We start from the raw sequence: 49,383 nt of genomic DNA, 5'->3' as shown, positions 1-49,383 counted from the left end.
ACGCGCGCCGGGAGGGCGTGCCCGCCGGAGGCGTCGCCACCGGCGGACCCGTAGGCGGGCCGATCGGCCTGCTCAGCGCGCTCTCCCGCTTCACGGACAGGTCCGTTTCGGGTCACTTCACGCGGCCGGGCCGCAGCAGCAGCCACGCCCCGACGACGGCGAGCGCGAGCCCGAGGATGAGGGCCACCAGCGGGAGCGTCGTCCTGATCAGCGTGATCTGGGCCATGTTGTCGCGGGCCGTCTGCACCAGGTCGCTGACGGTCTCCGGGGTGAACGACGCGGTGGCGATGAAGGCGGGCAGCCGCTCGACGCCGTCGGACGTCTTCAGCACCTCGTGACGCTGCTGCTCCTGCTTGACCGACACGCCGGTGTTCGGCTCGACCCAGAACGTGATGGTGCCGTCGTAGACGCGCTCGACCTGGATGTCTCCGGTGCCCTTCATCCCGAGCACGGAGGCGGGCGCGCTGAGCGTGTCGGTGACGGTCGGGGGGATCTGCTGCGTGAACTTGTAGACCGGCAGCCCGTTGATCGTGTCCTCACCGGCGAACGTCGCGTCGTACGCCTTGCGCGCGTCGGCGTTGAACACCTGGTAGGTCTTCTTCTCGACGCCGAAGGGGAACAGGAAGACCTGGCCCCGCAACTGCACGGGCTGCGCGCCCTCCCCGGTGTCGACGCTGGTGCCGCAGCAGGTGACGCCCTGGCCGTTGAACTTGTTGAACGCGCTGCGGAACTGCGTCATCGAGATCCGCGGGTTGTTGTTGGTGACGTCGCTGGCGGCGGTGAACTGGTCCCACACCACGTGGTCGTCCTTGGACTCCTTGACGTCGCCCCGGACGGTGACGGTGATGTCGAGGTCGCCGGTGAGGACCTTGAGGTCCCGCATGCTGAAGTAGCGCGCGTTGGGAGCGGTCAGCTTCGCGACGCTGTACTGGTCGGCCGGCGCCTGCACGAGCTTGTCCGCCACCTGGAACCGCAGCAGCGGCGCGAAGACGACGAGGAACGCCCCGACTGCCAAGAGAACAACTCCCACTCCGCGGCGCATCGCTCCTCCTGGGACAGACCGGTTGATGCCTATTTATCCTGAAACAGGTTCCTATTTCGCTGTATGTTAGACGGGGCAGTGACCGACGTCACGAGGGATATGGAAAAGTGACCGAAACAGGTTCTAGCTCGTCGGTGACTCGTGACATGTTACCCGCCGGTTCGCAACCCGTTCGTGACACTGCCGTGCCCGTCGGTCACGTCGACGCCCTCGACGGCGTGCGGGCGCTCGCGGCCGTCGCCGTCCTCGTCTTCCACGTCGCGATCGAGTCGGCGGCGGCGCTGCACGACAACTTCTTCAGCAGCCTGCTCGCCCGGGGAGACGTCGCGGTCCCCATCTTCTTCGCGCTGTCCGGGCTGCTCCTCTACCGGCCGTACGCGCGCGCCGCGCTGCTCGGGGAGCGTCCCCCGGACACCCGCGTCTACCTGGTCAAGCGTGCCCTGCGCATCCTCCCGGCGTACTGGCTGGTCGTGGTCGTGGCGATGGTGCTGTGGTCCAAGCCGCACCTCGGCGACGTCAAGACGTGGCTGCAGCTGCTGCTGCTCGGCCACACCTACGAGATCCACCCCTGGTGGTTCGGGCTCGGGCCACGCGGGCTCGCCCAGATGTGGAGCCTGTGCGTCGAGGCCGCCTTCTACGTGCTGCTGCCGCTGGTCGCCGCCGTGCTCGCGGCGTACGCGCGGCGCGGCGGTGCTGGCCCCGACGCCCGCGCCCGGCGGCTGCTGGCCGCCGTGGCCGTGCTCGCCGCCTCGTCGTTCGCGTGGGCGCTGCTCACCTACTACCCGGTCTACCGGCCCTACCTGAACACCTGGCTGCCCCGGGCCTGGGTGTTCTTCGCGGTGGGCATGGCGCTGGCCGTCGTGTCCGAGTGGGCGCGGGAGGAACGCGACCCCGACGGCCCGGCGCATCGCTTCGTCCGGGCGGTGGGCGCGTCGGCGGGCTCGTTCCTGCTCGTCGCCGCCCTCGCGTACGCCGTGGCGGCCTCGCCGCTGACCGGCACGCGCTTCAGCGGCGTGGACGGCGTCTGGGCCGACCTGTCGGAGCTGGCCCTGTACACCACCGTGGCGGCCGGGCTGGTGACCCCGGCCGCGCTGCTGCCGGCCGGCGGCTCGCCGTACGGCCGCTTCCTGAGCAGCCGCGTGATGCGCTTCCTCGGCCGGGTGTCGTACGGCGTGTTCCTGTGGCAGTTCGTGGCCCTCTATCTCTGGTACGACTTCACCGAGCAGCAGGCGTGGAGCGGGAACTTCGCCGGCAACCTGGTCGTGGTCGGCGCGCTCACGCTGCTGCTCGCCACGCTCACCCATCGGTACGTCGAGGAGCCGGCGAGGCGCCTCGCCCGCCTGGCGACCTCGTCCCGGACGCGGACGGCGAGGGGGACGGGGACGCCGACGGAGACTTCGACGGGGACTTCGACGGGGACCTCGGTGGAGACGCCGACGGAGAAGGCGGCGTCGCCGCTGCCGTAGGGGCGGGCGCGCCGGGCACGGGGTCGCCAGGCACGGGGTCGCCAGGCACGGGGTCGCCGTAGGCGAAGCCCTTCAGGCAGACCCCCGACGGGTCGTCCAGCCGGATCAGCAGCCCCTTGCCGACGGCCGTGACCGGGAACCGCACCAGCGCGCCGCCGGAACCGGTGGCGTGGAAGCGCAGTTGTCCCCGCTGCCCGCTCATCTCGTAGCTGCCGGTGCCCGGCCGCTCGGCGGTGTAGGCCAGCCCGGCGATCGGCCCGGGCCCGCCGAAGGACACGACGTCGGGGAAGAAGATCGCGTCGCCGAGGAGCGGGAAGCACGTGCGGTCCCCCGGCGGCACCACCCCGACCGACGCCTTGACCTCGACCGGCGCGAGCCCGCCCTTGTCGTCGAAGACGAGCGCCTGCTCCGACGGCTCGGGCACCCGCATCCGGGCGCGCAGCGCGGGCCGGGCGAGCGGGGCCAGCAGGTGGTGGCTGAGCCTGCGGTTCCCGTTCCAGGGCAGCACGATGTCCTCGGGCAGCGGGCTGGAGTAGATGACGGCCGTGTCCGGCACTTGGGCGAGCGAGGCCCGCACCGCGGCCAGGTAGGCCCGCACGCGGTCGCCCGACAGCGTGTCGCGGTAGTTCTGGATCGAGACGATCGACATCGCGAGGTAGGCGCCCGCGAGTAGCCCCGCCGCCGTCGGCAGCCCGCTTCCGGCCGGGAGCGGCCGCCGGTACGGCTCGGTCTCCTCCCGCATGGGCAGCAGCGCGAGTCCCAGGCAGACCGCGAGCACGATCGCCGCGTCGGCGACGTACCGCGTCTCGGAGCCGACGACCTGGGCGAGCCCGGTGCCCCGCGCGATCGCCGTGGGCACGCCGTCCGCGGCGACCAGGTAGCCCGCCAGGATCAGCCAGGCCCGGACGGCCCGGCGCCGCCACAAGACGGTGCCGGCCACCAGCGCGGCGAGCACGGCCCATCCGGCGGCCACCAGCAGCGGGCTCGGGTCGGCCAGCCCGCCGTTGGGCAGCACCGGGCCCCACGACAGCGGCCCGCCGACCACCCCGGCGGGGAAGATCTCGCCGAGCAGGCGGCCCAGCAGGTCCGCCGCGTCGCCCGGCGCCGGGACGGCGGCGCCCTCGCCCGGCGCGGTGCCGCGGCGGGCCAGGTAGAGCGCCGCGTACGCGCCCATCAGCAGCGCGTACGACCCCCACAGCCGCCAGTGGGCGCGCGCCTCGCGCAGCATGAGCGCCGGCCACGGGCCCGCCCACGGCCGCAGGTGCGACGTGGTGAGCGCGAACAGCAGGAACGGGACGAAGACCCCCTTCGTGCTGAACGCCATGCCGGCGAGGACCCAGAAGAAGGCCCGGCGGGCGTGCCGCGCCCCGCCCTCCCCGACGTACCTCACCTGGGCGGCGAGGGCCATGACCATGGCGAGCTGGAGCGGCACCGCGTTGACGGCGGCGGACCACCAGCCGAAGGCCGGGATGGTCAGCGGCGAGAACAGGGCGAGGGTGAGCGGCAGCAGGATGCCGGGCCGCGTGCCGAACAGCCGCACGAGCAGCCGCAGCAGCATGACCGCGGTGGCGGCCTGGACCGCGAACGTGACCGCCGAGACCAGCAGCCAGTCGTACGGCGACAGCCGCGACAGCACCCAGGTGAGCCCGAGCGCCCCCGGCATCAGGTGACCCTTGTGGACGCGGAACAGGAAGTCGAACGTCAGGGAGTGCTCGTAGGCGTCACCCACGAACAGGAAGTCGTCCTCGACGAAGGACGACGACGTGAGCACGGGGACGCGGACCGCCAGCGACGCCGCGACCAGCAGGACCGCCGTGATGATGACAGGATTCGCCAGGCCCGCTCGCCATGCCGGCGCCATGCCGGGCCGTCCGGTACGCATGATCTGACTCATCGGGATTCTCCCAGCGCCGTGGGACAAAAGGGGTGTTATGCTCCGGCGCACCCGACAGGAGAGGGACGTCGTGCACGCCGAGCCGTTCCGCGCCGACCTGGCCCGTTCGATTCGCCTGTTCAGCGCCTTCCGCAAGGAGCAGACCGACCCCGACTTCTTCTACGGCCTGCTCGCCCGCGACACCGTCGCCCAGCTCGCGGCGTACGCCGACCTGGACGGCGCGCTCGTCGCGGACGTCGGCGGCGGGCCCGGTTACTTCACCGACGCGCTGCGCGCCGTGGGCGCGCGGCCGGTGTGCGTGGACTGCGACGCCGGGGAGATGAGCGCGCGCACCGGCGCGATCCCCGACGGCGCGGTGCTCGGCAGCGCCCTCGATCTGCCGCTGAAGACCGGCGCCGTGGACGTGTGCTTCTCCTCCAACGTGCTGGAGCACGTGCCCGACCCGTGGCGGATGGGCGACGAGATGGTGCGGGTGACGCGGCCGGGCGGCATCGTCTACCTGTCGTTCACCAACTGGCTGTCGCCCTGGGGCGGCCACGAGACCTCGCCGTGGCACTACCTGGGCGGGCACCACGCCGCACGCCGCTACACGCGCCGCCACGGCCGCTCCCCCAAGAACGTGTACGGCACGAGCCTGTACGCCGTCTCGGTGGCCCGGGCGCTCGCGTGGGCCAGGCGGCACCCCGGCGCCGACCTCGTCGGCGCCCTGCCGCGCTACCACCCTCGCTGGGCGACCCCGGTGGTCCATCTACCCGGCGTTCGCGAGATCGTGACGTGGAACCTGCTGCTGGTGCTGCGCCGCCGCTGACCTCCTCGTCCGGGTGCCGATCCGGTAGACCGCGGCGAGCACGACCGCGAGCAGGCCGCACGCCAGCGGGATCCACTCGCGCGTCAGCAGGATCCACCGGCGGAACCGGGCCGCCTCGTCGGCGAACGCCCGCACCTCGGCGGCGCTCGTCGTCAGGTCGGCGTCGAAGGCTACCTGCCGCTCGACCTGGTCGGGCGTGCGCAGGGTGTCGCGCCGCCGCTCCTGGGTGCGCACCGTCAGCCCGCTCTCCGGCTCGACCCAGATCGTGCGGGTGATCTCGGTGTATCTCGCCACGGCGACCCGCGGCTCGCCGGGCATGCCGACCGACGTGCCGGGCACCGGGCCGGGCAGGTCGGCGGTCTTCACCGGCCCGGCCGCGTAGGTGTAGCGGTAGGTCCGCAGGCCCTCGACGGTCTCCTCGCGCTCGAACCGCATCGGCGCCTCCCGCCGCAGCACCGGGTCGAACATCGGGTACGAGCGCGGCTCCGCCCCCGCGGGCAGGCGGAAGGCGAGCCCGCTCTGCCGTACGCCGGGATCCTCGTCGACGTACCCGCCGCAGCAGTCGACGGCGAGGCCGGTCCGCCGGTCGAAGGCCGTGCGGCGCTCGTGGTAGTCGACCCGCTCGCCGTCCCGGGTGTCGAGCGAGGAGAACTCCACCCACACGGCCGTGCGGTCGTCCCCGGCCCGCGGATCGCCGTAGACGGCCACCGTGTTCTGCACGGGCACGCCCCGGTGGAGGCGGAACGTGGCGGTGTCGAGATAGGTGGCCGAGGGCGAGACGAGCCGCTGGATCCTCGTCAGCTCCAGCGGCAGCACCGTGGTCCGCGGGGAGACGTAGAAGTGGAACAGCACCCCCACGGTGACCAGGAAGGCGATGCCCGCCAGGAGCAGCGTGCGCGGCGACCGCGGGAACGCGCCCTTCATCGGCTCACCTCTCCCTGGTCACGTACGGCGGCCAGCAGCCGGGCGAGCACGACGAGGCAGAGCGCGTCCGCGGCGAGGCCCTGCCCGGCGGCCTGGGCGACGCCGGCGAGGCCGAGCGCGACGAGCATCACCCACGCGGAGGCGGCGCGGCGGGCGAGGGCCCGCAGGCGGCTCGGACCCGCGTGCTGGGCGGCGGCGATCCCGCGCAGCCACAGGAACGCCGCCAGCGCGGCGGCGACGACGGCCACGCCCGCCACGCCCCCGGCCCACAGCCCGGCGAGCGGCGCCGCGATCCACACCCACAGCGCGCGGACGCGGCCGGGCCCGGCGGCGCGCAGCCGCGACCGGCCGCGCACCAGTGCCAGGGCCACCACCACGAGGGCCAGGCCCAGCCCGGCGAGCAGCGCCGTGCGGTAGGCCGGATCGGGCTCGTAGCGCAGCACCACCTCGCCGCCGCCGGCCGGCAGCTCCCACGCCTGCCGCCAGCCGTCGAGCCGTGCCGGCGTCAGCCGCGCGCCGTCGAGGTACGCCTGCCAGCCGGCGTTGAAGTTCTCGTTGACCACCAGGTAGGACGGGGCCGCGGCGGCGACCCGGAGGCGACGCTCCTGCGGCCCCCACGAGGTCACCGTGGCGGGGGCGGCCGTCACCGCCTTCCGCTCCTGCACGGTGCCGTCGTCCAGCACCACCGAGCGCACCCGGAAGGCGTCGCCCGGGGCGACGCTGACCCTGCTGCGGCCCTCGGTCAGGCGCACGGGCGCGCAGCCCGAGTAGGTCAGCGGGCGGCCGTTGAGCACGTCGCCGAGCGTGCCCCCCACCACCCGGGTCGGCACGTCGTCGCCGTCCACCCGCAGGGTCGGGCCGTACCCGCAGGGCAGCCGCAAGGGGATCGCGCCGAGGCCGCCGAGGGGTTTCACCCCGGGGATGGCGATCTCGGCGACCTCGATCGCGCGGGAGGCGGGCGCGGTGAACTCGATGGTGAACTTCCGCGTCCTCAGCGTGGGGAACGTGAACACGCCGTCGCGGTCCACCCACCCCTGCACCGCTCGCTCTCCGGCACGCAGCGTGAGCTTCACCGGCGGGACGCCCTGCGCCGAGTCGGGGAACAGCACCCGGATCCGCGAGAAGCTCCGGGTCGTCCCCAGGTCGATCGACAGCGTCGGATGCCGGTCGAACGGCTGGGCGAACCACAGCGTCGAGGGGTCGCCGTCCATCGCCTGGCGGCCCAGCACCGCGCCGTGCTCGGCCGCCGTCGAGGACGCGCTCACGTGCGGGTACTGCTTCGGCAGCGTGGTGAGCAGGTCGGCCGCCTTCGGATCGGACAGCACGGCCTGCCCGCGCAGCGTGCGCACGCCGTCGCGCGCCACCGGGACGAGCCGGTCGAACCCGTTGCCGTCCTCACCCAGGATCTGCAATCGGGAGGAGCACGTCCAGGTGACCGAGCCCCGCATGCACGCGTCGGCGTCCCCCTGCTTGGTCAGCAGCGTCGTGCCCGGGTCGCCCGCGCCGGTGCCCGTGTTGGATGTGTCCGGCACCGAGATCGTCCGCACCGCCCGCACGCCCGGGACGCGCAGGTCGGCGATGCCGACCCGGCTGCCGAGCGCCGTCTTCGGCTCGTACGCGAGCCTGGTCACCCGGATCCGCAGCCACTGGCTCTTCCCCGGCACCGGCGGCAGCGGCTGGAGCGCGTCGGTCCGCGCCACCGCCACGCGCCGCACGCCGCGCTCGGTCTCCAGCGCGACCTCGGCCACCGGCGGCCCGACCGCCTCCTGCTCGAACGCCGCCGAGATCTCGGTCAGGTCGACCTGGCCGGTGAAGCGGACCTCCAGCCACTCCCCGACCGCGCCGTGCCAGCCGTCCGACCGCCACCCCGTGCGCGGGTCGTCGTCGAGCGCGGCGTACGGCTGCCGCCCGGGATCGCGCTGGCCCACGGCGGCCGTGACACCGGAGTCCGCCGACGAGGCGGTGACGTCCTTCACGTCGAGATAGCGGGCGGTCGAGGTCGCCGCCGACCAGGCCGGATCGGTGAGATCGGTGGTCACGGGCGCCTGGTCGTCGGGCAGCGTGGCCGACGCGATGCGCCGTACGTCGCCGAACACGATGTCCCGTTTCCGCAGCGTGTCGGTGAGGATCGTGTCGCGGGGCGGGATCGCCGCGGCGCCCGGCTCGTCGCCGACGAGCACCGGCCGGTCGTCGGTGAGCAGGCCCTCCTCGGCCAGGTCGAGCACGGCCTCGGGGGCGCCCTGCACGCGCAAAGTGCCCGCACGGGGCACGGTCGAGGCGAGCGGGGCCGTCCCCGGGATCGTGTAGACCTCCAGCGCCGGGTACGGCTGGTCGAGCCAGCCCGAGGCGGTGCCGCTCGCGGTCAGGCCGACCAGCGGCCCGAACTCGGCGGTCCTGGACAGCCCGGAGTCCTGCAGGGTCTGGTGCACCCGGGCGGGCCAGGCGGTGCCGAGCGTCTCCCTGATCAGGTCGTTGCGGATGAGCAGGTGGCTCACCCCGGCGCGGCGCAGGGCCTCGGTCAGGCCGGGCGAGCCGCGCCCGGTGGCGAAGCGCTCGTCCACCGCCTGCACGAGCCGGGCCAGGCCGGGCGAGCCCCACGGCACGTTGGCGTGGGTGGCCCAGCGCACGGTCAGCAGCGACTGCATGGGCTCGTCGAGCGGCCGGCCCCACAGATACTCCCCGCGGGCCGAGCCGGGCATGGCGAGCACCATGCCGTCGCCCGCGTGGCGGTTCAGCCAGGCCGCCGCCTCCCGCCAGTAGGTGGGGAGGTCCGCGAAGGAGCCCCGGGCGGTCACCCCGGCCGTCCCGACCGGCACGAGCGTGAGCGCGAGCAGCCCGGCCGTCGCGGCGGTGACCGGCCCGCGCAGGCGCGCAGACCCTGTCGTCGGCAGGGCAGCGGGAAGCGCGGCCAGACCGAGCGCCAGCGGCAGCCGGATCAGCGCGTCGAACTTGTGCAGGTTGCGGAAGGGCGCGAGCGGCCCGTCGAACAGGTCCCTGACCTGGCCGGTCCAGGGGTGGGCGAGGTCGCCCGCGTGGCCCGCGGTGACGATCAGCAGGCCGGCGACCACGCTCAGGACCAGGAACGTCCGCTCCGGGGTCGCCCTGCGGACGACGCCGGTCAGCCCGAGCCCGGCCACCAGCGCCGTCGCGGCGACCAGCCACGGCACGGTGGCCTGGTCGTAGGCCGCCGGCAGCCACGGCTGCCCCTCCACCGGCAGGAACGAGATCCAGCTCGACGTGCCGCGCAGCGTGTTCACCAGCGAGGTGACGCTGGTGGTCGCCGACGCCGTCTCGATGAACGGCAGGAACGAGAAGATGTAGCGCCCGAGCAGCAGCAGCGGGACGAGCCACCACATCGACACGAGGCCGGCGAACAGCAGCCACCAGCCGAGCAGGGCCCATTTGCGCCCGCCGTGGCGGCGGCTGAGCAGGTAGACGAGCGGGACGACGAGCACGGCCAGTTCCGCCGCCGCGTTGACGCCGCCCGCGAACAGGAACGCGACGGCAGAAAGCGCGGCGGCCCGGCGCGGGCTCACGCCCTCCCGGGTGCCGCGGACCAGCGGCAGCAGCACCCACGGCAGCACGGCGCTCGGCTGGAACTCCGAGGAGTTGATCCCGATCAGGGCCAGCGCGTGCGGGGCCAGGGCGTAGGCGAGCGCGCCGAGGATCCTGGTGCCGGGCGAGCCGATCCCCATCGCCCGGGCCAGCCGCTCGGTCCCGAGGAACGCCGCGCACAGCACGAGCGACATCCAGAGCCGCTGGATGTCCCAGGCGGGCATGTCCATGGCCCGGAAGAGCACGTAGAACGGCCCCATCGGGAAGAGATAGCCGTACGCCTGGTTCTGCAGGTGGCCGAAGTAGGCCGGATCCCACAGGTGCAGCGCGCGCGACAGGAACCCCAGGGGGTTCACCGCCATGTCGAGCTTGGTCTCGGAGATCACCGCGCCCGGCGCGGTGTTGAAGGCGACGGCCGCCAGCAGCAGGCAGCCCGCGAGCAGCCGGAGCCGGTGCCGCAGCGTCCCGCCGGGCGGCGCGGGACGGGCGGCGGGGGCGGGCTCGGGCGCTACGGCACTCTCGCCGGGCGCACGGGTCGCCTCTTCCGGCGCGGGCTCCCGCGGCTGGACCGGGACGTCGACGGACACGGGCGCGCTCAGGCCTCCTGCTCATGACGGCTGTCCGGCGGCCGTACGGGGAGCCGGCCGAGTTCGGCCGCGACCAGCCCGGTCATGGCGGCCCCGGTCTTCCCCCAGGTGAACTCGCCCGCCCAGCGCCGGCACGCCCGGGCCATCCGGGCCCTCGTCAGGGGGTCGTCCAGCTCCCGCAGGGCGTGACCGACCACGTCGGCGAGCCGCTCGCCGTCGCGGACCAGCCAGCCCGTCACACCGTGCCGTACGGAGTCGCGCAGGCCGGCCACGTCGTAGGCGACGGTGGGCACGCCGAGGGCCGCCGCCTCGATCACGGTCAGCCCCCAGCCCTCGAACTCCGAGGCCGTGACGTTGAGCCTGGCGCGGCTCAGCACCGCGTTCTTCTCCGCCTCGGGCAGGAATCCGTGCAGGTGGACGCGTCCGGCGACGTCGGACCTGCCCGCCCGCTCGGCCAGCCGCTCGTGCTCGGGCCCCCTGCCGACGACGTGCACGTGCAGGCCGGGACGGCCGGGCGCCAGCTCGGCGGCGAGCTCGACCACCCGCTCGACGCGCTTGTGCCCGACCAGGCGTCCGAGATAGACGACGGCCGGGTCGCCCGGCACCGGCTCACTCGCGACGGGCCTGGCGGTCGGGCTGCCGTTGGGCACCACCTCGATCGGGGCCAGCCAGCGCAGGCGCTCGCGCATCTCGTGGCGGGAGGACTCGGAGACCGTCACCGTCGTGCACCGGCGGTACAGCAGCCGCGCCACCGGCCCCTCGATGAAGCAGCCGATCCGCGCCAGCCAGCGCGGGAAGAAGGCGTAGAACTGCCGGTCGTGCACGTGGTGGACCACGCAGATCACCCGCGTACGGCGGCGCGCCACGACCGGCGAGAAGAACGGGATGCCGTTCATGCAGTCGACGACGACGTCGAACCGGCGGCGGTGCAGCAGCAGCCAGAGCGGGACGAGGAGATAGACCAGATACTTGCCGCCCATCCTGCGCAGCCGGATCCCGTCACGCGACTCGGCGCGGGTCTGGTACCGCTCCCGGCTGGTGAGGAAACTGACGCTCGCGCCCTGGCCGACGAGGTAGGCGGAGACCCGCCACGCGTACTCCTCCGCGCCGCCGGCGACCGTCTGGCCCGGTTCGCGGAAGTTCAGCACGGCCACGCGTACGCCGTCGAGCAGGGGAACGGCGGCCGGAGTGGCGCCGGCGGCCGCCAGGTGCGGCCTGTCGGGCGGCTCGGGAAGGGGGCGACCCGAGGACTTCGCCTTCGCACCCTGTGCGACCACGATCACTCCTTCGGGTGACACGTCTCGGCGGGAGTTCGGGGAGCACCGCGTCACCCGATCGGGGCGGGTACGGCGGTGCGGGCGAATCGGGGCACGAACGCATGAGGGCATGGCGAAACCACGCCCCCTGACGGGCTCGGTCTTCGCGGAGGTCCTTATGGAACGGGTGTCAGGTCTGCCGCGTTCACCTGTCGCCGTAGTTGTAGAGCGGCTTGTTCGGCGGCTCCGCGGTGGGCGCTGCCACGTTGACGACCGCCACGGAGGCGACGCCGGCGAGCACGGCCCCGACCGCGAGAGCAGCCAGCACCTTCAACACGGGAAGCTTCCTCCTTGTCGGAGCGGGCGATAGAGGCCGAGAGTAGAACGTGATACAGGTCTTACACCATAGCCTTGGTCAAACCGTGATAAAAAGACTTACTGTCCAGTATGCCATCGATCCCTGATCGTGGCTGGTCACAGCCGCACCAGCAGTAGCTCCCGGCCTCTGTAGACGGGGGTCGCCCCCGGCAGCCAGGACAAGAACGTGTTCTCATCAAGCCCGGCCGCGAGCACGTAGCGCACTCCCTCCCGCCGCAGCACGTCCGCCGCGGACGAGGCCGGAGGGCCGGCGCGCGGCGTGCCCCCGGCCGTGGTGAGCGCCGTGGTGAGCGCCGTGGTGAGCGCGGACGCCACCGCCTCGATCCGGCGGATCCGCGGGCTCTCGGCCGAGACCCGGATCCGCCCGCCGCCCGGCACGCCGACGACGAGCGTCTCGTCCCACAGCACGGGCCGGGAGAACATCTTGGTCGCGGGGTCGAGGACCACCCGTCCCGAGTTCCAGGAGAAGGCCCGGTAGGCGCTCCAGGGCAGCGACAGCAGTGCGCCGGGAGCGGGGTCGCCGTTGACGACCGCCTGGACGCGGCGCCATTCGCCGGGATACCCGGCCGTCCCGAGCCTGCCGAACGCGCCCAGCGCGAAGGTCGGCAGCACGAGCACCGGCACCGCCACGGCGGCCGCCGCCACCGGAGCGGGCAGGCTCCGGCGCAGGGCCGCCGCCACGACCGCGACGCCTGCCGCCTGCGCGAGCGCGAACGGCGCGACGTACACCTGGCCGTCGCGGAGCGGGCCGAAGCCCGCCCACCATCCGATGAGGGCCCGCAGCACGCCCGACGCGAAGGCCCCGGCGCAGGCGATCAGGACACCCGCGCACGCCGCCACCGCCAATCCGCGCCACCACGCGGGCCTGCGGGTGGCGCCGCCGAGCCGTACGAACCCGGCGACGGCGACGAGGGTGAGCACGAGGCGGGCGGCGGCGAGCCCCGGGCCGTCCTGGCCGGGCACGACGGCGTGGGAGTTCCAGATGCCGCCTAGGGTGAGCAGGCTGCCGAGCGTCCCGAACGGCCCGTCCGCCCGGGGCGCGAACGCGGCCGCCCCGGCGGGATCGGTCACGGCGTCCGACCCGAGGGCGGGGACGAGCCACGGCAGGCTGAGCACCACGACCACGGCCGACGCCCACGACACCGACCGGAGCACCGCGCGCGCCCGCCCACGCCGGGCGGCGGGCGCTCTCCCGGTCCCCGGCGTCGCGATGGCCGGCTGCTCCGCAGGACCCGCTGTGGGCTCGTGTCGCAGCGCGGCGACCGGGAGCACGGCCAGGGCGCTGACCAGCATGGCCTGGAACCCGCCCACGGCGGCGGGCAGCAGGGCCGCCGCGAGCCGCCCGGTCCCGCCTCGGGCCGCCGCCCGTACGGCCCAGGGCAGTCCGGCGTAGCCCAGCAGCAGCGCCCAGTGGCCGATGAGCAGCCGCTGCGCGAGATAGGCGTTCCAGGCGTAGAACGCCGCGGCGGCCAGCCGGGGCACGATCGCCGTCCGCACCCGGGCCTCGCGGGTGCCGCCCGAGGCGGACCCGGACGGCAGGACCTCGCCGGCCAGGGCCGCCGCGCCGGAGGCGGCCAGCGTGAACAATCCGAGCAGGATCGCCTTCTGCACGATCTCGGCCGGGATCACGGCGGACAGCAGCGCCACGACCTGGTCGCTCGGCACGGCCCGGGGGAAGCCGTCGCCGAGGCGCAGCGGCGGGTCCGGCACGAAGACCATGTCGTAGCGCAGCGTGAACCCCGGCCCCAGCGCGGGCCCGAGCGCGAGCACGCCGAGCGCCAGGCCGAGCAGGGCCGGCCCGAACCGCACGAGCAGGGCACGCGGCCGGAGGGCGGGACCAATCCGCCCCAAGCCAAGCCGGACAAACCGGGTAGGCGGCCGCATGCCGTACAGGCTAGTGCGCCGGTCCCCCGGCATCGGCTCCTCGGCCGTTCTCGTAAAGACGGTACGTGGCCAGGACGTTCAGCCGGTGCAGGTCGCGACAGAGTGTGAGCATGCCCTGCCGGGCGAGATCCGGTGGCACCGGATAACGCGCGAGGGCGGCCGACAGCCGGGGATCGAGGCGCTCCGCCCACGGATCGGTGCACGCCGCGAACGTCTCCTCCAGATCGCGGCCCGCCCGCACGCTCGCCTCCACCTCGGCATGAAGTCGTTCGAGGTAGCCGATGAGAGCGTCCAGGGCCGCGGGCCCGTCCCCCATCGGGCCGTGACCCGGGATGATGGTCTCCAGGTCCGGCAGGGCCTCGCGCATCCTGCGCAGCGAGCCCACATACGGTTCGGGGCCGCCCTGGAGCAGCATGTGGGCCGTGCCGGCGTGGCAGAGGAAGTTGCCGGTCCAGGCGGTGCGGGCGTCGGGGACGTACACGATCGTGTCTCCCGGGCCGTTGCCGGGGCCGAAGTGATGCAGCTGGACGACGCGTCCTCCCAGGTCGACCTCGGCGGAGAAGTCGAACGTGAGGTCCGGCGTGCGCCACACGGTGACCTCGTCGAGCAGCGCGGCGTCGCCGTACATGTTGGCCGAGCGGGTCTGTTTCTCGTACGCCAGGTCGGTCATGTTCGCCTTGTTCGCCCCGGACGAGATGATCACGACCTCCTGGGGGAACGCGGCGTTGCCGAAGGTGTGATCGCCGTGGTAGGTCGTGTTGACCAGGTAGCGGAGCGGCCGGTCGGTGAGACCGGTGACGGCCGCCTGGATCCGGGCCGAGACAGCGGAGGTGATCCCGGCGTCGACCACCAGTGCGGCGTCGCGCCCCGCGATCACGCCGTTGTTGTCCTTGGGCGGCAGGCTGGCCATGAGCGCCCACACGCCGGGCGCGAGTTCGTGCGGCACCAGTTCGAGGCCTACCGGCGACAGGTTCGGGCCGCCGTAGCCCTCGGGCCGCTCGGCGATCTCCCGTTCCGGGATGCGAGACAGGGACATGACGATTCCCTTCGGTTCAGTGTCAGACGGAGGCGGCGACCGGGCGGGCGTCCGGGGCGACGGCCGCCCGGGGGAGACCGGCCGTCCAGAGGCGGTGGACGAGGATCGGGCCGATGACCCAGTAACCGAGGGAGGTGACGATGCCGGGGAAGGCGAGGTCACCCGAGACCAGGTCGTAGACGGGATGGCCGATCGCGTTGCCCATCGCCCCCATGACGGCGAAGAACCAGGCGATGAGCAGCGGCACCCGCCAGCCCCGGTAGATCGCGAGCGCGCCCAGCGCGAAGGCCGCGTAGGAGACCATGTTGATCCAGACGAACAGAGGCAGTGACATGGCCTGCGCGCCGAAGACCTCGACGGGCCAGCGCCGGTTGAACCCGTTCATGAACTCCTCCCCGAAGTGGAGGAACTGCCAGGCCAGGCCGACGAGGTAGACCGGCAGCACCCGCGAGGGGTCGGGGGGCCGGCGATCGGTGGTCGCGAGATGGCAGCCGTAGGCGATCACCATCGCCGGGATGAAGGTCAGCCAGAGCGCCAGGCCGGGTGACAGGTAGGCGAACAGCGCGATCAGGGCGGCGGCCATGACGCCGGCGGCGACGGTGGGACGGTGGCGGGTCATCGAGTGCTCCCCACGAGGTGGAGCGCGCGGGCGGGATCCGGACGCCGGTCCCGTCCCGCTGTGGAGAAGGTCGGAAGGTCCATGCCGACGACGCTAGGGCGGCGCCGCCCACCCGGAATCTGTCACGTGACCGGTCATCCCGAAGCGGACATACGTCACGTCCTCCATAAGATCGGTCCGTGCTGTACGGGCGGAGGGCCGAGACCGAGCGGATAGATCACTTGCTGGCCGAGGCCGGGAACGGCCGGAGCGGCGCTCTGGTGATTCGCGGTCCGGCGGGGATCGGCAAGACGGCGCTCCTCGACCACGCGGCGCGGAAGGCGTCCGCCACCGGGATGCGCACCTTGCGCGGGGTGGGCATCGAGAGCGAGACCGAGCTGGCGTTCGCCGCGCTCCACCTGGTGCTGCGCTCCGGACTCGACCGCCTCGACCGGCTGCCGGCCCCGCAGGCGGACGCCCTCAGAGGAGCCCTCGGCCTGGCCGCCACGACCACGCCCGACCGCTTCCTGGTCGGTCTCGGCGCGCTGACCCTGCTGTCCGAGCTCGCCGGCGACGGACCCCTGCTGTGCCTGGTCGACGACGCCCAGTGGCTGGACCGCTCCTCGGCCGACGCGCTGCTGTTCGCCGCCCGGCGGCTGGAGGCGGAGGGGGTGGCGCTGATCCTGTCCCTGCGGGACGGCGCCCACGGTCTCCGGCCGGCCGGCCTGCCCGAGATGAGGCTCGGCGGCCTTGAACCGGCGGACGCGGCCACGCTGCTGGGTGCGACCGCCGGCACGCTGGCGCCGCACGTCAGGGACCGCGTCCTCGCCGAGAGCGAGGGGAACCCGCTCGCGCTCATCGAGCTTCCGGCGGCGCTCACGCCCGAACAACGGGCCGGCCACGTCAATCCGCTGGCCTATCAACTCGGGCCGCTCCCGCTCCCCGGGCGGATGCGGGAGGCCTTCCAGACGCAGATCCAGTCCCTGCCCGAACCCACCCGGACCCTGCTGCTCGTGGCGGCCGCGGAGAGCACCGGCGACCTCGCCGTCGTCCTCGCGGCCGCACAACGGCTGGGCGTCGGCCCTGACGCCGCCGAACCGGCCGAGCGTGCCGGGCTCATCCGCGTCGACGGGGAGCTCGCCTTCCGTCACCCGTTGATCAGGGCGGCCGCCTACCAGGGAGCGCCGTTCACCAGGCGCGTGGCCGCCCACCGGGCGCTGGCCGCCGCACTCGACGAGGCCGCCGACGGCAGCCGGCGCGCCGACGCACGGGCCTGGCATCTGGCCGCCGCCTGCACCGGACCCGACGAGGCCGTCGCCGCCGTGCTGGAACACGCGGCCGAGCGGGCCAGGCGCAGAAGCGGCCACGCCGCCACGACCGCGGCCTACGAGCGCGCCGCGCAGCTCACCCCCGACCCGCGCGAGCGCGTACGCCGGCTGATCGGCGCCGCCGAGGCGGCGATGGACGCCGGCCAGCTCCCGCGGTCGCGTACGCTGGCCGACCGGGCGGCCCTGCTCACCGACGATCCGCGTGAGCAGGCCAAGCTCGCGGGGGTCCGCGCGGCCGTCGAGTTCGAGCAGGGCTCACCGCGCGTCGCGCACGGCATCCTCATGACCGCCGCCGCCCCCATCGCGGCCGCCGACCCGGGCATGGCGGCGTCCATGCTGGCGGAAGCCGTACGCGACGCCTGGTTCGCCGGCGCGCCCGAACTGGCCGGGCAGGCCGTCGAGCGGCTCCACGCCCTGGATCTGCCGGCCGGGCATCCCCTCCATCCGGTCGTCTCCGCGTTGACCGGACTGGCCGCCCTGCTGGCGGGCGACTCCGCCCGCGGGCTGGTGCCCATCCACGCGGCACTCGCCGACGCCGGGCGATCCCAGCCCGCCGATCCCGGAGAACGGCTCATCATCGCGTCGATGGCCTTCATGGTGGGCGACGACGAGACGTCCCTTGACCTGGCCGCCGGCCTCGCCGACGACTGCCGGGCCCAGGGGATGATCGGCTGGCTGCCGCACGCGCTGCAGAACCTCGCCAGCAGCCAGCTCTACCTGGGCCGGTTCCGGGACGCGAAGGCGTCGGCCACCGAGGCCGTGCGCATCGCCGAGGACACCGGGCAGCATCACCGGGTCGACCACCTGCAGGGCGTGCTCGCGTGGCTCGCCGCGGTCTCCGGCGACGACCGGACCTGCGAACTGCTCACGAGCCGCGTTCGCGCCCACGCCACGGACCACGGCAATGTGTCGAGTCTGGCCTGGGCCGTCTGGGCGCAGGGCCTGCTCGCCCTCGGACAGGGCAGGACGCGGGCCGCGCTGGACCATCTGGAGACAGGTCTCGCCGGCACCGTACGCCACCAGCTCTCGACCACCTTGTTTGTGCCCGATCTGGTGGAGGCGGCGGTCCGGTGCGAGCAGCCCGAACGGGCCAGGGCGCCGCTCGCCAGGTTCGACGAGTGGGCCACCGCAACCGGGCAGCCCTGGGCGCGTGCCGTCGCCCTGCGCTGCAGAGCGCTGACCGCCGCGCGGGACGAGGACACGGAGAGGGACTACGTCCGGGCCGTCCGCCTGCACCTGAACGGAGGGCGGCCGTTCGAGGAGGCCCGCACCAGGCTCCTGTTCGGAGAATGGCTACGCAGGAACCGGCGCAAGTCCGACGCCAGAATCCACCTCAGACAGGCGCTGGACATGTTCGAACGCGCCGGCGCCGCCCCCTGGGCCACGCGTGCCCGCGCCGAACTGCGCGCCACGGGAGAGGTTTTCGGCGACGTCCGCACGGTGGGCGCGGCCGGCCTGCTGACCCCGCAGGAGCTGCAGATCGTCCGCCTGGCCGCGCGGGGCGCCACCAACCGCGACATCGGCGCTCAGCTCTTCCTGAGCCCGCGCACCGTGGGCTATCACCTGCACAAGGCCTTCCCCAAGCTCGGCGTCGCCTCCAGAACCGAACTGGGCCGGCTCGACCTCGGCGATCCCGCCCTCGCGACGAGCCCGCGCCACCGCGACGGCTGACCCCGGCGTCACGGACCCCACCCGGTGCGTCGCCGGCACGGCGGACGCATGGGGTCACCGCACGAGCGACCGGGCGGGCCTGCCATCGGCCCGCCCGATCACCCGAGGGTTACTTGCCCGGCTCGGGATCGCGGGGCAGGCCGAGCATGCGCTCGGCGATGATGTTGAGCTGCACCTCGGTGGTGCCGCCGTAGATGGTCATCGCCCGGGTGGCGAGCACGGCGCGGTTCCAGTAGCCGGCGTCGCCGAGCTTCCAGTCGGCGGCGGTCACGGCGGCCGGGCCGAGCAGGGAGACCGCCACCTCGGAGACGTGCTGCGCGTGCGCGGTGGACAGCAGCTTGCGCACCGAGGCGTCGGCGCCCGGCTCGCTGCCGGCGAGCTGCTTGAGCGTCACCCGCAGCGACAGCGCGTTGATCGAGTGGGACTCGCAGACGACGCGGGCGAGGTCCTGCCGCTCGGCCGCGGTGAGCTCGCGGCCCAGCCGGCCCGCCAGGCCGAGCAGGTCGGGCACCGAGGCGCCGGTGCCGCCCGAGCCGGACGACAGCGAGACGCGCTCGTTCGACAGCGTGTTCCGCGCGACCCGCCAGCCCTCGTCGACCTCGCCGACGACCAGCTCGTCGGGCACGAAGACGTCGTCGAGGAAGACCTCGTTGAACAGGTTCTCCCCGGTCATCTCGGTCAGCGGCCGCACGGTGACGCCCGGCGCCTTCATGTCGACGAGGAAGTACGTGATGCCGTCGTGCTTGGGCTTGGAGGTGTCCGAACGGGCGATGCAGATGGCCCACTCGGCGACGTGCGCCACCGACGTCCAGATCTTCTGGCCGTTGAGCTTCCAGCCGCCCTCGACCTTCTCCGCCTTCATCTGCAGCGAGGCGAGGTCGGACCCGGCCCCCGGCTCGGAGAAGAGCTGGCACCAGATCAGCTCGCCGCTCAGCGTCGGCGGCAGGAACCGCTCCTGCTGCTCCGGCGTGCCGTAGGTGACCAGCGACGGCACCACCCACGCACCGATGATCATCTGCGGCAGCTTGATCTTGGCCGCCCTGATCTCCTGGTGGATGAGCACCTGCTCCAGCGGGGAGGCCGCCCGGCCCCAGGGCCCCGGCAGGTGCGGCATGACGAAGCCCGCCTTGGCCAAGGCCCGCTTCTGCTCGGCGCCCTCCAGGGCGGCGATCTCGGCGAGCTCCGCCCGGATGGACTCGCGCAGCGGCTGTGACTCCTCCGGCAGGTCGATCTCCATCTCCCGCGCGACACCCTCCAGCGCGAGCGCGGCCACCCGGTCGGACCACTCGGAGGACGAGCCGAGCAGCGCGCGGATCGTCAGCGCCCGGCGGTAGTACAGGTGCGCGTCGTGCTCGAAGGTGTAACCGATGCCGCCGAACGTCTGGATCGCGTCCTTGGCGCACTGCACGGCGGCGTCGGGCGCCATGACGGCGGCGATCGCGGCGGCGTAGTCGCGCTCGGCGTCCTCCGCCCGGGTGGCGTCCCAGACCGTGGCCCGGGCCTGCTCCAGCGCCACCAGCATCCGCGAGATCTTGTGCTTGATGCCCTGGAACTGGCCGATCGGGCGGCCGAACTGCACCCGGACCTTCGCGTAGTCGGCGGCGGCGGCCACGCACCAGGCGGCCACCCCGACCGCGTCCGCGCCGAGGACGACCGCGGCGATGTTGCGCACCTCGGCGCCGGTCAGGCCGGTCAGCACCCGCTCGGCGGGCACCCGTACGCCGTCGAGCTCGACCTTGGCCACGCCGCGGGTGAGGTCGAGCGACTTGACCGCGGTGACCGTCGCCTGGGCGGCGTCGATCGCCACCCACTCCTCGCCGGCGTCCGTGGCCACCGGCAGGACCAGCACGTCGGCGACCGCCGCGCCGAGAACGTACGCGGCCGCGCCGCCGATCGTCAGCGCGCCGCCGTCGCGCGCACCGGTGACCGCGCCGTCCAGCGCCACCGCGCCGGTCAGCGACCCGTCCGCGAGCCCGGGCAGCAGGTCGGCCTGCGCCTTGCCCTCCGAGGCGAGGATCGCGGCGCTCGCGAGCACGGTCGGCACCATCGGCCCGGGCGCCACCCGCTCCGACAGCGCCTCGATCGCCACCGCGGCCTCCAGCAGGCCGTAGCCGGAGCCGCCGTACTCCTCGGGGACGTGCAGCCCGAGCAGCCCCTGGCCGGCGAGAGCGGGCCAGAAGGCCGGACGCTCCTCCGTGCCCGGATCGGCGAGGACGCCAACCGCGCTCCGCACGAGGTCGGCGGGCACGGCCCGCTCGGCCCATCCGGTCACCGACTCGCGAAGCGCCTCGTGCTCCTCGCTCAGCCCGATCCCCATAAGATCCTCCAGCGCTAGGTCCTTGTAGAACCATATTCTAGAGGAATATTCGCTGGCTAGGCCGGGGGTTTCGCTGGCTCCGGTATCGGCCGTCCCCGGCACCCGTCATGACCTGCGCCGGCCCCGGCGCGCCGCCTTGCGGCGGCCGTTCGCGCAGGTAGACAGGGGGCTATGCAGCTCTCACGGAAGGTCCTCCGTACGGTCGCCGGCCCGGCCGTGGCCGCGCTGGTCGCGGGGGGATGCGCGTCGGGAACCACCCCGGGCGAGACCGCCACCCCGGCCGCGGCCCGGACGACGGGCACGGCGGCGCCCGTGCCCAGCCGCCCGATCGAGCTCGAGACGACCTACGAGCAGGTCATCAAGAGGGTCCTTCCGTCGATCGTGCAGATCACCACAGGCCAGGCCCTCGGCTCCGGCATCGTCTACGACACCGAAGGCCACATCCTGACCAACGCCCACGTCGTGGGCGCCGCGAGCGAGTTCCAGGTCACGCTGGCCACCGGCGGCAAGCCGAGGAAGGCCCGGCTGGTGAGCTCCTATCCCCCCGGCGACCTGGCGATGATCCAGGTCGAGAACGCGACCGGGCTCACGCCCGCCACCTTCGGCCGCTCCGCCGACCTCAAGGTCGGGCAGATCGTGCTCGCCATGGGCAATCCGCTCGGTTTCTCCGGCAGCGTGACCCAGGGCATCGTGTCGGCCCTGGGCCGCACCGTGACGGGCGAAAGGCACGCCGGCGGCGGGGCCGCGACCATCACCAACGCCATCCAGACCTCCGCGCCCATCAACCCCGGCAACAGCGGCGGCGCCCTGGTCGACCTGTCCGGCCGGGTCATCGGCATCCCGACGCTGGCGGCCGTCGATCCGCAGCAGGGCACCGCGCCCGGCCTCGGCTTCGCGATCCCGAGCGACACCGCGACCGACGTGGCCCGCCAGATCATCCGGTACGGCCAAGTCGTCAACAGCCGCCGGGCGGCCCTCGGCGTACGGGTCGGCACGGCGGTGGACGCGAGCGGCGAACCGGTCGGCGTGGCCGTCGGCTCCGTGTCTCCCGGCGGCGGCGCGGACAAAGCGGGCATCCGCCCCGGCGACGTGATCGTCAAGGTCGAGGGCACCGCCACCCCCACCGCCAGCGACCTGTCGCAGATCCTGGCCACGCTCAAGCCGGGCGACAGGGTTCGGGTGGAACTGATGCGTCCGGACGGCACCAGGAGGACGGTCACCGTGATGCTCAGTGAACTACCGGCCGGAAGATGAGCCCAATCCTGACAAAGTGCTGTGAGATACCGCGAAATCGCTTGGAGGCGGCCCAGAGGCGGTTGTTACCGTCGCCACGTGATCTCTCCGGAACTCACCCGGTTCATCGCCGGGCTGCCCAAGGCGGAATTGCACGTGCACCACGTCGGCGCGGCGTCGCCGCGCGTCGTCGCCGAACTGGCCGCGCGATACGAGGGGGCGACGCCCGTGCCCGCCGACCCCGCACTGGTCGAGGCGTTCTACGACTTCCGCGACTTCGCCCATTTCCTCCAGGTCTATCTGCAGGTCGTGGACCTGGTGAGAACGCCCGAGGACCTGTGGACGCTTACCTACGGCGTGGGCGGCGACCTGGCCGCCCAGCGGGTGCGGTACGCCGAGCTCACGGTGACACCCCATTCCCAGCTGGTCCGGGGGTTCGCCCCGGAGGAGCTCTGTGAGGTGATCGAGGACGCCCGCCGCAGGATCGAGGCGGACTTCGGCACCGTGCTGCGCTGGTGCTTCGACATCCCCGGCATCCCGGGCCCGCCCGCTGACCAGACCCTCGCCATCGCGCTCGACCAGCGGCCGGACGGCCTGGTCAGCCTGGGTCTCGGCGGCCCGGAGACCGGGGTGCCCCGCTCGTGGTTCGCCCCGCACTTCGCCGCGGCCCGCGCCGCCGGGCTCCACTCGGTGCCGCACGCCGGTGAGGTCGTCGGCGCCGAACACGTCTGGCAGGCCGTACGCGACCTCGGCGCAGAGCGGATCGCGCACGGCGTCCACAGCGTGCAGGACCCCGCGCTGCTGGAGCACCTGGCCGAGCACGAGATCACGCTGGAGGTCTGCCCCACCTCCAACGTGTGCACCCGGGCCGTGCCCAGCCTGGCCGAGCATCCGCTGCCCGCGCTGGTCGCGGCCGGAGTGCCGGTCACGGTGAACACCGACGACCCGCCCATGTTCGGCACCGACCTCAACCGGGAGTACGCCGTGGCGGCGGAGTTGCTCTCCCTCGACGAGAAGGGCGTCGCCGATCTGGCCCGCGCCGCGGTGAAGGCGTCCTTCCTCGACGCCGGGGGCAAGTCGGCCCTGCTCGCGGAGATCGACGCCTACGCCGGTCAGAACTCGTCGGCGCCGCTCACCTGAACGATGTCGAAGACGTGGCGAGAGGCCGCGCAGACCGTCTCCAGCACGTGGATCGGCAGGTCGTCGGCCGAGTAGGCGGCCCGCACGATCTGCACCACCCACTCTCCGGGGTCGAGGTGCAGCGTGGCCGCCTCGTCGCCCCGGGGCGGCCGGGCCACCAGCCGCTCCTCCGCCCGTCCGAACCGGTGACCCAGCTCCTCGATCCGCGACTGCAGGCTCGGCGACAGGAAGCCCGGCTCACTCAACGGGGTGTCCGCGAAGAGGTCGAGCCGCAGGAAGCTCGTGGCGACCCGCACCGGCACGTCGCCGGCGAGCAGCAGCTTGCGCCGGGCGAGCACCGGCGTGCCCGGCTCGACCCGCAGCCCGGCGGCCACGTGCTCCGACGCGGGCTCCGGGCCGACGTACAGCATCCTGCGCCCGGCCCGCACCCCCTGCCGCTCCGCCTCCGTCAGGAACAGCGAGGCCGATCCCCGTGCGGCCGGCTCCGACGGCAGCGACCGCCGCACCACTGCCCTCGACGCGCCTGGCATTTTCGGCTCCCCCACCTCAGCACCCCTCCCACGTACGCCCCGACTCTAGGTACTCGTCATACCTGAGAGCCACTCTGCGGGTGGGCTCCCCAGGGTGACGCGGGACCGCGGAGATCGCCGGCCGCCTCGTCGTGGCCAAGCACCGGACCGGCGATCAGAACATCGAAAGGTTGTGGGTCAGTTTGCGAGCGGCCTCGATCAGACGCGTGGTCGTCTCGATGGCAGCAGCAGCCTCTTCAGGGGCGACATCGTCTCCCGGACGAGTCGGATACTCGCTCTCGTTCCGACGCCGCCGCAGCGCGCCAAACTCTCGAAATGCGTTCCCGAACTGGGCGCGTAGCACCTCTTCGACGACGTAGTGTCCGCCGGTCGTGGTCGGCCGCAGCCTTTGATGCGCCAAGACCCCTGTGCAGGCATGCCTGGCCGCGTCGTAAGCCAGGATGAAGGCACTATCAGGGTCATCGATGATCGTCTGCGCAGTGCGCAGGGTACGTTCCGCCCGGTCCAACCACTCGGTCCCATCCAGTCAGGGTGAACTCGCGATCGGGCTGGAGGTAGCAGCGTCCTGATCCTTCGTGACGGCAGGCGACCGCCGAGGGGGACAGAGACCCTGGTCACAAGAGGTGCCGGGGACGTCCCCGGCAAACACCAAGGGGCTGGAAGGCGACCAGAGGTCGCCCGCCAGCCCCTTGGGCCAGTGGAGGTGGCGGGAATCGAACCCGCGTCCTTCAACACCAAGACAGGGCTTCTCCGGGTGCAGCCTGTTGCGATTTTCTCGGCCCCGGCAATCTCACAGGCGAGTCGCCGACGGGCCCAGTCACTGTTTGATTTCCCGTACGGCCCCGTGACCGGGCCGGACGGTTGAGCCTTCTAGCGATGTCAGTTCCGGGCCGAAGGCACTCCCGGGCTGACAGAGGTTTCTCGCTGCTTAGGCGGCGAGAGCCAGGGAAGCCTGGCTGACCTCAGTGCTCTTGTTATTGGCACTTATTTGTTCGCGGTCACAGTGTTGACGGGGTTATGTCCGCAGTCCCCGACCCGCTTCCCCTGACTTGCAATGTCGAAGTCGAAACCGGTCACCCCCTGTGCAGTTGTCAACCCGGCCCCGGAGGGCCGGCGTCACAAGCTTACTCATGACAACACCGGTGGCGCGACTCCAATTCCGCCCGGCCGGTGGGACGCCGAAGCCCCCGGGACGCGGCCTCTGGCGCACGCCCCGGGGGCCGACCGGCAGGGTCGAGCCGGTCCGGATGGCAGGGCTCCCCCCGAGATGGAGCCCTGTCCTCATCACGGCGACTGGGCCCGCAACCCCCCAAGCGGGTCCCAGTCACCTAGAAAGACGCCGGTCGCCGTCCCGATGGTTGCTCGCCCTCACGCATTTTTCAGGTCTGGGGCTGAGCCGTGCGGAAGAAGCTCCCGGCGATCGCCGGGGCCGCCGACAGGTCGCCGCTCTTCGCCAGCACGGCGACCGCGACGTCCCCCTGCCAGCCCACGAACCACGAGAGCTTCGTGCGCTCCTTCTTCTCCGTCTGGGTGACCTCGGCGGCCACGCCGTACACGGGATCACCGGGGGCGGAGGCGGCGGAGGCCGCGCCGGACGACACACCGGCCCGCATGAGCGTGCGCAGCTTCGCGGTTACCGCGGGGTCGAGCGTCACGGGCTGCGCGGCGGCCGCGGTGGTGCCGCCCTCGGCGCCCGGATCGGGCGCGACGGGCGAGACCACCAGCGTCGGCGGCCGCCACGTGCCGGACTTGACGGCCGCGGCGACGAGGGCCATCGCCAGCGGGCTGACCCGCGCGCCCTGCCCGGCGATGATCTTCGCGATGGCCGCGTCGCCGTCGGGCTCGGCGATCGACCCGCTGAAGGTCTTCAGCGGCAGCTTCCAGTCGCTGCCGATGCCGAACTGGCTCGCGCTGGCGGCGAGCCGCTGGCCGCTGATCCGCCGGGCCAGCGACGCCAGCGCGGTCACGCAGCCCTGCGCGAAGTCGGTCTGGAAGGTGGGCGTCGTCACACCGTCGACGCCGGGCTGCTGGAAGCGCGCCCCGCCCACGGTCCGGTCGGCGCTGCACGGCACCTTCTGCTTCGGGTCGAGGCCCGACTGGAGCAGTCCCTCCGCGGCGATGATCGAGAAGGCGCTGCCCGCCACGTATTTGCCGGCCAGCGCGTCGTCCTCCTGGTGCAGCTGGTTGGTGGAGACGGCGAGCACCTCACCGGTGGAGGCCTGCACCGCGACGAGCGCGGCCGGGCGGGACCCCGCGACCGCGGCGTCCCCGGCGCTCTGCAGCCGGCTGTCGATCGTGGTCTGGACCGAGGAGTTCTCCCGCCCCGGCCACGCCTTGAGCTCCTTGACCTGCTGCCCGGTGGCGTTGTCGAGGATGACGACCCGGGTCTCGGTCGAACCGGTGAGCTGGTCCTGATAGGCCTCCTGCAGGCCGTCCCGGCCGAGCGTGTCACCGGCCCGCTGCGGCCCGCCGAGCCGCTGCTCCGCCTCCGGGGTGATGGCCGAGACCACGCCGACGATCTGGGTGGGCGACTTGGGCGCGACCGGCGGGTTGTCGGTCTGGAACTCCAGCCCTCTGATGGCCTCCAGCTTGGACCTGATCTGGGCGAATTTCGTCCGCCCGAACGTCGCGAGGGGGACGAAGTCCTGCGGGGGCGACGACAGGATGCGGCTCAGCAGGCGGTCCTGGGCGAAGCCGGTGATCTTCGACAACTGGTCGCAGAGCCGGCCGGGGTCCTTGACCTTGGCGGGGGTGACCCCGGCGACGTGCAGCACGGTCTCGTCCTGCAACGCGTTGCCGTTGCGGTCGAGGATGGGCTTGCGGCCCTTGGGGACGGTGGCGACCGCGAGCCGCTGCCCGGGGTGCAGGTCGGGATGGATGACGCTCGGCGACCACCGCACCTTCCACTGGCCGCCGACCAGGTGCAGGGGCAGATCGCCGTCGTACTGCCAGAGGGGGTTGTTCTCCCCGAGGTCAACCTCGGCGTGGTAGCCGGCCTGCGCGGCGTCGCCGTCCTGGTTGATCGCCCGCAGGGAGAAGCGGACCGAGGCGGCGTCCAGCTGCAGGCGGGCGTCCTCCAGCGCCTTGCGCACCGCCGCCTGGTCGCCGTCGGCCCGCCGCGCGGCGGCCGCGTAGTCCCCCGTCTGCCAGCCGACGAGGAAGTCGCGCACCGCCTCGTGCGGCGACGGCTCCTCGAAGCAGGCGGTCAGCAGGGGCGCGGTCAGGCCCAGCGCGAGCGCGGCCCGTACGGCTCTCGCCCGGACGACCCCGAATCTTCGGAAGGACACGGACTAACGGCCCCCCCGGCGGCGGACCGCGTTCGACATGGCCCGCGCCATCTCCCGGTTCGCCTGCTTCTCCATCAGCGTCTGCCGCTTGTCGTAGTCCTTCTTACCTCTGGCGATGCCGATCTCGATCTTCGCCCGGCCGTCCTTGAAGTACATCGACAGCGGGATCAGCGTGAGGCCCTTCTCCTTCAGCGACGCTTCGAGCTTGCCGATCTCCTTGCGGTGCAGCAGCAGCTTGCGCGTGCGCCGCGCGGCGTGGTTGGTCCAGGTGCCCTGGCTGTACTCCGGGATGTACACGTTGATCAGCCAGAGCTCGCCGCCCTCGACCGAGGCGTAGCCGTCGGTCAGGTTGGCCTTTCCCGCCCGCAGGGACTTGACCTCGGTGCCGGTCAGGACGAGCCCGGCCTCGTAGGTGTCCTCGATGAAGAAGTCGTGCCTGGCACGCTTGTTCTGGGCGATCAGCTTGCGCCCGGTCTCACGTGGCATAAGGGGAGCCTACCGTTGCCGCGAGGGGCGGAAACGAGCTGCGCGACCGGTGCGGGATCACACCCGCAGGTAGCGGCGCAGGGTGACGAACGAGGCGAGCACACAGATCAGCACGCCGATGGCCATGGTGCCGGTGATCACACCGGCGACCGTGTCCCAGCCGAGGGGCGCGGCCATGTACGTCTGGATCGACTCGAAGATGAAGACCTTGACGACGATCAGGATCACGCCGGACAGCACGCCGCCGATGAGGCCGGCGATCAGGCCCTCCATGACGAACGGCAGCTGGATGTAGATGTTGGACGCGCCGACCAACCGCATGATGCCGGTCTCCCTGCGGCGGTTGTACGCCGACAGCCGGACCGTGTTGCCGATCAGCAGGATGGCCGCGAACAACATGAGGGCGGCGATGCCCAGCGCCATGTAACGCAGCTTGTCCATGAAGCCGAAGACCGATTCGAGCAGGTCGCGTTCGTTGACGACGTTGGAGACGCCGGGCTGCCCCTTGAGGCTCGCCGCGACGGCCGCCGCCTTGTCCGGGTCCTTCAGCTTCACCCGGAACGACTCCGGCATGTCCTCGGCCTTGGTCACCGACAGCAGGGTGCGGTTGCTCTCGGTCTCCTGGAAGTGCTTGTACGCCTCGGCCTGGTTCTCGAACTGCACCTGCTCGACGTCCGGGAGCGCCTCGATCGTCTGCTTGAGGTTGGCCTTCTCCTCCTGCGTGACCGCGCTCTTGTTCTTACAGGGCTCGAAAGGCGCGTTCTTCGTGCACAGGTAAACCGACAGCTCGACCTTGTCGGTCCAGAAGCCGGTGAGCTTCGAGACCTGGGAGTTGATCATCATTCCGACGCCGAGCAGCGCCATGCCGACCGCCACGGTCACGATCACCGCGATGGTCATCGTGAGGTTGCGCCGAAGGCCGATCCAGACCTCGGAGAAGATGAAGTTGGCCCGCATGGTCCCAGTTACTCCTAATACGCCTGGCCGTACACGCCGCGCGACTGATCGCGGACGATCTTGCCGTCCTCGAGCTCGACCACGCGCTTGCGCATGGAGTCGACGATCGCGGCGTCGTGCGTCGCCATGAGGACGGTCGTGCCGGTCCTGTTGATTCGGTCGAGCACCTTCATGATGCCGATGCTCGTGGCGGGGTCGATGTTTCCGGTGGGCTCGTCCGCCAGCAGGATCATCGGCCGGTTGACGAACGCGCGGGCCATGGCGACCCGCTGCTGCTCGCCGCCGGACAGCTCCTCCGGCATGCGGTGCGCCTTGCCCTCCAGGCCGACGAGCTCGATGACCTCGGGCACGACCTTGCGGATGAACCGGCGCGGCTTACCGATGACCTCCAGGGCGAACGCCACGTTCTCGTACACGTTCTTGTTCGGCAGCAGCCGGAAGTCCTGGAACACGCAGCCGATGCGGCGACGCAGGTGCGGCACCTTGAAGTTGGACAGCTTCGACAGGTCCTTGCCGGCCACGTGGATGGAGCCGCTGTTGGGCCGCTCCTCCTTCAGCACCAGCCGGAGGAAGGTGGACTTCCCCGACCCTGAAGGACCGACCAGGAAGACGAACTCGCCCTTGTCGACGTCCACGCTCACGTGGTCGAGGGCAGGCCGGTTTTGGTTCGCGTAGACCTTGGTGACATTATCGAAATGGATCACGGGCGCATCACGGCTAGCCAGTCTAGGGGGTGGGACGGCCGGTCCGGGGGTCGCCGGTCACTTTGCTCTGGATCGACGTTCCGTTTGGCCGTAGGCCAGTCTAGGGGTAACACTGGCATGGAACGTCCATAACGGAAACAAAACGATTAGCCCTTGGGCGATGGGGCGGTAAAGCTGCTATGAGCTGCGAACATCTGATCTGCGCCGCGTGCGCGGGCCCCGTGGTGGAGGGGCGCTGCCCCGTCTGCCGGGAGGGCCGCGCCAAGGTTCACCACCACGGGTTCATGGGGCTGTCGCCCCTGGTCATCGCGCTGATCGTGCTGCTCGTCGTGGTGCTGGTGGCGCTCGGCCACATCAGCGGTTACTGATACCTCTACTGGGCGGCGTCGCCGGACTCCTGGCGGCGCATCCAGCGGATCTCGCCCTCGATGAACTCGTCGAGGTCGCCGTCCAGCACGGCGGTGGGGTTGCCCGCCTCCACACCCGTGCGCAGGTCCTTCACGATCTGGTACGGGTGCAGCACGTAGTTGCGGATCTGCGTGCCCCACGACGTGGTCGCCTCGCCGCGCAGCTCGTTCATCGCCGCGGCCTCCTCCTGCCGCTTGCGCTCCAGCAGCTTGGCCTGGAGGACGGCCATCGCCGTCGCGCGGTTCTGCAGCTGGGACCGCTCGTTCTGACAGGAGACCACGATCCCGGTCGGCAGGTGGGTGATCCGCACGGCCGAGTCGGTCGTGTTAACGCCCTGGCCGCCCGGGCCTGACGACCGGTAGACGTCGATGCGCAGGTCGTCCTCGTTGATGTCGATGTGGTCGGTCTGCTCGACCACGGGCACCACGTCCACGCCCGCGAACGAGGTCTGCCGGCGGCCCTGGTTGTCGAACGGGCTGATCCGCACCAGCCGGTGGGTGCCGTGCTCGCCCCTGAGCGTGCCGTACGCGTAGGGGGCCTTGACCGCGAAGGTGGCCGACTTGATGCCCGCCTCCTCGGCGTAGGAGGTCTCGTATACCTCGGCCGGGTAGCCCTTGCGCTCGGCCCACCGCAGGTACATGCGCAGCAGCATCTGGGCCCAGTCGGCCGCGTCGACGCCGCCCGCCTGCGCGTTGATGGTCACCAGGGCCTCGCGGGCGTCGTACTCGCCCGCCAGGAGCGTGCGGACCTCCAGCGCACCGACCTCGGACCTGAGCGCGACGAGCTCTTTTTCGGCCTCGGCCAGCGCGTCCTCGTCGCCCTCCTCGGCGGCCAGCTCGAACAGGACCGGCAGGTCCTCCAGGCGGCGGCTCAGGCCGTCCACCCGGTTGACCTCGGCCTGCAGGTGCGAGAGCCGGCTGGTGACCCGCTGAGCCTGCTCGGGGTCGTTCCACAGGTCGGGCGCGGCAGCCTGCTCCTCCAACTCGGCGATCTGCTTGCGCAGGGCGTCGAGGTCGAGCACGTCCTGAATGCTCTTCAGCGTGCCGCCAAGCTCGTTGATCTCTTCGGCTGGATCGATGACTGCCACGTCTGTAAAGGGTACGCGAATCGGAGACCCTGTCAGGCAGCGCACCTCGGTAGCATGTGGATCGATTGCATGGGGAGGCTGGCGTGAACGGGGTCGTTCGGAGCGCGCTGGCCCTTGCCCTCCTCAGCTGTACGGCTGTCGCCTGCTCGGGCGCCGAGCCCGCCCGGTCGCCGGCCAGCCCGGCGGCGGCCACCTCCGCCCTGCCGAGTCCCGCCGACACCCCGTCGCCGTCCCCCAGCCCCCCGGCGGTGACGCTGGAGGAGGCCTCCCGAGCGCTCGACGCGTTCCTGGACACCGACGACGTGCTCAGGCAGGCCGGGGCCGGCCGGTGGGCGCTCCTGCTCACCCAGGACGGCCAGCGGCCCATCACGATCGCCGAGATCCACTCCCGCGAGGGCAAGCCCGCCCGCTACACCTGGGACGAGCGTGAGGTGCTCGTGCCCCGGCAGACCGGCCGCCCGGCCGTCTGGTTCGCGGCCACGGCGGAGCGGCGCGACGCGTCCGGCGACGTCCGCACGGCCGTGTTCACGTTCGTGCGGCAGAGCAAGGACGGGCCGTGGCGCAACAGCTTCGCGTCCCTGCTCTACCCCGGCGAGAAGCCGCCCTCGGTCGCCCTGGACGCGGAGGGGTACGCCGCGGCGCTGGAGTCGCGCGACGCCACGGTGGCCATCAGTCCCAACCTGATGGGCCCGCTGCACGCCACGGTCGCCGAGGAGGGCCCCAAGGGCTACGCCTCCGGGCTGATCGCCCCGGGCCCGCAGACCACCGGCTTCTTCGACGAGATCAGCGAGACCAAGCAGTCGGCGAAGGCCGACGACTGCTTGAACTACGAGTCGATCTTCGCCTCGGCGCCCAACTATCCGATCTTCGCGCTGCGCACGCGCGACGGCGGCGCGATGATGCTGTACACCCTGATCCGCACGTCCTCCTGGACGCCCGTTCCGCAGGGGCTCAAGTGCGGCGAGGGGCGTCCCGTGACGGTCCCCGCCGAGGCCCGCTGGCTGCTGAGCCCCACCAAGGACCTGTTCATCCGGCAGAAGCGGCAGATCGTCGAGACCCAGCAGTACGTGAGCGCGGTGCCGCCCAAGGCGTCCACCGCGCCCGCGCACGTCGTCGGCTACGAGGGCATCGTCACCGGCGGCTCGAACCGCTGACCACCGGCCGCTGATCGGCGAGCACGGTCACGCCTCCGCGTGCGGGAGGTTGCTGGTGGAGACCAGCGTCCGCACCGCGCGCAGCGCGACCGACAGCGTCGCCAGGTCGAAGGTGTCGCTCTCCCAGATCTCCGACAGCGTCTGCCGCGACCGCGTCACCGCGGCCTGGTTGGCCTCCGTCCAGCTCGCCAGCCGCTCCTCCGGCGACAGGCCCGGCCGGCTGTGGATCAGCACGTCCCTGGTCAGCGTCGCGTGGGCGGCGTACAGGTCGTCGCGCAGCGCGGACCTGGCCATGGAGTTCCACCGGCTGTCGCGCGGCAGCGCGATCACCCGTTCGCGCAGCCGGGCGAGCTGGAGCCGGTCGGCCAGGTCGAAGTAGACCTCGGCCACCTCGCTCACCGGCCTTCCGGTGTACGCCGCGATCTCCACGAGGTCGAACGTGGAGTAGGCGGGCACCATCGCCGCGACCCGCTCGGCCAGCTCACCGGGCACGCCCCTGGCCACGAAGGAGTCCCTGCGCTCCTCGTACGCCACCAGGTCGGGGCCGGTCAGCAGCTTGGGCAGGTGCGGCAGCAGGCCGCTCGCGCCCTCGACGAAGTAGCGGACGGTGGAGGACAGGTCGAGCGGCGGGCGGCGGTTGCCGAGCAGCCAGCGGGTGCCGCGCTCGGACAGCTTGCGGCCCTCCAGCAGCATGGCCAGCTGGGTCGCGGTGTCGACCTCGTTGTCCAGCTCCTCGACCTGCCGCGCGAACGACGGCAGGTCGAAGACCTCCCGGGTCACCAGGTAGGCCCGCACGATGTCGGGCGCCGACGCGCCGGTCTCCTCGCCGAAGCGGTAGACGAAGCTGGTCCCGCCGAAGTTGACCACGTCGTTCACGATCCGGGTCGTGATGATCTCCCGGCGCAGCGGGTGGGAGTCCATGTACCCGCGGAAGCGGTCGCGCAGGGCCGAGGGGAAGTACGACACCAGCCACGACGCCAGCGACGGGTCGTCGGGGATGTCCGACTGCAGCAGCTCCGCGTCCACCACGAGCTTGGTGTAGGCGAGCAGCACCGCGAACTCGGGGTTCGCCAGCCCCAGCCCGGCCTGGCGGCGCTCGGCGAGCACCTTGTCCGACGGCAGGAACTCCAGCTCCCGGTTGACCAGCCCCTCGCGTTCCAGCTTCCGCAGGTAGCGGGAGTGGATGTGCAGCATCTCCGGCGCCTGGGCGCGGGCCGCCGCGAGCACGACGTTCTGGGCGTAGTTGTCCTCCAGCACGAGCCTGCCCACCTCGTCGGTCATGTCGAGGAAGAGCTGGTTGCGCTGCTTGTCGGTCATGTCGCCGTCGCGGACGACCTGGTCGAGCAGGATCTTGATGTTCACCTCGTGGTCGGAGGTGTCCACACCGGCCGAGTTGTCGATGAAGTCGGTGTTGATCAGGCCGCCGTTCAGCGCGAACTCGATCCGCGCCCGCTGGGTGAAGCCGAGGTTGCCGCCCTCGCCGACGACCTTGCAGCGCAGGTCTGCCGCGTTGATCCGCAGCGCGTCGTTGGCCTTGTCCCCCGCGTCGGCGTGGGTCTCCGGCGACGCCTTGACGTACGTGCCGATGCCGCCGTTCCACAGCAGGTCGACGGGGGCCCGCAGGATCGCGCTGATCAGGTCGTTCGGCGCGAGCGCGGTGACGCCGTGCGGCAGGCCGAGCGCGGCGCGCGTCTGCGGCGAGACGGGGATCGACTTCGCCGTGCGCGGCCACACGCCGCCGCCCGCCGAGATGAGCGACCTGTCGTAGTCGCCCCACGAGCTCCTGGGCAGCTCGAACAGCCGCCGCCGCTCCGCGAAGCTCCGCGCGGCGTCCGGGTCGGGGTCGACGAACACGTGCCGGTGGTCGAAGGCCGCCACGAGACGGATGTGCTCCGACAGGAGCATGCCGTTGCCGAACACGTCGCCGGACATGTCGCCGATGCCGACCACGGTGAAGTCGGTGGTCTGCACGTTCACGCCGAGCGTGCGGAAGTGGTACTTCACCGACTCCCAGGCGCCCCTGGCGGTGATGCCCATGGCCTTGTGGTCGTAGCCCACGGAACCGCCGGAGGCGAAGGCGTCGCCGAGCCAGTAGCCGTACTCCTTGGCCACCGCGTTGGCGATGTCGGAGAACGTCGCGGTGCCCTTGTCGGCGGCGACCACGAGGTAGGTGTCGTCGCCGTCGTGCCGCACGACGTCGGCCGGCGGCACGACCTGCCCGGCGACCAGGTTGTCGGTCAGGTCGAGCAGGCCGGAGATGAACTGGCGGTAGCAGGCCACGCCCTCGGCCATGAACTCGTCGCGCCCGCCGGCCGGGGGCTGCTTGACGACGAAGCCGCCCTTCGATCCGGTCGGCACGATGACGGTGTTCTTCACCATCTGCGCCTTGACCAGGCCGAGGATCTCCGTGCGGAAGTCCTCCATGCGGTCCGACCAGCGCAGGCCGCCGCGGGCGACCTTGCCGAAGCGCAGGTGCACGCCCTCGACGCGCGGCGAGTACACGAAGATCTCGTACTTCGGCCGGGGCAGCGGCAGCACGCTGATCGCCTGCGGGTCGACCTTCAGCGAGATGTACGCCTTGCGCCTGCCGGTGACGAACTGGCTGCCGGCGGCTCCCGCCTCGCGGCCGTCCTCACGTGCGGCCTGGAAGACGTTGGTGCGCAGCGTCGCCTGGATCATCTCCAGGTAGGCGCGCAGGATGCGGTCCTCGTCGAGCGACGCCACCTCGTCCAGCGAGGCGAGGATCTCCTCGGTCAGCGCGTCGCAGACCTCCGCCCTGGCGTCGTCCGGCCGGCGCGGGTCGAGCCTGGCCTCGAACAGCCGCACCAGCAGCCGGGCCAGCCGCACGTTGCCCTGCAACACCCTTTCTATGTACGACTGGCTGAACGTGGTCCCGGCCTGCCGCAGATACTTGGCGTACGCCCGGAGGATCTCGGCCTGCTCCCAGGTGAGCCCGCCGGCCAGCACGAGCGCGTTGAAGCCGTCGTTCTCCACCTCGCCGCGCCACAGCACGGCGAACGCGTCCTGGAACAACCGCTTGAACTCGTCGCGGTGCACGTCCTCGGAGGGGGTGTACCGCAGGCCGAAGTCGTAGATCCAGGCGTCCTTGGTCTGCGGGTCGTGGTCGCGGTCGATCTCGTACGGCCGCTCGTCCACCACCTCGACGCCCATCCGCGTGAGCAGCGGAAGCACCCGCGACAGCGAGATCGGCGCGCCCAGCCGGTAGAGCTTGAAGCGCCGCTCCCCCTCCGCCGCGCCGTACGGCTCGTAGAGGTTCATGCCGATGGCGTTCGGGTCCTCGCCGAGCGCCTCCAGCCGCTTGAGGTCGGCCACGGCCGTACGGGCCGGGAAGTCGGCCTTGTACCCCTCCGGGAAGGCGGAGGCGTAGCGGCGCAGCAGCCGCGGCGCCTCCTCCTCCGGGCACAGCTCGCCGATCGCGGCGGCGAGGTCGTCCTCCCACGTGCGGGTGGTGGCGGCCAGCCGCGCCTCCAGCTCCTCGACGTCGACCGGCGTCTCGCCGAGCGGCTTGCCGCGCTCGCCGCGGATCACGATGTGCAGCCGGGCCAGCGCCGACTCGCCGATCATCGTGCTGTAGTCGAGCGTGGTGCCGCCGAGCGCCTTCATCAGGATCCGCTGCATGTGCAGGCGGACCTTCGTGGTGTAGCGGTCGCGCGGCAGGAAGATCATGCAGGAGATGTAGCGGCCGTAGTCGTCGCGGCGCAGGAACATCTTGACCTGCTTGCGCTCGCGCAGCCGCAGCACGCCGAGCGCGATGGGCAGCAGCTCGTCCACGGAGATCTGGAAGAGCTCGGTGCGCGGGTAGGTCTCCAGGATCTCCATCAGATCCTTGCCGTCGTGGCTGTCGGGCGACAGCCCCGCGCGCTCCAGCACCTCGGCGAGCTTGCGCCGCAGGACCGGGATCCGGGAGATCGACTCGTTGTACGCCACGTGGGTGAACAGCCCGAGGAACCGCCGCTCGCCGATCACCTCGCCCTCGGGCGAGAAGACCTTGATCCCGACGTAGTCGAGGTAGTGGGGCTTGTAGACGGTGGCCCGGCTGTTGGCCTTGGTGACGATCAGCAGCTGCTTCTCCCGGGCCTTCGCCCGCACCTTCGGCGGCAGGGCCGCGAAGCTGGCCGATCCCGCCTTGTCGGCCCGCAGGATGCCGAGCCCGGTGCCGGGCAGGCCGCGCAGCGCGGCGCCGCCGTCGGTGTCCTCCAGCCGGTATTCCCGGTAGCCGAGGAAGGTGAAGTGGCCGTCGGCCAGCCACCGCAGCAGCTCCATGCCGTCCTCGACCTGCGCGGGGTCGAGCGGCGGCGGGTTGACCGCCAGGTCCTCGGCGGTCTGCACGGCGAGCGCCCGCATCTTGGCGAAGTCCTCGACCGCGCAGCGCACGTCGAGCAGCACCCGCTGCAGGTCGTTCTCCAGCTCCTTGAGCACGCCGTGATCGCCCTGCCGGTCGATCTCGATGTGCATCCACGACTCGCGGACGACCTGCCCGGTCACGTCCCCCTGGCCCGCGACGAGCAGTTCGCCGGTCATGTCCCGGCGCACCCGCATCTGCGGGTGGACGATCAGGTGGGTGCCGATCTCGTGCCGGTCCAGCTCGGTCGTCACCGAGTCGACCAGGAACGGCATGTCGTCGGTGACGATCTGGACCACGGTGCGGCCCGGGTCCCAGCCGCACTCCTCGAGGGTGGGGGTGTAGACGCGGACCAGCGCGCGTCCCTGCGGCCGGTGCTGGGCCAGGTGGCGGTGGGCCATCGCCGGGCCGTACACGTCCACCGGGTCGCGGTCGATCAGGTCCTCGACGGGGACGTTGCGGTAGTACCGCCTCAGGAAGGCCAGGGGGTCCTCGCCCTCCACCTGCAGCGCTCCCGGCGCGTGCGCGCACCTTTCGGCGGCGAGACGGAGAAGCTCATCCAATGCTTCATCCGATTCCTGCCGATCTAGCGCCATTTCGAGCGGCATGTCGCTACTCACTCCCTTGTGAGGATTTCAAAGCCAGGCCCGGAGTTCCCACAACAGGGGAAAGAAGTGCATACGCGTCCGTCCCCTCAAGTACGGTGCCCCGGACGAGCCTCCCGTACCGGATTTCGTGCCGATCTGGCGCTCCACCATCTGCACGTGCCTCATCCGCCAGAGGGCGGTGGTCTCGTCGTGCGTGAGGAGATCTTCGGCCAGGTCCCACAGGTCGTCGTACGCTCCCCGGTCACGGGCCACGGCCAGCAGGGAGTCCATGATCTCTTCGTCGGAGACCGGCAGGCCCCGCTGGGAGAGGGCGATGAGGTAGGCGTCCCACAGGGTCGGTTCGGCGAGCCGCCGCCGCAACCTGGCGATCTCCGCGTCGTCGGCGTCCCGGAGCCGGCCCAGGTACGACGGGTCCTTGGCGCCGGAGAGGAACTCCAGCTCACGGAACTGGACCGACTGGAAACCGCTCGCGGGGGCGAGGACCGACCGGAACTCCAGGAAGTCCTGCGGCGTCATCGTCTCCAGCACCTGGACCTGGTCGACCATGACCTTCTCCACCGCGTGGACGCGGCGGAACAGGTGCCTGGCGCGCCACAGCGCGCCCTCGATCATCGCGTCCCTGATCCGCTCCAGCTCGTGCAACAGGAGCTTGAACCACAGCTCGTAGACCTGGTGGACGGTGATGAACAGCAGCTCGTCGCTGGCCCCGGACCGCTGCTCCTGCTGGGCGAGCAGCTCGGGCAGGCGCAGGTAGCCGCCGTAGGACAGGCGCCCGCCCTCCTCGCCGAAGCTGCGGGGCGGGGGCAGCACGTCCCCCGATCCAGCTCGGCCGTACGGCGTCGCAGGCATGCGCCACTCCTCCACGATGGGCGCGTCCCTTCCGATCCCCATTGATCGAAAGCCCGGCACCACCGCACCCGATACCACCCCATAACAGCACAAACGTCAACTTCGTCCATGCGTTCACAGCAGGGGCCGGTGCTGCGCCCATTTAACCAGTCCCACCCCCGCCGGGAGCCTCAACCGAACGCATCCTCGAGTCCTCCGCACGGGACATCGGGAAAGCCGGAACCCTCGGATCACGAAATGGTTCGAACTTCTCGAAGCTGCTTTCGACTCGCGTACGATCATGATCCGTGGAAGATCATCACCCGGCGCGTACGGCCGTCTTCGTGGACCAGAGCGGACGCCGGGCCAAGATCTTGACGGCCGCCGCGGTCGGCGGGGCGATCGTCGTCCTCGCGCTGACGCTCACCCTGGTGAGCGGAGCACTGACAGGCCCCGAGCTTCCCCCGATGGGCTGGGTCGGCACGCAGGGACGACAGGTGGTGGAACGCTCCTCCCTGAGCTCCCCCACCCCGTCCCCGGAATCCGAAAACAGGTCCGAGCACAGGCGTGTCCCCCGGGCGGGCGGCACGCCGCACGCGACGACGGCCCCGGCGCGGCGGGCGACCTCCGGCCGCGGCCTGCCGAGCAGGGTCCCCTCCGCCTCGCCTTCCCCCCGGAGCCCGAAACCGAGCACGACGCCTCCGGCGGGCCGTGAGCCGGACGTGAAGATCTCCTCGTCGGGGCGGTCCGCGCCGCCGTCGCCCGCACCGGAGGTCCCGCGGACCACGGCGCCGTCCGGAGAGGTCACGCGGACCCCGGCACCGGAGCCCAGCGTGGTCCAGACGCCTCCCGGACAGCCCGGGCAGCCGCCCGGCACGGCCCAGTGAGACGTCAGCGCGGAACGGCCCAGCGCGGAACGGCCCAGCGCGGAACGGCCCGGCGAAGACCGGCTCAGCGCAGGCCGGCCCAGCGAAGACCGGCTCAGCGCAGGCCTCCCGAGCCGCGCGGTCACTGGGTCCTCGTCGCGATCGCCGCGCTGCTCATGGCCGGAGGGCTGCTGCTCAACGCGTACGCGCACAACGTCGTCGGCGAGACCGGGCCGCCCGCGGCCGACTACGGCGACTCCGCCGAGCTCGAACGGATCCGCTCCGGCGGCCCGCTGGTCAACGTCTCGGGATCGCGGCCGCTCAGCGCGCGGCCCAAGCCGCGCACGGTGGCGCTCACCTTCGACGACGGTCCCGATCCGCGCTGGACTCCCCGGCTGCTCGACCTGCTCCGCGAGCACCACGCGAAGGCGACCTTCTTCGTGCTGGGGGCGCACGTCGCCGAGCACCCCGCGCTCGCCCGCCGGCTGGTCGCCGAGGGGCACGAGATCGGCAACCACACCTACACCCACGCCGACCTCGGCGCCGTGCCGGCCTGGCGGGCCCGCGTCGAGATGTCCCTGACGCAGAAGACGCTGGCCGCGGCCGCCGGGATCCACACCCGCCTCGCCCGCATGCCGTACTCCTCGGCCCCCGGCGCGGCCGGGTACGGGCAGCTCTCGGCGATGCGGCTGCTCGGCGACGAGGGATACCTGGTGACGTTCACCGACGTGGACACGGGCGACTGGAGCCGCCCGCCCGTGGACGAGATGGTCCTCGCGTCCCTCGCGCGCACGGCCGAGGGCGAGGGCGCGGTGATCATGTTCCACGACTCGGGCGGCGACCGCACCCGGACGTTGGCCGCCGTCGACCGGCTGCTCACCCGGCTGGAGAAGAAGGGATACACCGCGACCACGCTCACGGACGCCGTCGGGCTCCCCACGGCGCACACCGCCGCCTCCCCCGGCGAGCGCGTCCTGGGCACGGTCCTGACATTCGCCCAGCGCGCCTCCTTCGCCCTCGTAGAGGCGCTCGGCTGGTTCCTCGCCGCGGCCGGCGCGCTCACCCTGCTGAGGTCGGCCCTGTTCGCCGCGCTGGCGTGGGCGCACGCCCGCAGGACGCGCGGCCGGCCCGCGACCACCGGCGTCCCCCGACGGGCGGCCGCACCGCCGGTCTCGGTGATCGTCCCCGCGTACAACGAGGCGGCGGGGATCGAGGCGACGGTGCGGTCCCTGGTGAGGACCGACTATCCCGGCCAGGTCGAGGTCGTCGTCGTGGACGACGGCTCAACCGACGGGACGGGAGCGATCGCCGCCTCGCTCGGACTTCCCGGGGTCCGGGTGATCCGGCAGCCGAACGCCGGGAAGCCCGCGGCGCTCACCACCGGGATCGCCCACGCCGCCCACGACGTCCTGGTCATGGTCGACGGCGACACCGTCTTCGAGCCCCCGACCATCGGGCACCTCGTACGGCCGCTCGCGGACCGGACGGTCGGCGCGGTCAGCGGCAACACCAAGGTCGGCAACCGGCGCGGGCTGATCGGGCGCTGGCAGCACATCGAGTACGTCGTCGGGTTCAACCTGGACCGCCGCGCGTTCGACCTGCTCGGCTGCATGGCGACGGTGCCGGGGGCGATCGGCGCGTTCCGCCGCGAGGCGGTGGCCTCGGCCGGCGGCGTCAGCGCGGACACGCTCGCCGAGGACACCGATCTGACCATGGCGATCTGCCGCGAAGGCTGGCGGGTGGTCTACGAGGAGCGGGCCCGCGCGTGGACCGAGGCGCCCACCTCGCTCGGCCAGCTGTGGCGGCAGCGGTACCGGTGGTGCTACGGCACGCTGCAGGCGATCTGGAAGCATCGCGGGGCGGTCCTGGAGCGCCGGCCCTTCGGCCGCCGATGCCTCGGATATCTCGCGCTGTTCCAGCTGATCCTGCCGCTGCTGGCCCCCGTCGTCGACGTCATGGCGCTGTACGGCCTGCTCGTCGGCGACCCTCTTCCGGTGGTCGCGGTGTGGGCCGGCTTCGTCGCGCTGCAGGCCCTCACCGGCTGGTACGCGTTGCGCCTGGACGGTGAGCGCGCCTCGGTGCTGTGGGCGCTGCCTCTGCAGCAGCTCGTCTACCGGCAGCTGATGTATCTGGTCGTCATCCAGTCCGTGGCCACCGCGGTCCTGGGCGCGCGGCTGCGCTGGCACACGGTCCGCAGGGAGGGCACGTTCGCCTTAGCGGGCGCACCGGCCGTCACGGAACCGGCCGTCACGGAACGGGCCTTCACGGAACCGGCCTTCACGGAACCGGCCGCTGGGAGACCCGCGGCCCGCCGGCGCCGGACGGTCAGGGGTGCGAGCGCTCCGAGGAGACGGAGCCGTCCTTGACGGCGTCGAGCATGCCGGGCAGCTCCTGCGTCTCCAGCAGTTCCGCCCGGCATGGCGCGCATTCGTCGAGGTGCCGTTCGAACGCCTCGGCCTCGTCGTCGTCCAGCACTCCCAGGGCGTACGCTGCCACGTCGAAGTGCGGCGACGACGCGGACATCAGCTGGCCACCCCCCTCTCCTTCAGGGCCGTGCGAAGAGCACGCAGGGCGTAAAAGAGCCTGGATTTCACGGTACCCGGTGGGATGCCCAGAACTTCGGCCGCTTGGCTTACCGTCCGGTCGCGTAAGTATGTCTCTTCGATAACTTCCCGGTGCTGGCTCGACAGGTGCCGCAGCGCGTCCGCGACCACGATGGCCGCCAGCGTGCGGTCCGAGCCGTCCGGCACGGCGATGCTGTCCTCTTCGGGAGCCTCCACCTCCCTCGGCCGTACGCCGCGCCTGCGGCGCCCGTCGATCACGATGCGGCGGGCGACGGTGAGGAGCCACGCCCACAGCAAGGGCGGCTCCCACGTCAGCTTCGCCGCGTTACGCCAGGCACGCACCAGCGTCTCCTGGACGACGTCCTCAGCCCATTGCAGGTCGTTGCCGGTCGTCTTGCGCACGTGCCGCAGCAGCGGACCGCCGAACTCGCGGTACAGCTCCCGGATCAGGCGTTCGTCCCGATCGGGGTCGTCGTTGTCTGCGTCGTAGTCGGGGGTGGGGTCCAGACGTGCGAACCGGCTGTCGAGTTGTCGACGCACGGCCACATATTTGCACCAGGGTTACTGGTTCGTACACCACATCCGTAACTCCAGTCATTTCTGACTATTTCCTGAACCGCCCCCGCAGGAACCGCGTACCTCCGACCGAAGGTCACGAAAGGAGGCACGATGCGGTTGCGGTTCGGGGAACTCCTGGTGCTCGGCGTCTTCCTCTTCGCGGCGGCCGTCACGGTGATCGTGGTCGTCCCCCGGAGCGCGTCGTCCCAGTCGGACGGGACGGGCCCGGGCTGGACGCAGACCCCCTACGGCCCGCTCGGCCCGGCCGACCGCGACCTGCTGGTCAGGGTGCGCTGGGCCGGGCTCTGGGAGATCCCCGCCGGCCGCTGGGCCCAGGACCGGGCCGGCGGCGACGCGGTCAAGGACGTCGGCAGGCACCTCGTGGAGGACCACACCAAGCTCGACGCGGCGGTCAGGGAACTGGCCGCCAAGCTCGCCGTCCCGCTGCCGGACCAGCCGAATCCCGACCAGCGCGGCTGGCTGGACGAGATGGCCGCCGCGCGCGGCGCCGGCTTCGACCGCGTCTTCACCGCACGCCTGCGCGACGCCCACGGCAAGGTGTTCACCTTCGTCTCCGCCGTCCGCGCCGGCACCCGCAACAGCCTGATCCGCGACTTCGCCGGGCAGGCGGTCGGCGTCGTGATGAAGCACATGACCCTGCTCGAAGGCACGGGCCTCGTCGACTACGCCACGCTGCCCACCCCCAACGTCTGAAGGAGCATCCATGCGAAAACGGCTCGTGCTCGCGATCGCCGGCGTACTGATCGCGGGCTCGCTGACCGGTGTGGGCTTGCCCGCGCTCGCCGACCACTGCGACCCCTCCGTCCAGGGCGCGGAGTGCGAGGACGTCGGCCCGGCCCTGGAGGACTTCGTCGACATCCGGCAGGTCCCGCCGGGCGGCATCGGCGTACGCGCCGGGCGCGGCTCGTTCACCTCACGCTGCGGACGCAACGAGAACGGCCACCGCAACTCCGACAACCACATCGTCACGCCCGGGGTGTCGAACGGCGCGCACCACGTGCACGACTACGTCGGCAACCTCACCACCAACGGCTTCTCGACCGACGAGAGCCTCGCCGCGGGCGGCACGACCTGCCGGTTCGGCGACAGGTCGGCGTACTTCTGGCCCGTGCTGCGCGGCCGGACCGGCGTCGCCGCCCAGACCGCCGCCTCCCCTTCGTCCTCCGCGAGCGCGGCACAGGGCGTACGCGGCGGCCGGGGCACGGGCGTAGGCACGGGGGCGGGGGCGGGGGCGGACGAGCCGGGCGGCGCGTCCGAGGGCAACGTCGGCAGGATCCTCCCGGCCCGGTCGGTCACGCTGCAGTTCCGCGGCAACCCGGTCAGCAGGGTCGTGGCGATGCCCCGGTTCCTCCGGCTGATCACCGGCGACGCGAAGGCCGCCACCAACGGCGGCGCCAACGCCCGGGCGCAGTGGACCTGCACCGGCTTCACCAACCGCCTGACCGGTAAGTATCCGCTCTGTCCGAGAGGCAGCCTGGTGCTGCGGATCCTCGACTTCCCGAGTTGCTGGGACGGGCGGAACACCGACAGCGCCGACCACAGGACGCACGTCGTGTTCCCCGGCGCGGACGGCGCCTGCCCCGCGGGCACCCGGGCCATCCCGCAGTTGCGCATGACCCTGGCCTACGCGGTGCCCGGCGGGCCGTCGTTCGCGGTGGACAGCTTCCCCGAGCAGTCGCACGACCCGATCACCGATCACGCCGACTTCGAGAACGTCATGCCCGACCGGCTGATGAGCACGGTCGTCTCCTGCGTCAACCGCGGCCTGCGCTGCTGAGATCGCCGATCGTGCCGTTCCCCGTCCGGTCCTTCGCAGACCACCCCCCCGCCCGAGGACGGGGAACGGCACCCCGCTTCGAGCCAGACGGAGGAATCAGTGCCCAACAGACGGGCTCCCCGGCACACCCGGCCGGATTCCGGCCTCGACCTGGAAAGACGCGGCGTGCGGATCGGCCTCGGCGCCGTGGTCACCCTGGTCGTCACCGGAGGGCTCGCCGCCACGCGGACCAGCGGCGGCGCGGTGTTCCTGGCCGAGGCCCAGTCGTTCCTCACGTTCTACGCCGGGGTCTTCTCGCTCGTCGGCCTCACGACGACGGTCGCCCTCGGCCTGGCCGCGACCGACCGCGTCGTCCTGCCGATCTCCCAGCGGGTGCGGGTCCAGCTCGTGCACCGCGCCATGGCGCTGCTCGGCGTCGGCTTCCTGATCGTGCACATCGGCATGAAGATCGCCGCCGGGCTGGTGCCGCCGTACGGGTCGGTGATCCCCTCTACCGACGTCTACGTGTCGCTGGGAGCCGTGGCCTCGGACCTGTTCGTCGTCATCGTCGCGACCGGCGTGATGCGCGGCAGGTTCGCCCAGGCGGAGCGGCCCTGGCTGTGGCGGGGCCTGCACGACCTCGCCTACCTCGCCTGGCCCGTGGCGATCCTGCACGGGCTCACCGCCGGCCGGGCCGCCGCCCCCTGGGTGACCCTCAGCTACGTCGCCTGTCTGGCGGCGGTCGGCGCCGCCCTGCTGATCCGCCTCGCCGCCGCCACCCGGCCCGCCCGGCAGTCCGCGACCGACGAGTGGGCCACAGAACGGAGCGCCGGCCGTACGGCGCGCGAGGACCTCGGCGCGCCGCGACCGGTGCGACGGCAGCGGCGGGCGCCGCGTGAGGCCACTGTCCTCGGCCGCACCGGCACCGATCCCCTCGACGTCCTCGACACTCCTGTCACCCCCCAGGAACCCCGCCTCCGGAGGATCGTGTGATTCCCTACCGCGTCTCCCACATCCGGCGGATCGGCCCGGCCCGGCTCACCGCCGGGCTGGACGACCACCGCAGGCTCGACCTGAACGCGCACTACAGATTCCACGACCGGCTCCCGGCCCAGACCGTGGACACGCTCGTCTCCATGGCCGAGGAGGTGGACCTGCGGGGCCGGGGCGGGGCCGCGTTCCCGTTCGCGCGCAAGCTGCGCGCCGTCGCCTCCCGCGCCCGCGACGGCGAGACCGTCGTGCTGGTGAACGCCGCCGAGGGCGAGCCCGCCAGCCTGAAGGACAAGACCCTGCTGACCCGGGCGCCCCACCTGGTGCTGGAGGGCGCGCTGCTCGCGGCCAGCGCGCTCGGCGCACGGGAGGTGGTGATCGCGGTCGGCGCCGGCGAGCTGGCCGAGGCCTCGGTCACCGCCGCCGTCGCCGAGCGCGGCCTGACCGGGCTGGTCCGGGTCGCGGGCATCCAGGAGCGGTTCGTCTCCGGGGAGGGCGGCGCGCTGGTCCGCGCGGTCAACGGCGAGGCGGGCCTGCCCCCGGGACGCAGGGTCCGCTCCAGCGACAGCGGGGTGCGCGGGCTGCCCACGCTGCTGTCGAACACCGAGACCTTCGCCCAGCTCGCCGTGCTCGCCGAGCTGGGACCGGAGGAGTACGCCGCGGTCGGCACCGTGCAGGAGCCGGGGACGATCCTGCTGACGGTCGGCGGCTCGGTGACCACCCCCGCGGTCGTGGAGGTCGCGCCGGGCGTGCCGCTGGCCGACGTGCTGGCCCTCTGCGGAGCCGAGCTCGGCGACGGGCTGCTGCTCGGCGGCTACCACGGCACGTGGATGGCCGCCGAGGACGCGTACGGCGCGATCCTGTCCCGGCGCGGCGCGAAGGAGTCGGGCGGCGAACTGGGCGCGGGCATCGTCGTGGTCCTGGGCGAGGACACCTGCCCGCTCGGCGAGACGGCGCGGGTGGCGGGCTACCTCGCCGCGCAGTCGGCCGGGCAGTGCGGGCCGTGCCGCCTCGGCCTGCCTGAGCTCGCGCGGGCCTGCCGGCAGCTGCAGGACGGCGACCCCGACGGCCCCGGCCTCGTCCGCCGGGCCGCCGCCGCCGTGAAGGGCCGCGGCGCCTGCTTCCACCCGGACGGCTCGGCCAGGTTCGTGCTGTCGGCCCTGGACGCGTTCGCCGAGGACGTGGAGGAGCACCGCTTCCACGGCGGCTGCGGGCGCGTCACGAAGGGCGTGCTGCCCCTGCCGGTCGAGGACGCGCGGGACGCCAGGCTCGTCGTCGACTGGACCCGCTGCCAGGGCCACGGCCTGTGCGCGCACCTCGTGCCCGAGCTGGTCAAGCTCGACCGCCACGGCTTCCCGGTGTTCATGGACACCGGCGTCCCCTCCTGGCTGCTCGGCGAGGCGCAGAAGGCCGTGGAGATGTGCCCCGCGCTCGCCCTGCGGATAGGAGCGTAGTCCGGCATGGCGGGCAGTCGCCGAGGTGCGCGATCACGGTTCATCGCGAAGTGTGACGCGCCGGCGCCGGTACACGTCGGTGCCGAGGTATTTCAGCCCCGAGTCCACCAGCAGGGTGACGACTCTGGCGCGTGGCCCGAGGCGCCGCCCGACCTGGATCGCGGCGAGGACGTTCGCGCCGGACGAGGTTCCGGCGAACAACCCCTCCTCCCTGGCCAGGCGCCTGGCCATCTCCTCGGCGTCGTCGGTGGAGATCGAGATGACTTCGTCCACCAGGGCGGCATTCCACATGGGCGGCGGGTAGCCGATGCCGATGCCCTCGATGCGGTGGGCGCCGGGCCGGGAACCGGACAGCACGGCCGACTCGGCCGGTTCGACCGCTATCACCCGGAGCTCCGGGTTGCGGCGCTTGAGCGGGGTGCTCGCTCCGCGCAGCGAGGCCGCCGTGCCGACCGACTGGACGAACGCGTCGAGCCGCCCACCCGACTGCGCCCAGATCTCCTCGCCCATCGCGTGGTAGCCGGCGATGCTGTCGGTGTTGGTGAGCTGGTCGGTCCAGTAGGTGCCCGGCCGGCGGCTGAGCTCCCCGGCGGTCTCGATCATGCTGAGGATCAGCGACTTCGTGATCAGTCCTCCCTCACTGGGGATGAGGGTGAGCTCCGCGCCGAACGCCGCCATCTGGATGAGCTTGTCCTCACTGAAGGCGTCCGAGCTGACGATGCGCAGGCGATATCCCTTCACCGCGCAGACCAGGGCGAGGGAGGCGCCGGTGCTGCCACCCGTGTATTCGACGACGGTGTCGCCGGGGCTCAGCCGCCCGTCGTCCTCGGCCCTGGCGATCATCGCCTGCGCCATGCGGTCCTTCATGCTGCCCGTGGGGTTCCGGCCTTCGATCTTGACGAAGATCTCCGCGCACCCGGGCGGCACGACGCCGCGCAGCCTCACGAGCGGAGTGTCTCCGATCGTTTCCAGTACGCCCCCGCCGATGCTCATGACGCCGCCGGTCCTTTCGTCGATGCCCGCGCTCACGGCTCCGATCGTCGAACCTGTGCGCCGCCCCCGACAGTTCAACTTCTGAACCCCCAGGCTCCGGCATCCGTGCCTACCATGCACCCGTGAACGGATACGGCCAGTTCTGCGCGGTCGCGCGCGCTCTGGAACTTCTGGGCGAACGCTGGACGCTGCTGATCGTGCGGGAGCTACTGCTCGGCGCGTCGAGTTTCACCGACATCCGCCGCGGCCTGCCCCGCATCCCGCGGGCGACGCTGGCCGCACGGCTGCGCGCCCTGCGCGCCGCGGGCATCCTCGACGATTACCGGCTCACCGAGGCGGGCGCCGCCCTGGCTCCGGTGGTACGGGAACTCGCGCGATGGGCGGTCGCCACCGACAGCGTCGCCCTCACCGAGGACGATCTCGACACCGCCGCGTTGACCTGGGACATGCGACGCCGCGTGAACCCCGCCGCGTTGCCGGAGCGCACCGTCGTGCTCGCGATCGAGTTCACCGACCGTCCGCCGGCCGACCGCAGATACTGGCTGCACCTGTCCAGGACGAGCGTCGATCTGTGCCGGCAGGACATCGGAGCTCCCGTCGACGTCTGGCTCTGCGCGCCGACCGCGGCGGCGACCCGGTGGTGGCTCGGTGACCTCTCCTGGGCGCAGCTGCTGCGGCAGCCGGGCGTACGGGTCGACGGCGACCGGACGCTGCAGCGCCAGATGCACCGCTGGTTCGATCGCTATGTGTTCACTCCGGAGACCCTCGGCCTGCCACAGGCGTCCCCTTCCGGCTGAACGACGGTCGGCTGCCGAGGATAGGGACGTGGTGATAGCAATGTGACCAACCAGACCGGATCCGCAGGCGTCTCAACGAGGTAGATCACCACCTCGGGAGTACGACCATGATCGACAGACGGAGTTTCCTTCGAGTCTCGGCGCTGGCCGGGGCCGGCGCGTTCGCGGGCACGGCTTTCGCGCCCGCGGGTCCCCGTCCCGCCGACTGGTCCGCGCTCGGCCGGGGGCTGGACGGCAGACTGATCCGCCCCGGCGACGCGTCGTACGACAACGCGCGCCGCGTGTTCAACTCGGCCTTCGACTCCGTACGGCCGTCCGGGGTGGCCTACTGCAAAACGGCGGCGGACGTGTCGGAGTGCCTGGCGTTCGCCCGGCGCTACGGCGTGCCGGTGACCTCGCGGTCGGGCGGCCACAGCTACGCGGGCTGGTCCACGGGCAGCGGCCTCGTGATCGACGTGTCGCCGATGAGCGCCGTGTCGTATTCGGGCGGCCACGCCACGGTCGGCGCCGGGGCGCGGCTGGTCGACGTGTACGCCAAGCTGGCCGCGCACGGCGTCAGCATCCCGGCGGGCTCCTGCCCGACGGTCGGGGTGGCCGGGCTCACGCTGGGCGGCGGCATCGGCGTGGTGTCGCGGCAGTACGGCCTGACCTGCGACGTGCTGGAGTCGCTGAAGGTCGTCACGGCGGACGGGAAGGTGCTCACCTGCTCGCCGAGCTCGCACCCGGACCTCTACTGGGCCTCGCGCGGCGGCGGTGGCGGCAACTTCGGCGTGGCGACGTCGTTCACGTTCCGGACGCATCCGACGCGTTCGGTGACCCTGTTCTTCCTGCACTGGCCCTGGTCGAAGGCCGCGGCCGTGCTGAAGGCCTGGCAGGCGTGGGCGCCCGCCGCGCCCGACGCGATGTGGTCCAACTGCCACCTCGGCCACGACCCGTCGCCCGACGTGATGGTCGGCGGGCTGTATCTCGGCGGCAAGGCGGCGTGCGAGAACCTGCTGCAGAAGCTCGTCGACCGCGTCGGCTCCGGCCCCTCGAACCGGTACGTCGCGGTCTCGGCGTACGACCACGCGATGATGGTGGAGGCGGGCTGCGCGTCGATGTCCGTGGCCCAGTGCCACCGCCCCGGCACCCTGCCGGGCCAGAACCCGAGCGGCAGGCTCGTCCGCGACTCGTTCTCGGCCAAGTCGCACTTCGCCTACACCCCGCTGTCGTCCGCCGGGATCAAGGCGCTGCTGGCCCAGGTCGCCGCGCCGGGACGGCACACCGTGATGCTCGACGCGATGGGCGGCGCCATCGGCCGCGTCCGCCCCGACGCCACCGCGTTCCCGCACCGCAAGGCGCTGTTCAGCGTGCAGTACTTCTCGCACTTCGGCGGCGCCGCCGCCTGGGCCCGGGCCGCCCACGCCGCCATGAGGCCCTACTTCGGCGACCACGCGTACGTGAACTACGTCGACCCCGAGCTCAAGAACTGGCGGCAGCAGTACTACGGCGCCAACGCCGCCCGTCTGGCCCAGGTCAAGGCGGCGTACGACCCCGGTCGCCTGTTCCGCCTCCCGCAGGGCGTCTGAGAACGGGTCATGCGGTGCGGAAGGGCTCGATTCCGGCGGTCACGAACGTGGCCAGGGCGCGTACGTCCTCGTCGAGCACGCCGGGCGGGTGGTGGGCGAAGCGCTGCGACGCCTGCCCGGCCGCCATGCCGAGCACGGTGGTGGTGACGATGCGTTCGAGCCGCTCGACGTGGTCGCCGCCGACGCCCGCCTGACGGAGCAGCTCGTGGATGTGCGCGCGCACCTCGCGGGCGGCCGCTGAGGCCGCCGGCCTGCTGAGCAGCAGGGTGAACGCCGCCGGATGCCGG

At 72.3% G+C, this 49,383-nt stretch carries 37 protein-coding genes and 1 other RNA gene; 14 read left to right on the top strand and 24 right to left on the bottom strand.

The genetic code is table 11. The annotated features are described in order from the left end of the window. Positions 1-112: 112 nt before the first annotated feature. Positions 113-1,042, bottom strand: a complete 930-nt coding sequence (locus AB0J39_RS13470; protein WP_363463994.1) for a DUF3068 domain-containing protein — start codon at positions 1,040-1,042, stop codon at positions 113-115. 185 nt (positions 1,043-1,227) lie between these two features. Here AB0J39_RS13470 and AB0J39_RS13465 point away from each other — a divergent pair, with 185 nt between their 5' ends. Together AB0J39_RS13465 and AB0J39_RS13460 are read left to right on the top strand one after the other, a co-directional pair. After that, positions 1,228-2,508 carry an acyltransferase gene (locus AB0J39_RS13465; protein WP_363463992.1) on the top strand — a complete coding sequence of 427 codons (1,281 nt, stop codon included), beginning with the start codon at positions 1,228-1,230 and terminating at the stop codon, positions 2,506-2,508. 1,931 nt (positions 2,509-4,439) lie between these two features. Continuing rightward, entirely contained in the window at positions 4,440-5,210 is a 771-nt protein-coding gene (locus AB0J39_RS13460; RefSeq protein WP_363463990.1) for a class I SAM-dependent methyltransferase, read from the top strand. Here the strand turns inward: AB0J39_RS13460 and AB0J39_RS13455 are convergent. The 7 genes from AB0J39_RS13455 to AB0J39_RS13425 all read right to left on the bottom strand — a co-directional run bounded on the left by AB0J39_RS13455 (position 5,151) and on the right by AB0J39_RS13425 (position 15,449). Next, positions 5,151-6,134 carry a DUF3068 domain-containing protein gene (locus AB0J39_RS13455; protein WP_363463988.1) on the bottom strand — a complete coding sequence of 328 codons (984 nt, stop codon included), beginning with the start codon at positions 6,132-6,134 and terminating at the stop codon, positions 5,151-5,153. The genes AB0J39_RS13460 and AB0J39_RS13455 overlap by 60 nt on opposite strands. Then, positions 6,131-10,276, bottom strand: a complete 4,146-nt coding sequence (locus AB0J39_RS13450; RefSeq protein ID WP_363463986.1) for an alpha-(1->3)-arabinofuranosyltransferase — start codon at positions 10,274-10,276, stop codon at positions 6,131-6,133. Before AB0J39_RS13450 ends, AB0J39_RS13455 begins: the two co-directional genes overlap by 4 nt. Positions 10,277-10,284: 8 nt before the next feature. Continuing rightward, complete coding sequence (locus AB0J39_RS13445) at positions 10,285-11,553, bottom strand: glycosyltransferase family 4 protein (RefSeq protein ID WP_363463984.1); 1,269 nt, start codon at positions 11,551-11,553, stop codon at positions 10,285-10,287. A 184-nt stretch (positions 11,554-11,737) separates the two neighbouring features. Beyond that, positions 11,738-11,869, bottom strand: a complete 132-nt coding sequence (locus AB0J39_RS13440; RefSeq protein ID WP_256862666.1) for a hypothetical protein — start codon at positions 11,867-11,869, stop codon at positions 11,738-11,740. Between the two features lie 137 nt (positions 11,870-12,006). Beyond that, on the bottom strand, positions 12,007-13,719 hold the full coding sequence (locus tag AB0J39_RS13435; RefSeq protein WP_363463982.1) for a hypothetical protein: 1,713 nt from the start codon (positions 13,717-13,719) through the stop codon (positions 12,007-12,009). A gap of 85 nt (positions 13,720-13,804) precedes the next feature. Next, complete coding sequence (locus AB0J39_RS13430) at positions 13,805-14,830, bottom strand: MBL fold metallo-hydrolase (protein ID WP_363463981.1); 1,026 nt, start codon at positions 14,828-14,830, stop codon at positions 13,805-13,807. 22 nt (positions 14,831-14,852) lie between these two features. Beyond that, the gene (locus tag AB0J39_RS13425; protein ID WP_363463979.1) at positions 14,853-15,449 is read right to left on the bottom strand and encodes a hypothetical protein; all 597 of its coding nucleotides are present in this window, start codon (positions 15,447-15,449) and stop codon (positions 14,853-14,855) included. Between the two features lie 179 nt (positions 15,450-15,628). Here AB0J39_RS13425 and AB0J39_RS13420 point away from each other — a divergent pair, with 179 nt between their 5' ends. Beyond that, entirely contained in the window at positions 15,629-18,427 is a 2,799-nt protein-coding gene (locus AB0J39_RS13420; protein WP_363463977.1) for an AAA family ATPase, read from the top strand. Between the two features lie 109 nt (positions 18,428-18,536). Here the strand turns inward: AB0J39_RS13420 and AB0J39_RS13415 are convergent, their stop codons facing one another. Beyond that, a complete protein-coding gene (locus AB0J39_RS13415) occupies positions 18,537-20,744 on the bottom strand; it encodes an acyl-CoA dehydrogenase (RefSeq protein ID WP_363463975.1) in 2,208 nt (735 codons plus the stop codon). A 171-nt stretch (positions 20,745-20,915) separates the two neighbouring features. On the opposite strand from AB0J39_RS13415, the gene AB0J39_RS13410 reads away from it, so the two are divergent. After that, complete coding sequence (locus AB0J39_RS13410; protein ID WP_363463973.1) at positions 20,916-21,998, top strand: trypsin-like peptidase domain-containing protein; 1,083 nt, start codon at positions 20,916-20,918, stop codon at positions 21,996-21,998. 78 nt (positions 21,999-22,076) lie between these two features. Beyond that, positions 22,077-23,117: an adenosine deaminase gene (locus AB0J39_RS13405; RefSeq protein WP_363463971.1), complete on the top strand. Its 1,041-nt coding sequence runs from the start codon at positions 22,077-22,079 to the stop codon at positions 23,115-23,117. Here AB0J39_RS13405 and AB0J39_RS13400 read toward each other — a convergent pair. The 7 genes from AB0J39_RS13400 to ftsE form a co-directional block, all read right to left on the bottom strand. Further along, a complete protein-coding gene (locus AB0J39_RS13400; RefSeq protein WP_363463969.1) occupies positions 23,090-23,647 on the bottom strand; it encodes a UTRA domain-containing protein in 558 nt (185 codons plus the stop codon). The two genes, AB0J39_RS13405 and AB0J39_RS13400, sit on opposite strands and share 28 nt — an antisense overlap. 154 nt (positions 23,648-23,801) lie before the next feature. Next, the gene (locus tag AB0J39_RS13395; RefSeq protein WP_363463967.1) at positions 23,802-24,155 is read right to left on the bottom strand and encodes a HEPN domain-containing protein; all 354 of its coding nucleotides are present in this window, start codon (positions 24,153-24,155) and stop codon (positions 23,802-23,804) included. 187 nt (positions 24,156-24,342) lie between these two features. Continuing rightward, positions 24,343-24,728, bottom strand: a transfer-messenger RNA (tmRNA) gene (gene ssrA / locus AB0J39_RS13390). Between the two features lie 298 nt (positions 24,729-25,026). After that, positions 25,027-26,934 carry a penicillin-binding transpeptidase domain-containing protein gene (locus tag AB0J39_RS13385; protein ID WP_363463966.1) on the bottom strand — a complete coding sequence of 636 codons (1,908 nt, stop codon included), beginning with the start codon at positions 26,932-26,934 and terminating at the stop codon, positions 25,027-25,029. A gap of 3 nt (positions 26,935-26,937) precedes the next feature. After that, complete coding sequence (smpB, locus tag AB0J39_RS13380) at positions 26,938-27,420, bottom strand: SsrA-binding protein SmpB (protein WP_182906179.1); 483 nt, start codon at positions 27,418-27,420, stop codon at positions 26,938-26,940. Between the two features lie 57 nt (positions 27,421-27,477). Next, positions 27,478-28,377, bottom strand: coding sequence for a permease-like cell division protein FtsX (gene ftsX / locus AB0J39_RS13375; RefSeq protein ID WP_363463964.1), 900 nt, complete (start codon positions 28,375-28,377; stop codon positions 27,478-27,480). Between the two features lie 14 nt (positions 28,378-28,391). Next, entirely contained in the window at positions 28,392-29,081 is a 690-nt protein-coding gene (gene ftsE / locus AB0J39_RS13370) for a cell division ATP-binding protein FtsE (RefSeq protein ID WP_079315626.1), read from the bottom strand. A 179-nt stretch (positions 29,082-29,260) separates the two neighbouring features. Here ftsE and AB0J39_RS13365 point away from each other — a divergent pair, with 179 nt between their 5' ends. After that, entirely contained in the window at positions 29,261-29,449 is a 189-nt protein-coding gene (locus tag AB0J39_RS13365) for a hypothetical protein (RefSeq protein WP_346228271.1), read from the top strand. Positions 29,450-29,454: 5 nt separating this feature from the next. Here AB0J39_RS13365 and prfB read toward each other — a convergent pair whose 3' ends face one another. Beyond that, entirely contained in the window at positions 29,455-30,576 is a 1,122-nt protein-coding gene (gene prfB, locus AB0J39_RS13360; protein ID WP_363463963.1) for a peptide chain release factor 2, read from the bottom strand. 83 nt (positions 30,577-30,659) lie between these two features. On the opposite strand from prfB, the gene AB0J39_RS13355 reads away from it, so the two are divergent. After that, positions 30,660-31,730, top strand: a complete 1,071-nt coding sequence (locus AB0J39_RS13355) for a hypothetical protein (RefSeq protein WP_363463961.1) — start codon at positions 30,660-30,662, stop codon at positions 31,728-31,730. Positions 31,731-31,757: 27 nt separating this feature from the next. Here AB0J39_RS13355 and AB0J39_RS13350 read toward each other — a convergent pair whose 3' ends face one another. From AB0J39_RS13350 to AB0J39_RS13340, 3 genes are all read right to left on the bottom strand, one after another. Then, positions 31,758-36,701, bottom strand: coding sequence for an NAD-glutamate dehydrogenase (locus AB0J39_RS13350; protein ID WP_363463959.1), 4,944 nt, complete (start codon positions 36,699-36,701; stop codon positions 31,758-31,760). Between the two features lie 27 nt (positions 36,702-36,728). Then, positions 36,729-37,550, bottom strand: coding sequence for a tryptophan 2,3-dioxygenase family protein (locus AB0J39_RS13345; RefSeq protein ID WP_363463958.1), 822 nt, complete (start codon positions 37,548-37,550; stop codon positions 36,729-36,731). Positions 37,551-37,848: 298 nt separating this feature from the next. Beyond that, positions 37,849-38,337 carry a hypothetical protein gene (locus tag AB0J39_RS13340; RefSeq protein WP_363463957.1) on the bottom strand — a complete coding sequence of 163 codons (489 nt, stop codon included), beginning with the start codon at positions 38,335-38,337 and terminating at the stop codon, positions 37,849-37,851. 75 nt (positions 38,338-38,412) lie between these two features. Here AB0J39_RS13340 and AB0J39_RS13335 point away from each other — a divergent pair, with 75 nt between their 5' ends. Next, positions 38,413-40,761: a bifunctional polysaccharide deacetylase/glycosyltransferase family 2 protein gene (locus AB0J39_RS13335; RefSeq protein WP_363463955.1), complete on the top strand. Its 2,349-nt coding sequence runs from the start codon at positions 38,413-38,415 to the stop codon at positions 40,759-40,761. Here AB0J39_RS13335 and AB0J39_RS13330 read toward each other — a convergent pair. Together AB0J39_RS13330 and AB0J39_RS13325 are read right to left on the bottom strand one after the other, a co-directional pair. Next, the gene (locus AB0J39_RS13330; RefSeq protein WP_363463953.1) at positions 40,721-40,918 is read right to left on the bottom strand and encodes a zf-HC2 domain-containing protein; all 198 of its coding nucleotides are present in this window, start codon (positions 40,916-40,918) and stop codon (positions 40,721-40,723) included. The genes AB0J39_RS13335 and AB0J39_RS13330 overlap by 41 nt on opposite strands. Beyond that, positions 40,918-41,505: a sigma-70 family RNA polymerase sigma factor gene (locus AB0J39_RS13325; RefSeq protein ID WP_363463952.1), complete on the bottom strand. Its 588-nt coding sequence runs from the start codon at positions 41,503-41,505 to the stop codon at positions 40,918-40,920. The genes AB0J39_RS13330 and AB0J39_RS13325 overlap by 1 nt, the downstream gene beginning before the upstream one ends. A 123-nt stretch (positions 41,506-41,628) precedes the next feature. Here AB0J39_RS13325 and AB0J39_RS13320 point away from each other — a divergent pair, with 123 nt between their 5' ends. The 4 genes from AB0J39_RS13320 (at position 41,629) to AB0J39_RS13305 (ending at position 45,738) form a co-directional block, all read left to right on the top strand. Further along, the gene (locus tag AB0J39_RS13320) at positions 41,629-42,231 is read left to right on the top strand and encodes a DUF4142 domain-containing protein (RefSeq protein ID WP_363463950.1); all 603 of its coding nucleotides are present in this window, start codon (positions 41,629-41,631) and stop codon (positions 42,229-42,231) included. 10 nt (positions 42,232-42,241) lie between these two features. Further along, positions 42,242-43,315, top strand: a complete 1,074-nt coding sequence (locus AB0J39_RS13315; protein WP_363463949.1) for a DUF1996 domain-containing protein — start codon at positions 42,242-42,244, stop codon at positions 43,313-43,315. Positions 43,316-43,414: 99 nt separating this feature from the next. Next, on the top strand, positions 43,415-44,287 hold the full coding sequence (locus tag AB0J39_RS13310) for a hypothetical protein (RefSeq protein ID WP_363463947.1): 873 nt from the start codon (positions 43,415-43,417) through the stop codon (positions 44,285-44,287). Further along, positions 44,284-45,738 carry an NADH-ubiquinone oxidoreductase-F iron-sulfur binding region domain-containing protein gene (locus AB0J39_RS13305; RefSeq protein WP_363463946.1) on the top strand — a complete coding sequence of 485 codons (1,455 nt, stop codon included), beginning with the start codon at positions 44,284-44,286 and terminating at the stop codon, positions 45,736-45,738. Before AB0J39_RS13310 ends, AB0J39_RS13305 begins: the two co-directional genes overlap by 4 nt. 33 nt (positions 45,739-45,771) lie before the next feature. Here AB0J39_RS13305 and AB0J39_RS13300 read toward each other — a convergent pair whose 3' ends face one another. Then, complete coding sequence (locus AB0J39_RS13300) at positions 45,772-46,767, bottom strand: cysteine synthase family protein (protein WP_363463944.1); 996 nt, start codon at positions 46,765-46,767, stop codon at positions 45,772-45,774. A gap of 86 nt (positions 46,768-46,853) precedes the next feature. Here AB0J39_RS13300 and AB0J39_RS13295 point away from each other — a divergent pair, with 86 nt between their 5' ends. Both AB0J39_RS13295 and AB0J39_RS13290 read left to right on the top strand, forming a co-directional pair. Next, a complete protein-coding gene (locus AB0J39_RS13295) occupies positions 46,854-47,528 on the top strand; it encodes a winged helix-turn-helix transcriptional regulator (protein ID WP_363463942.1) in 675 nt (224 codons plus the stop codon). A gap of 107 nt (positions 47,529-47,635) precedes the next feature. Further along, positions 47,636-49,096, top strand: a complete 1,461-nt coding sequence (locus AB0J39_RS13290) for an FAD-binding oxidoreductase (protein ID WP_363463940.1) — start codon at positions 47,636-47,638, stop codon at positions 49,094-49,096. 7 nt (positions 49,097-49,103) lie between these two features. Here the strand turns inward: AB0J39_RS13290 and AB0J39_RS13285 are convergent. Next, positions 49,104-49,383 (bottom strand): hypothetical protein (locus AB0J39_RS13285; RefSeq protein ID WP_363463938.1); only part of this gene is annotated, 280 nt, incomplete at its 5' end.

Source organism: Microbispora sp. NPDC049633 (assembly GCF_040675265.1).
Taxonomy (GTDB): domain Bacteria; phylum Actinomycetota; class Actinomycetes; order Streptosporangiales; family Streptosporangiaceae; genus Microbispora; species Microbispora maris.
This window is presented reverse-complemented; position numbering and strand designations above follow the sequence as displayed.

Coding starts and splice junctions, on each gene's coding strand:
- AB0J39_RS13470 (WP_363463994.1), bottom strand. CDS start 1,042: ATGCGCCGCGGAGTGGGAGTTGTTCTCTTGGCAGTCGGGGCGTTCCTC.
- AB0J39_RS13460 (WP_363463990.1), top strand. CDS start 4,440: ATGCTCCGGCGCACCCGACAGGAGAGGGACGTCGTGCACGCCGAGCCG.
- AB0J39_RS13455 (WP_363463988.1), bottom strand. CDS start 6,134: ATGAAGGGCGCGTTCCCGCGGTCGCCGCGCACGCTGCTCCTGGCGGGC.
- AB0J39_RS13430 (WP_363463981.1), bottom strand. CDS start 14,830: ATGTCCCTGTCTCGCATCCCGGAACGGGAGATCGCCGAGCGGCCCGAG.
- AB0J39_RS13425 (WP_363463979.1), bottom strand. CDS start 15,449: ATGACCCGCCACCGTCCCACCGTCGCCGCCGGCGTCATGGCCGCCGCC.
- AB0J39_RS13415 (WP_363463975.1), bottom strand. CDS start 20,744: ATGGGGATCGGGCTGAGCGAGGAGCACGAGGCGCTTCGCGAGTCGGTG.
- AB0J39_RS13410 (WP_363463973.1), top strand. CDS start 20,916: ATGCAGCTCTCACGGAAGGTCCTCCGTACGGTCGCCGGCCCGGCCGTG.
- AB0J39_RS13400 (WP_363463969.1), bottom strand. CDS start 23,647: ATGCCAGGCGCGTCGAGGGCAGTGGTGCGGCGGTCGCTGCCGTCGGAG.
- smpB (WP_182906179.1), bottom strand. CDS start 27,420: ATGCCACGTGAGACCGGGCGCAAGCTGATCGCCCAGAACAAGCGTGCC.
- ftsX (WP_363463964.1), bottom strand. CDS start 28,377: ATGCGGGCCAACTTCATCTTCTCCGAGGTCTGGATCGGCCTTCGGCGC.
- AB0J39_RS13365 (WP_346228271.1), top strand. CDS start 29,261: ATGAGCTGCGAACATCTGATCTGCGCCGCGTGCGCGGGCCCCGTGGTG.
- AB0J39_RS13350 (WP_363463959.1), bottom strand. CDS start 36,701: ATGCCGCTCGAAATGGCGCTAGATCGGCAGGAATCGGATGAAGCATTG.
- AB0J39_RS13345 (WP_363463958.1), bottom strand. CDS start 37,550: ATGCCTGCGACGCCGTACGGCCGAGCTGGATCGGGGGACGTGCTGCCC.
- AB0J39_RS13330 (WP_363463953.1), bottom strand. CDS start 40,918: ATGTCCGCGTCGTCGCCGCACTTCGACGTGGCAGCGTACGCCCTGGGA.
- AB0J39_RS13320 (WP_363463950.1), top strand. CDS start 41,629: ATGCGGTTGCGGTTCGGGGAACTCCTGGTGCTCGGCGTCTTCCTCTTC.
- AB0J39_RS13315 (WP_363463949.1), top strand. CDS start 42,242: ATGCGAAAACGGCTCGTGCTCGCGATCGCCGGCGTACTGATCGCGGGC.
- AB0J39_RS13290 (WP_363463940.1), top strand. CDS start 47,636: ATGATCGACAGACGGAGTTTCCTTCGAGTCTCGGCGCTGGCCGGGGCC.